The organism is Neolewinella litorea, assembly GCF_004803465.1.
GTDB classification, from domain to species: domain Bacteria; phylum Bacteroidota; class Bacteroidia; order Chitinophagales; family Saprospiraceae; genus Neolewinella; species Neolewinella litorea.
Genome location: NZ_SRSF01000005.1, coordinates 1 through 57,671, shown reverse-complemented (window position 1 = coordinate 57,671; position 57,671 = coordinate 1). Strand labels below are relative to the sequence as shown.

General features: G+C 60.5%; 42 protein-coding genes (1 of these 42 running past the window's edge). 18 read left to right on the top strand and 24 right to left on the bottom strand.

What is annotated here, in order from left to right:
• A protein-coding gene (locus E4021_RS12500; protein ID WP_136459701.1) for a hypothetical protein crosses the window boundary here: on the bottom strand, positions 1–78 show its beginning. It extends 1,377 nt beyond the left edge of the window; only the first 78 of its 1,455 coding nucleotides appear in the window; its start codon is at positions 76–78; its stop codon lies off the left edge, out of view.
• Positions 79–1,484: 1,406 nt separating this feature from the next.
• On the opposite strand from E4021_RS12500, the gene E4021_RS12495 reads away from it, so the two are divergent.
• From E4021_RS12495 to E4021_RS12470, 6 genes are all read left to right on the top strand, one after another.
• Entirely contained in the window at positions 1,485–1,991 is a 507-nt protein-coding gene (locus E4021_RS12495; protein WP_136459700.1) for an SRPBCC family protein, read from the top strand.
• Between the two features lie 76 nt (positions 1,992–2,067).
• Entirely contained in the window at positions 2,068–4,623 is a 2,556-nt protein-coding gene (locus E4021_RS12490) for a M14 family metallopeptidase (protein ID WP_136459699.1), read from the top strand.
• Positions 4,624–4,763: 140 nt separating this feature from the next.
• Positions 4,764–7,250: a transglycosylase domain-containing protein gene (locus E4021_RS12485; RefSeq protein WP_136459698.1), complete on the top strand. Its 2,487-nt coding sequence runs from the start codon at positions 4,764–4,766 to the stop codon at positions 7,248–7,250.
• A 111-nt stretch (positions 7,251–7,361) separates the two neighbouring features.
• The gene (locus tag E4021_RS12480; protein WP_136459697.1) at positions 7,362–8,012 is read left to right on the top strand and encodes a DUF1440 domain-containing protein; all 651 of its coding nucleotides are present in this window, start codon (positions 7,362–7,364) and stop codon (positions 8,010–8,012) included.
• A 27-nt stretch (positions 8,013–8,039) separates the two neighbouring features.
• Positions 8,040–8,708, top strand: a complete 669-nt coding sequence (gene rsmI / locus E4021_RS12475) for a 16S rRNA (cytidine(1402)-2'-O)-methyltransferase (protein ID WP_136459696.1) — start codon at positions 8,040–8,042, stop codon at positions 8,706–8,708.
• Between the two features lie 10 nt (positions 8,709–8,718).
• A complete protein-coding gene (locus E4021_RS12470) occupies positions 8,719–9,324 on the top strand; it encodes a hypothetical protein (RefSeq protein ID WP_136459695.1) in 606 nt (201 codons plus the stop codon).
• A gap of 187 nt (positions 9,325–9,511) precedes the next feature.
• Here the strand turns inward: E4021_RS12470 and hemB are convergent, their stop codons facing one another.
• Together hemB and E4021_RS12460 are read right to left on the bottom strand one after the other, a co-directional pair.
• Positions 9,512–10,498 (bottom strand): porphobilinogen synthase, encoded by a 987-nt coding sequence (hemB, locus tag E4021_RS12465; protein WP_136459694.1) that lies wholly within the window; start codon positions 10,496–10,498, stop codon positions 9,512–9,514.
• 151 nt (positions 10,499–10,649) lie between these two features.
• Entirely contained in the window at positions 10,650–12,893 is a 2,244-nt protein-coding gene (locus tag E4021_RS12460; RefSeq protein ID WP_136459693.1) for a hypothetical protein, read from the bottom strand.
• A gap of 162 nt (positions 12,894–13,055) precedes the next feature.
• Between E4021_RS12460 and E4021_RS12455 the strand changes: the two genes are divergently transcribed.
• From E4021_RS12455 to E4021_RS12440, 4 genes are all read left to right on the top strand, one after another.
• Complete coding sequence (locus E4021_RS12455) at positions 13,056–15,269, top strand: patatin-like phospholipase family protein (protein ID WP_136459692.1); 2,214 nt, start codon at positions 13,056–13,058, stop codon at positions 15,267–15,269.
• Positions 15,270–15,295: 26 nt separating this feature from the next.
• Entirely contained in the window at positions 15,296–16,129 is an 834-nt protein-coding gene (locus E4021_RS12450) for an SDR family NAD(P)-dependent oxidoreductase (RefSeq protein ID WP_136459691.1), read from the top strand.
• A 117-nt stretch (positions 16,130–16,246) separates the two neighbouring features.
• Positions 16,247–16,828, top strand: a complete 582-nt coding sequence (locus E4021_RS12445; protein ID WP_246050291.1) for a YeeE/YedE family protein — start codon at positions 16,247–16,249, stop codon at positions 16,826–16,828.
• Positions 16,825–17,238, top strand: a complete 414-nt coding sequence (locus tag E4021_RS12440; RefSeq protein ID WP_136459690.1) for a DUF6691 family protein — start codon at positions 16,825–16,827, stop codon at positions 17,236–17,238. The genes E4021_RS12445 and E4021_RS12440 overlap by 4 nt, the downstream gene beginning before the upstream one ends.
• A gap of 316 nt (positions 17,239–17,554) precedes the next feature.
• Here E4021_RS12440 and E4021_RS12435 read toward each other — a convergent pair whose 3' ends face one another.
• From E4021_RS12435 to E4021_RS12385, 11 genes are all read right to left on the bottom strand, one after another.
• A complete protein-coding gene (locus E4021_RS12435) occupies positions 17,555–18,238 on the bottom strand; it encodes an endonuclease III domain-containing protein (protein ID WP_136459689.1) in 684 nt (227 codons plus the stop codon).
• Positions 18,239–18,293: 55 nt separating this feature from the next.
• Positions 18,294–20,498, bottom strand: coding sequence for a M56 family metallopeptidase (locus tag E4021_RS12430; RefSeq protein WP_136459688.1), 2,205 nt, complete (start codon positions 20,496–20,498; stop codon positions 18,294–18,296).
• Between the two features lies 1 nt (position 20,499).
• On the bottom strand, positions 20,500–20,856 hold the full coding sequence (locus E4021_RS12425; protein ID WP_136459687.1) for a BlaI/MecI/CopY family transcriptional regulator: 357 nt from the start codon (positions 20,854–20,856) through the stop codon (positions 20,500–20,502).
• A 142-nt stretch (positions 20,857–20,998) separates the two neighbouring features.
• Positions 20,999–22,273, bottom strand: coding sequence for a sensor histidine kinase (locus tag E4021_RS12420; RefSeq protein WP_168797590.1), 1,275 nt, complete (start codon positions 22,271–22,273; stop codon positions 20,999–21,001).
• 10 nt (positions 22,274–22,283) lie between these two features.
• Entirely contained in the window at positions 22,284–23,639 is a 1,356-nt protein-coding gene (locus E4021_RS12415; RefSeq protein ID WP_136459685.1) for a sigma-54-dependent transcriptional regulator, read from the bottom strand.
• 42 nt (positions 23,640–23,681) lie between these two features.
• On the bottom strand, positions 23,682–24,860 hold the full coding sequence (locus tag E4021_RS12410) for an ABC transporter permease (protein WP_136459684.1): 1,179 nt from the start codon (positions 24,858–24,860) through the stop codon (positions 23,682–23,684).
• A 32-nt stretch (positions 24,861–24,892) separates the two neighbouring features.
• Positions 24,893–26,224 carry an ABC transporter permease gene (locus E4021_RS12405; protein WP_136459683.1) on the bottom strand — a complete coding sequence of 444 codons (1,332 nt, stop codon included), beginning with the start codon at positions 26,222–26,224 and terminating at the stop codon, positions 24,893–24,895.
• Between the two features lie 166 nt (positions 26,225–26,390).
• The gene (locus E4021_RS12400) at positions 26,391–27,056 is read right to left on the bottom strand and encodes an ABC transporter ATP-binding protein (protein ID WP_136459682.1); all 666 of its coding nucleotides are present in this window, start codon (positions 27,054–27,056) and stop codon (positions 26,391–26,393) included.
• Positions 27,057–27,087: 31 nt separating this feature from the next.
• Positions 27,088–28,575, bottom strand: a complete 1,488-nt coding sequence (locus E4021_RS12395) for a TolC family protein (RefSeq protein WP_136459681.1) — start codon at positions 28,573–28,575, stop codon at positions 27,088–27,090.
• The gene (locus tag E4021_RS12390) at positions 28,572–29,822 is read right to left on the bottom strand and encodes an efflux RND transporter periplasmic adaptor subunit (protein ID WP_136459680.1); all 1,251 of its coding nucleotides are present in this window, start codon (positions 29,820–29,822) and stop codon (positions 28,572–28,574) included. Before E4021_RS12390 ends, E4021_RS12395 begins: the two co-directional genes overlap by 4 nt.
• Before the next feature lie 122 nt (positions 29,823–29,944).
• On the bottom strand, positions 29,945–30,298 hold the full coding sequence (locus E4021_RS12385) for a DUF2237 family protein (RefSeq protein WP_136459679.1): 354 nt from the start codon (positions 30,296–30,298) through the stop codon (positions 29,945–29,947).
• A 164-nt stretch (positions 30,299–30,462) separates the two neighbouring features.
• On the opposite strand from E4021_RS12385, the gene E4021_RS12380 reads away from it, so the two are divergent.
• The 3 genes from E4021_RS12380 to E4021_RS12370 all read left to right on the top strand — a co-directional run bounded on the left by E4021_RS12380 (position 30,463) and on the right by E4021_RS12370 (position 36,028).
• Entirely contained in the window at positions 30,463–32,229 is a 1,767-nt protein-coding gene (locus E4021_RS12380; protein ID WP_136459678.1) for an ABC transporter ATP-binding protein, read from the top strand.
• 127 nt (positions 32,230–32,356) lie between these two features.
• A complete protein-coding gene (locus E4021_RS12375) occupies positions 32,357–33,973 on the top strand; it encodes a SulP family inorganic anion transporter (protein ID WP_136459677.1) in 1,617 nt (538 codons plus the stop codon).
• A 105-nt stretch (positions 33,974–34,078) separates the two neighbouring features.
• Positions 34,079–36,028: a SulP family inorganic anion transporter gene (locus E4021_RS12370; protein ID WP_136459676.1), complete on the top strand. Its 1,950-nt coding sequence runs from the start codon at positions 34,079–34,081 to the stop codon at positions 36,026–36,028.
• 74 nt (positions 36,029–36,102) lie between these two features.
• Here the strand turns inward: E4021_RS12370 and E4021_RS12365 are convergent, their stop codons facing one another.
• The 10 genes from E4021_RS12365 to E4021_RS12320 form a co-directional block, all read right to left on the bottom strand.
• Positions 36,103–37,740, bottom strand: coding sequence for a S41 family peptidase (locus E4021_RS12365; RefSeq protein WP_246050289.1), 1,638 nt, complete (start codon positions 37,738–37,740; stop codon positions 36,103–36,105).
• A gap of 1,408 nt (positions 37,741–39,148) precedes the next feature.
• The gene (locus E4021_RS12360) at positions 39,149–39,670 is read right to left on the bottom strand and encodes a hypothetical protein (RefSeq protein ID WP_136459675.1); all 522 of its coding nucleotides are present in this window, start codon (positions 39,668–39,670) and stop codon (positions 39,149–39,151) included.
• On the bottom strand, positions 39,667–40,287 hold the full coding sequence (locus E4021_RS12355; RefSeq protein ID WP_136459674.1) for a flavin reductase family protein: 621 nt from the start codon (positions 40,285–40,287) through the stop codon (positions 39,667–39,669). The genes E4021_RS12360 and E4021_RS12355 overlap by 4 nt, the downstream gene beginning before the upstream one ends.
• A 98-nt stretch (positions 40,288–40,385) precedes the next feature.
• Positions 40,386–41,222 (bottom strand): SDR family oxidoreductase, encoded by an 837-nt coding sequence (locus tag E4021_RS12350; RefSeq protein ID WP_136459673.1) that lies wholly within the window; start codon positions 41,220–41,222, stop codon positions 40,386–40,388.
• A gap of 106 nt (positions 41,223–41,328) precedes the next feature.
• Positions 41,329–42,714, bottom strand: coding sequence for a DUF819 family protein (locus tag E4021_RS12345; protein WP_136459672.1), 1,386 nt, complete (start codon positions 42,712–42,714; stop codon positions 41,329–41,331).
• A gap of 127 nt (positions 42,715–42,841) precedes the next feature.
• Positions 42,842–44,482 carry an NAD+ synthase gene (locus E4021_RS12340; RefSeq protein ID WP_136459671.1) on the bottom strand — a complete coding sequence of 547 codons (1,641 nt, stop codon included), beginning with the start codon at positions 44,480–44,482 and terminating at the stop codon, positions 42,842–42,844.
• Positions 44,483–44,722: 240 nt separating this feature from the next.
• Positions 44,723–46,321 (bottom strand): ester cyclase, encoded by a 1,599-nt coding sequence (locus E4021_RS12335; protein WP_168797589.1) that lies wholly within the window; start codon positions 46,319–46,321, stop codon positions 44,723–44,725.
• 159 nt (positions 46,322–46,480) lie between these two features.
• A complete protein-coding gene (locus E4021_RS12330) occupies positions 46,481–49,198 on the bottom strand; it encodes an ATP-binding protein (RefSeq protein WP_168797588.1) in 2,718 nt (905 codons plus the stop codon).
• A gap of 1,361 nt (positions 49,199–50,559) precedes the next feature.
• Positions 50,560–51,426: a DUF58 domain-containing protein gene (locus E4021_RS12325; RefSeq protein ID WP_136459668.1), complete on the bottom strand. Its 867-nt coding sequence runs from the start codon at positions 51,424–51,426 to the stop codon at positions 50,560–50,562.
• A gap of 527 nt (positions 51,427–51,953) precedes the next feature.
• Positions 51,954–53,534 (bottom strand): calcineurin-like phosphoesterase C-terminal domain-containing protein, encoded by a 1,581-nt coding sequence (locus E4021_RS12320; protein ID WP_136459667.1) that lies wholly within the window; start codon positions 53,532–53,534, stop codon positions 51,954–51,956.
• A gap of 373 nt (positions 53,535–53,907) precedes the next feature.
• Between E4021_RS12320 and E4021_RS12315 the strand changes: the two genes are divergently transcribed.
• The 5 genes from E4021_RS12315 to E4021_RS12295 form a co-directional block, all read left to right on the top strand.
• Positions 53,908–55,038, top strand: coding sequence for a hypothetical protein (locus E4021_RS12315; RefSeq protein ID WP_136459666.1), 1,131 nt, complete (start codon positions 53,908–53,910; stop codon positions 55,036–55,038).
• 363 nt (positions 55,039–55,401) lie between these two features.
• Entirely contained in the window at positions 55,402–56,277 is an 876-nt protein-coding gene (locus E4021_RS12310) for an S-4TM family putative pore-forming effector (RefSeq protein WP_136459665.1), read from the top strand.
• A 4-nt stretch (positions 56,278–56,281) separates the two neighbouring features.
• On the top strand, positions 56,282–57,058 hold the full coding sequence (locus E4021_RS12305; protein ID WP_136459664.1) for an SMODS domain-containing nucleotidyltransferase: 777 nt from the start codon (positions 56,282–56,284) through the stop codon (positions 57,056–57,058).
• Positions 57,059–57,266: 208 nt separating this feature from the next.
• Complete coding sequence (locus E4021_RS18415) at positions 57,267–57,389, top strand: transposase (protein ID WP_246050288.1); 123 nt, start codon at positions 57,267–57,269, stop codon at positions 57,387–57,389.
• 43 nt (positions 57,390–57,432) lie between these two features.
• Positions 57,433–57,671: transposase (locus tag E4021_RS12295; protein WP_136459663.1), on the top strand; the 239-nt coding region annotated here is incomplete at its 3' end.

The following is a 57,671-nucleotide window of genomic DNA, read 5'->3' as shown; positions in this document are numbered from 1 at the left end:
CACGGTCAGTACCTGGGCGCGGACGCAGGTGCCGAGCAGAATGAGGAAACAGCAAAGTAAGGTGGTTCGGAAGCGCATAGCGGATAATCGGTATTCAATATAGTAAGACGAAATTTACCTTCCCCGGGTTTTAGCGGGAAGCTTGCCTAAGTTCAATGGTGCCGAACCGATCACGCGCCGCGTGGGCTTACCGCCTGCACACCCCTGAAATCGGATTCGAAGATTGAAGTTTCCCTTCTTCCGATTGCGATGGGTCGATCCACCCCACCTTTTGGTGCCCGCAATGAATCTGCGCCACAATCCGCGGTTCGCAAGACCACTGAAGTGCCATAGAGGCTAAAAATTCACCGCATATTCCGCTGATTGGGGCGCAGATTAAAGCGCAGATTGATTTCACCAAACTTGACATAAGTAAGCAGCGTGAGCAAATATCCGCGGTTCAAAAAAATGCTCCGTCCTTTTGTCTTGCTACAAAAGGACCAAAAAAGCAAGCCTTTGATATCGCCTATATCGTGCGGCGGAACCCAAAAGGGCGGAATGCTGCAAACTCGCTGCAAAATCCAATCTCCGACATTAGTCTGTCGATAGTTCCCCATCCGTTTTCCAACCAAAATCTCAAGCGCGCTCAAACAGTGCAGCCTTCTTTTTCGCCCTTTTGCGCCCCGCCGCCCGGGCGATCTCAAGGGCGGTCTACACCACTTTTCGGTGCCTACAAATAATCCGTGCTGCGTGCAAAATGACGTAATAAGAGTACACTTTACGTCCGAGCCGCCGAAGGCGAAAAAATCCGCGCCAAAATCCGCGCAAGAATCCGCGTGATTTGCGGTTCAAAGACCCCTGAAGCACCACAGGTGCTACAGAAACTTACCGCAGATTCCGCTGATCGGCGCGCAGATTAAAGCGCAGATTGACCTAACCTAACTTGACATGCGCGAGCAGCGCGAGCAAAAAATTTGCGCCAAAATCCGCGCAAGAATCCGCGAAATCCGCGGTTCACAAGACTCCTGAAGCACCACAGACGCTAAAGAAACTCACCGCAGATTCCGCTGATCGGCGCGCAGATTAAAGCGCAGATTGACCTAACATAACTTGACATACGCGAGCAGCGCAAGCAAAAAATCTGCGCCAAAATCCGCGCAAGAATCCGCGTGATCTGCGGTTCAAAGACCCCTGAAGCACCACAGGTGCTACAGAAACTTACCGCAGATTTCGCTGATTGGGGCGCAGATTAAAGCGTAGATTGACCTAACCTAACTTGACATACGCGAGCAGCGCAAGCAAAAAAAATCTGCGCCAAAATCCGCGCAAGAATCCGCGAAATCCGCGGTTCAAAGAACGCCTAAGGCGCCGAAGGCGCGAAAAATTCACAGCAAAGCCCGCAGATTAAGGCGCAGATTAATCCCCCGACCCCTATTGCGCGTCATGCCCGCCGGTCACTAAATTAGCTTTCGGCCTCGGCCACGCTACTTTCAAATCACTACCCTATGAACCCAGCAGACACCCTGACCTTTTCGGTCGAAAAAGAGCACAACCGGATCCGGATCCAGCGGGAATATGCCGCGCCCCGGCAACTCGTCTGGGCGGCCTGGACCACCGCCGACCTGCTGGATCAGTGGTGGGCTCCCGCCCCGTGGAGATCGCACACCAAGTCCATGGACTTTACCGAGGGCGGCTCCCGCATCTACGCCATGCGCGGACCCGGCGGCGAAGTACACTGGGGCCGCACCGACTACGAATCCATCCACCCGCAAGAATCCTTCAGCGGCCAGGACGGGTTTTCGGACGAAAACGGTGAACTCAACTCCGACCTCCCCCAATCCAGCTGGGTGAACACCTTCACTGAACGGGGAGAAAGTAATACCCTCCTCACGGTGGAGACTACCTACCCTTCCGCCCGCGACCTGGAAGCCACGCTCGAAATGGGCTTCCGGGAAGGATTCACGGCCTGCCTCGACCAGCTGGAAGCCCTGCTGAAGGAATCGTACCGCTAAGACATAGCCCCCGGTGGTGCCTCGCGAGGGGGAAAAGGCGCTTTTCTTACCTTAGCCGCCCTTAGACCCCCACCAGATGCGCTTGTACCTTCCCCTGCTCTTCCTTGCCGCAGGACTTTTCCCCGGCTCATTCCTTGCACCCGCGCTCGGCGCCCAAAGTACCGTTACGCCGCCCGACGAATTTCTCCCCCACGAACTGGGCGAAACCTTCACCCCCCACTGGATGCTGGTCGACTACTACCAACTCGTAGCCGAGGAAAGCCCCCGGGTGACGCTGGAACAGTACGGCACCACGAACGAAGACCGTCCCCTGCTGCTTGCCACCGTGAGTACGCCGGAAAACCTGGCCCGCATCGAGGCCATCCGGGAGAACAACCTGCGCCGCGCCGGACTGTTGCCCGGAGATACGGACCCCGCCCTGGACGACATTGCGATAGTATGGCTGTCGTTCAGCGTACACGGCAACGAAGCCACCGGATCCGAGGCGAGCATGGGCGTGCTCTACGACCTGGCCGACCCGGACAACGCCCGCACCGGCGAATGGCTCAAGAACGTGGTCGTACTCCTCGACCCCAGCGAAAACCCCGACGGCTACAACCGCTACACCAACTGGTTCCGGCAGGTAGCCACGACGAACCTGGACGTGGACCCCGCCACCCGCGAACACCAGGAACCCTGGCCCGGCGGGCGCACCAACCACTACCTCTTCGACCTGAACCGCGACTGGGCCTGGCAAACGCAGAAGGAAAGCCGGCAGCGCATCGTGCAGTACCAGCAGTGGATGCCCCACATCCACGCCGACCTTCACGAGCAGGGCTACACCTCGCCCTACTACTTCGCCCCGGCGGCGAAACCCTTCCACGAGTACATTACCGATTGGCAGGGCGACTTCCAGACCGAGATCGGCCAAAACCACGCCCGCTACTTCGACGAACACGGCTGGCTCTACTTCACGCGGGAGCGCTTCGACCTGCTTTACCCTAGCTACGGCGACACCTACCCCACCTTCAACGGGGCCATCGGCATGACGTACGAACAGGGCGGTGGCAGCCGGGGCGGGCGCGCCATCGAACTGCCCACCGGCGATACCCTGACCCTGAAGGACCGCGTGGCGCACCACCGCACCACCGCCCTGAGCACGGTGGAGATTGCCGCCCGGGAAGCCGACCGCCTGACGAGTGAATTCGCGCGCTACTTCGCCGGGGCCACCGACAATCCCCAGGGGCCCTACAAGACCTACGTGGTCAGCGCCAACAACCCCCAGGGCAAACTGCGGGCCCTGACCGACCTGCTCGACCGCAACGGCATTCAGTACAGCCGCGCTACGGCCGCGCGCAACTTCGATGGCTACAACTATGCCACGGGCGAAGAAGGTAAGCTGGCAGTCAGTGCCGGCGACTTGGTGGTTTCCGCTTATCAGCCGCGCTCCGTGCTCACCCAGGTGCTGTTCGACCCCACCGCTTTCGTGGAGGATTCGGTGACCTACGACATCACCGCCTGGTCGGTGCCCCTGGCTTACGGACTGGACACCTACGCCAGCACCAGCCGCCTGAACGTGGCCACTGAACCCTACCAGACGGCGGACTACCAGAACCCCCTGGCCGGCGTCGACGTGGCTTCCACCTACGCTTTCGCCCTGCCCTGGGAAGGAATGAGCAGCGCGCGCTTCCTGGCCGCCCTCCTCAAGGCCGGCATTCAGGTGCGGGCCTCCGAGACGGACTTCACCTTCGGCAATACCGAGTACCCGGCCGGCACCCTCATCATCAACCGCGGCGATAACCGCGTTCACCCCGACTTCGCCGGCACCCTGCAGCGGCTCACCCAGGACCACGAAGCTCAGCTGCAAGTTTTGGAGACCGGCTTCAGCGCCTCCGTGGGCGGCGATCTGGGCGGCAGCAACTACGCCCTGATCGGTAAACCCCAGGTGGCCACCCTTTCGGGTGAGGGGATCTACTCCAACGAATTCGGTCAGGTGTGGTACTACTTCGAACAGGACCTCAACTACCCCCTGAGCATCTTCCACCGCGAGGACGTGATGGAAGTTTTCGACGGCGATTACGACATCCTGGTACTGCCGGAAGGGCGTTTCAACTTCACCGACGCCGAGACGGAAGCCCTCGCCGGCTGGGTGCGGGCCGGCGGTAAGCTGATCGCCATCGGCGCGGCCAACGGCAGTCTCGCCGGTAAGGAGGGCTTCGGCCTCACCACTAAGGAAGCAGCCAAGGACACCCTCTCGGAGGAAGAAAAGCGCGAGAAACGGCTGCAACCCTACGCCGATCAGGAGCGCCGCTTCATCGAAGGTTTCATCCCCGGTGCCATCGTGCAGGTAGAAATGGACGGCACACATCCACTGAGCTTCGGCATCGGAGAGGCCTACTCTTCCCTGAAGACCAGCGACGACGCCTACGACTACCTCGAGAACGGGTGGAACGTGGGGCGCGTGCGTACCGAACCCCGCGTCTCCGGCTTCGTGGGCAACCAGGCCTTCGACAAGATCCAGGAAACGCTCAACTTCGGCGTCGAGCCGCTGCGCCGCGGACAGGTCATCTACCTGATCGACAATCCGCTGTACCGGGCCTTCTGGGAAAACGGTAAGTTCCTGTTCGCCAATGCGCTCTTTCAGGTGCAGTAAGCGGATTAACCTTCCCCCACAGCAAGGAATCGCCGACCTGCGGCGTTTGTCAAGCGTTAAGCTTTGTTTAAGTCGCGACCGCCGTATAGCGTTACGGCGCGCCGACCTGTTTATCTGACTACCGTCGTTGAAACCAACCTATGCCAACACCGCTTCGCAAAAAGCTTACGGCCACCGTTACCCGTCTGGGTCGGAATACCGTGCAATACCTTCGCGCCCAGCCCCCGGGTAAGCTCGTTCTGCTCGGCCTCGGCGTGCCCGTGGCGCTGGTCCTGGTGCTCTTCCTCTTCCTGGTCATCGGGGTGATGACGGGCAGCTACGGACATTTGCCCAGCCGCGGGGAACTGGCCAAGATCGAGAACGACGATGCCTCCTCCATCTTCACCGAAGACGGGGCCCCCCTCGGCAAGTACTACACCATCAACCGTGTGAGCGTGCCGCTGGACGCGATCAGTCCGTACGTCACCCAGGCCCTCATCGCCACCGAAGACGCCCGCTTCTTCGAGCACCAGGGCGTCGACCTCCGGGCCCTGGCCCGTGTGGCCGTCCGGACCATCCTGATGGGCGACCGCAGCGGCGGCGGCGGCAGCACCATCAGCCAGCAGCTGGCCAAGCAATTGTTCCCCCGTAACCAGTACGACCGTCTCGGCATGCTGAAGGTGAAGCTCCGGGAGATGGTCATTGCCAGCCGGCTCGAGGACGTCTATTCCAAGCGCGAACTGCTCAACCTCTACCTCAACACCGTTCCCTTCGGCGAGGAAGCCTACGGCATTGAAGTGGCCGCTGGCCGGTTCTTCAACAAGCCCGCCTCGAAGCTCAACCTCCAGGAGGCGGCGATACTTGTCGGTCTTCTCAAGGCCAACACCACCTACAGTCCGCGCGCCCACCCCGAGAAGAGTGTCGGCCGCCGCAACGTGGTCCTGACCCTGATGGCCAAGAACGGCTCGATAACCGATGAGGAGGCCGATTCCGTTGCCCAGCTTCCCCTCGAACTCCACTATACCCGCGACAACGACCGCGTCGGGTCGGGGGCCCACTTCCGGCAGCGCCTGCGCGCCGACGTCCAGGCGGCGTTGAAGGACCTCCAACACCCCGACGGCCGCCCCTACGACGCCGACCGTGACGGGCTGCGCATCTTCGTCACCATAGATTCCCGCCTGCAACGCATGGCCGAGGAGAGCGTACGGGAGCAATTGCCCCGTATACAGCAAAGCCTGGCCGACGACTGGAAGTCGCGCAAGCAAGCCCCCTGGGAAGATGCCTTCAACTCCGCCCTGCGGCGCAGCGAGCACTACCAGCAACTCCAGCAGCGCGGCCTGAGCGAAGCAGAGATCCTCGCTGAACTCCGTGAGCCCCGGCGGATGACCGTCTACGACTGGCGGCAGGGCGTCGCGGTAGATACCCTCATGCGCCCGGTCGACAGCCTGCGGCACTACTTTACCCTACTTAACGCCGGCTTGCTGGCCACCGAACCGGCCACGGGCGTGGTGCGCGCGTGGGTGGGCGGCGTGGATTTCCGCACCGTGCAGTTCGACCACGTGAGCAGTCGCCGGCAGGTAGGCTCCACCATCAAACCCGTCGTCTACGCCACGGCCCTGGAGCAGGGCATCCTCCCCTGTGAGTACACTCCCGCGGAGCAGGCCACCTACGTCGAGTACAACGACTACAGCCCCGGCAACCCGAACGGTCAATACACGGGCGCCTACTCCATGAAGGGCGGATTGGCCAAATCGGTGAATACCGTTGCCGTCAACCTGGCCGTGCGCAGCGGCCTACCCACCCTGGCCGAACAGATCAACCGCATGGGCGTCCAAAAGCCCGTGCAGGCCATCCCGAGCATCGCCCTGGGTACCGTAGAGGCCAGCCTCGCTGAGATGAACATGGTCTACAGTGCCTTCGCCAACCAGGGACGGCGCCCCCGCCGCCTGCACTACCTCGACCGCATCGAGGACGCCGACGGCAAGGTACTTGTGACCTTCGAACGGCCAGGTGAAACGGAGCGGGTGCTCGACGAGCGCGTGTCCAAGATCGCCACCTTCCTGATGGCCGGTGTGGTCAACGGCGGCACCGGGGCCCGTTTGCGGTCGACCTACGGCATCGAAGGTGCCCTGGCCGGCAAGACCGGCACTACCCAGGACCAGTCCGACGGCTGGTTTCTCGGCTTCACCCCCAAGCTGGTGGTTGGCACCTGGGTCGGGGCCGAATACCCCGCCGTGCACTTCCGCACCCTCTCACGCGGTTCGGCCACCGCCACCGCCCTACCGATTTGGGGCACTTTCCTCCGCAAGGTGCAGCGCAGCCCGCAGCTTAAGGCCTTTCACGGGGGCGGTTTCGCGCCCCTGGACGAGATGACTTTGGCGGAACTCGACTGCCCCGACTACCTCGACGAGATGCCCATCTTCGCCGACCTTAACCTGAGCGAGGAGATCGCCCGCGCCCTCGGCCAGTTCGACCAGGCGGAAATCCGGGAGAAGGTAGAGGACAAACGGCAGCGCACTAATGAGACCGCTACCGAATACGCCGCCCGCATCGCCCAGGAATTGCTGAAGGACGACCGCCGGGAAGAACGCCGCAGCGAGCGAAAGGAATCCTGGATCAAACGCCTGTTCGGCAAGAACAAGGACTGATCCCCCGGGCCGGCCGGGCCGACGACCGGAAGGTGGGTCTGGTCCCCAATCCAGCGGGATTTGTATCGAACTCGCCGGGCCGCGCTTCCGTTGGAACAGGAAAACAACACTATGTCATTTGTAGATAAAGTCATCGAATCCGTTCGAGACATCGACCTCACCCCCATTGAGAAATTCGCCTCCAGCACCTACCACCAGGCCGAGAGCGGCCTGAAAAGCGCCGAAGGCTACGCCGCCGGCACCCTGGGTGCCGCCAAGCCCTACTTTAACCGCACCGCCGGTGAACCCGACTACGTACGCGGTTTCTTGGCCGGCATGATCGGCGGACTCGTCGGTACCGGCATCAAAATGCTGGTCGACCGCAGCCTGCCCACCGCCCAGCCCCAGGAAGAGCACGACGCTCGCCTGCAAATTGTGGAAGAAGGAGAGGAAGTGACCAACACCAACCTGAACCGCAACCAGGAAGAGAACGCCCAGCAAGCCATCAACCTCGCCTTCGGCGCCCTCGTTGGCGGCATTTACGGCGTGATCGTTGAGGCTGCTCCCGCCGCCCAGGCCCCCGCCGGCATCCCCTTCGGTGCCGCACTTTGGACCGCCGCCCACAAGATTGCCCTGCCCGCCCTCGGTCTGGCCCCCAGCCCCCTCAAGGAGCCCCTGAGCCTGCAGGCCGGACAACTCGGCAGCCACATGGCCTACGGCGCCACCGTAGAGATGGTGCGCCGCAGCGTCCGCCACGTCATGGACGAGGAAGATTTGCTGTAACCAGCCGGCGCAGCGACCTTTGCGCCCGTGCTTTACCTCATCCCTACCCCCATCGGTAACCGGGAGGACATCACCGCCCGCGCCCAACGCCTGTTGGGTGAGGTCGACCTGGTCCTCGCCGAAGATACCCGCACCTCGCGTCCGCTGTTGCAACACTACGGCATAGAGACGCCACTGCGGGCCTACCACGCGCATAACGAGCACGCTCTGGTTGAGCAGCTCGTCACGGAACTGAAGAATGGTTCCACCTACGCCCTGATCACTGACGCCGGTACCCCCGGCATCAGCGATCCGGGCTTTTTGTTGGTACGTGCCTGCCGGGAAGCCGGTATCGCGGTCAGCTGCCTGCCCGGCCCGGTGGCCTTTGTACCCGCGCTCGCCGCCAGCGGCATCCCCTCCGACCGCTTCCACTTTGAGGGTTTCCTGCCGAAAAAGAAAGGTCGCCTGACCCGCCTGCTCTACCTGGCCGAGCTGCCGAATACCTTTGTCCTGTACGAGAGCCCCCACCGCATCGCCAAGCTCCTGGCCCAACTGGAAGAACACTGCGGCCCCGACCGCCTGGGCTGCGTGGCCCGCGAAATCTCCAAACGCTTCGAAGAAATCACCACCGCCCCCCTTTCCGAACTCCGCGCCGACTACGCCGCCCGCCCCAAGGTCAAGGGCGAGATCGTGGTAGTCGTGGCCGGCACCCCCTAGTTTTTTCCTTATGGTTTCCATTCCCCTCCTGGCTTTCGGCCTCACCCACCTGACCGACGCCCGCTACTTCGCGGCCTGGGACGCCCGCTTCCTCTGTTTCCCGATCGGCCCTGCGGGTCTTTCCCTCGACTACTTCCTGGCCATCCGCGAATGGGTGGAGGGTCCCGTTTGTGTGGCGGAACTGGGCGCGGGTGCCGAGTTCCCCGCCGAAGCGCTGCGGGAAGCTGGCATCACCCACGTACTCATCGACCACGGCGTGGATGCCCAACCCTACACGCAGGCAGGCATCAACGTACTGACCCGCATCCCCGTAGCCGGTTACCACACCCTGGATGACCTGCGCGAACGCCTTACGGAGACAACCGGTACCGTGATCCTCGACTTCGCCGACGGCGGCATCACCTACACCGACCTAGAGGAAGGAACACCCTTCACCACCACCGACCTGGCCGCCGTGACCCAGGACCGCGAAGTATTCCTTCACCTCGACCTTGCGGCCGAGCAGGCTACCGCCGCCGTCCGCCACCACGGCCTGGCGCTACGCGGCAGCGGAGAGGAAAAGGTGGGCTACAAGAGCTTCGACGATATCGACGACATCCTGGAGGCCCTGCAGTAGGCCGAGGCCCTTTGGGCCGAGTGATAGTGTTATCCGGGAAGAGTTTTATTGAGCTCGCCCCATAGGGGCTTGATCTCGTAAGGGTCGAGGCGTTGCACGCCGAGGGATGGCGTGACCCGGAAAGGGATTTTAGAACTCGGCCCATAGGGCCTCGACCTCAATTGGCTCGCCCCACAGGGGCTTGATATTATTTGGCATTCCACCGCGCGAAGTCCTTCGCGAAGTAGCTGATGATCACGTCGGCGCCCGCTCGACGGATGCTCAACAGGGCTTCCGTGGCGGCCTGCTCGTAATCCAGCCACCCCTTGTCGGCGGCGGCCAGCAGCATGGCACACTCTCCGGAGACGTGGTAGGCGGCAATGGGCAGGGAATGCGCGTCGTGGAGCCGCCAGATGATATCCAGGTAGTTCAGGGCCGGTTTGACCATGAGGAAATCCGCTCCTTCTGCGGCGTCGAGGGCCCCTTCGCGCAGCGCCTCGCGGGCGTTGGCGGGGTCCATCTGGTAGGTCTTCTTGTCGGAAGGCACGTCGGCCAGTTGGCGGGGCGCGCTGTCGAGGGCATCGCGGAAGGGGCCGTAGAAGGCACTGGCGTACTTGGCCGTGTAGGCCATGATGCCGGTATCGGTCAGCCCTTCACTATCCAACGCCCGGCGAATGCTGCCGACGCGGCCGTCCATCATATCGCTGGGACCGATCACGTCGAAGCCGGCCCGGGCCTGGGCTACGGCCATGGCGTCGAGCAGTTTCAGGCTTTCGTCGTTGTGGATCTTGCCGTCGATCACCACGCCGTCGTGGCCGTCGCTGCTGTAGGGATCCAGCGCGGCATCGGATATCAGGCAGACGTCCGGGAAGCGGTCCTTGATCGCGCGAGCCGCGTGGAGGTAAAAGTTCTCCTCCGAAGTGGCGTAGGTGCCGGTTTTGTCCTTGTGCTCCTCGGGTACCGCGGGGAACATCATGAAACTGGCCAGCCCCACCTTACGGCAATCCTCGATCTCGCGCAGCACCTCATCTATGCCCAGCCGGTAGGTACCCGGCAAACTGGGGATTGGCAACCGCGCGCCGGCATCAGGCATCAGGAAAATGGGTTGGACGAGGTGGCCGGCCGTAAGCTCGGTTTCCCGGACGAGGTTCCGGACGGCGGCGGAGGAACGGTTGCGGCGGGGGCGGGACAGCATGTTTGAAGGGGTATGATGGTAAGGGGTCAGTAAAAATGGCCGGCGGTGGCCTTCCGGACAGCTATCAACGGCTGGAAGGCCAGAAAGATGAACGAAAGACTGAGTGGCAGCCCTAGTCTCATAATCTTGACGCTGGGCTGTCAGTTGCAATCTACCGGTTTACGTACCAGGCGAAGGTGCGGCATTCCGCGATCAGTTCGTCGTAGAAATCGGTGTCGCGGTACTCATCGCGCAGGATGCTGAAGTAGCTGAAGGGCCGCTCCCCGCCGGGCCGGCCGAGGGCGTAGTGCTGGTTGCGCTCCGCCTTGGCGGCGTAGTAGGCGGCCAGGGCGGCGGCTTCGCGGTCGGGTGCCCGCCGCAGTGCCCGTTCGAAGTAGTAGAGGGGCTGGTCCATGCTGAAGTGCTCCAGGTTGCCCAGGGGGGCATTGACGTGGGAGAAGACGTTGGTCGGACTGCGGGCCCCGGCGGCGCGGGCCGCACTGGTGCCGGAGCGAAATACGTCGGCGAAAGCCCAGTTGTAGCTGAAGTAGGTGAGGTTGTAGAGGGCCAGTCCGATATTGAAGTAGTTGCGGGCGGCCAGGGTGTCATTGGTGCTTTTGTCGGCTGCCTCCTCAAGCTCGTCCAGGCGTTGCAGGAGTTGCACCTTGTTGTAGGTTCCGGCGTCGGCCGGCGGGGTGTAGTTGACGCGGTCGCGCAGTTGGCGTTCGAAGGGCACGAAGCGGCCATAGTCATCGATCCGGTCGGGGGGGATCCTGCGATAGATTTCCAGGGCGGCCTTCCATTGTCCGCGTTGCAGGTAGTGGTTGCCGATAAGGTTCTGGAGGTCGGCCACGGGGTCGGTGCCGATGCGGTCGGCGAAGAGGGCGCGGTCGAAGCGGTTGCGGTTCAGGCTGTCGGCCAGTCGCTCCAGGGCCAGCAGGGATTCGATGGAGGGGTTCTTGGCAATGGCCCCGAACCCGTAGCGCAACAGGTTGGCCTTGGCTTCCCGGCCGGACTGCCGGTATACTGCCTCGAGTTTCCGGTTGACCAGTTCCCGGAAATCCGGGTACCGCTGCCGGATCCCGGCATCGGTGAGCAGGTCGTAGTAGTGTATCTCCACCGAGTCGGTTACTCGGCTCAGCTGCAGGACGTCGATCACGTCCCGGAGTATGGAAATTTGCTGCTGCAGGCTGTCGCCCTCCGTGGTCTGGGCGAGCGAGGCCAGGGTACGTTCGGCGTAGAAGTAATCGCCCGCCAGCAGCTCCAGAACGCCGCGGGCGAACTGCCAGAACTCGGGCTTGTCGGTCTTGTCCTCTTTGATGACGCGGTTGACGAAGGCCTGCATCGCGATTACGCGGTCGGTGGCCGCCCGCGGCGGGCCACCCGGGCGCAGGTTGCCGCCGAGCAGTTCCCGCTCCAGTTCCTGCATCTCGCGCATGGCCAGGAGTACCAGCGCCTCGTTGGCGGGTTCGTAGGCGTAGATGTTGCGCATTTCCTCGAGCACCACCGCCCGTCCGTTGTGGGCGCGCAGTACGTGCAGCATCGCCCGCTCGTGGTCGTTCTGGCACAGAAGCAGGGCCTGCTTCCACTGCTCGTCGGTCTGGATCAGGAAACTGTTGTAGGCACTCTCCCGCTTGCTCGGACTGCGCTCGAAGATGCGGCTGAAGAGGTAGGCCGACTGCGGGTAATCGCCCAGCGACTGCAGGGCTCCGGCGCGGTGGCCCTCTATCCAATCGTCCAGGATACTGGGGTCCGCGTCCACCTTGGGCATGAGGTAGTCGTAGAGTTCGAGCACGTAGGCGTATTCCTGCAGGTAATGGGCCAGCCGGATCAACTGGTAGGCGTAGCGGAGGCGGACGTAGTGACTTTCCAGCCGGGGGAAGCGCGTCAGACCGGTTTCGAGCAGTGCCTCCATTTCCGGGCGGGAGATGTTGCGGCGCTGGAATGCATTGGCCGGACTGGTCACGAAGGGCTCGACCTGCTTCGCGTAGATCAGGTAGTCCACCACTTCGCGACAATTGGCCTCCAGCAGGTGGCGGGCGAAGGCATTGGCCTGGAGGGCTGGAGAAAGGTTGTCGGTACGGGGGTCCTTGGTATCGAGCAGCCGGCGCAGGCCCTCCAACTGGTTCAGGTTGTCGCCGTAAACAATGGCGTCGATATCGGCGGCGTCCGCCTGGTCGCAGAAGCGCTCGTGCCATTCCGCCACGTTGTCCGCGCGCTGCTGGTTGCCGGGCTGACCGAGTTGCTCGCGGTACACCGCACCGAAGTGGAGGAAGAAGGGCGCAAGGGGAGAATCAAGGTCCACCACCCGCGGATTAAGAAACCGAAACCCCTCCGGCTCCGCCCGGCACTGGAAGGGGCTGCCGGAGCCGGGCAGGGCGAAAAGGAGCAGTAAGATCAGGGAACCGTACTTCATGGTGGGGGGGCCAAATTACGCTGGTCCGACGGCTTAATGGTCGGACGACTTGAGTGGTCCGACCACTGAGCGGCGGACCACTATAGCAGGTTTCTCGCAATTTTCATAATCTTACCGCCCCAATCCCCCCGACGCATCACCGGCCGGAGGGTCCGGCCGCCGATGAAGACCCACCTTACCCTGCTCCTTTGCTGCCTCCTTTGCACCTGCGTCCGCGCCCAGGGAGATACGAAGGTCGGACTGGTACTCAGCGGCGGCGGCGCCAAAGGCTACGCCCACATCGGGGCCCTGCGCGTGATCGAGGAAAGCGGGGTGCGCGTCGATTACATCGGCGGCACGAGCATGGGAGCGGTGGTGGGCGGACTCTACGCCGCCGGCTACAGCGCCGACCAGCTCGAGCAACTGCTGCGCAGTATCGACATCATGGCCGAACTGCAGGACGCCGTGGAGCGCCAGGACCGCACCATCTACGAAAAGCTTTACAACGAAAAGTACCTGCTCTCGATCTCGATGCAGGACTTCAGCATCCAACTGCCCACCGCCCTTTCGGACGGCCAGCGGGTACACGACCTGTTCGCCAACTGGACGGCCGAGGTGGGGCACATCCGCGACTTCAGCAAGCTGCCCATCCCCTACCTGGCCGTGGCCACCGACATCGAGACCGGCGACGCCGTCATCCTGGAAAACGGCATGCTCGCCGAGGCCATGCGCGCCAGCGCCGCCCTGCCCGGCGTGCTGAGCCCCTACGAACTCGACGGCCACCTGCTCACCGACGGCGGCGTCTCGAACAACTACCCCGCCGAGGAGATCAAGGCCAAGGGAATGGATTACGTCCTCGGCGTCAGCGTGGAATCCGACCCCCTCAAGGCCAGTGAGATCGGAAGCGTGGCCGACCTGATCCTGCAAATTGCCTTCTTCCAGGCCAACCGGCGCAACGTCGAGCAGTACGAAGTCACCGACTTGGACATCAAGCCCGACCTGAAAGGCTTCAACGTACTCAGCTTCAGCGACATCGACACGCTCATCAACGCCGGTTACCGCGCGGCCATGGACATGAAGCCCACCCTAGACTCCCTGGCCGCCCTGCAGCGCAACAAGAAAAGCACCCGCGATACCAGCGACGCCGACGTGCCGCAGTACCTCAACGTCGGCCGCATCACCATCATGGGCAGCGACGAGCTTTCCGACCGGCAGGTGCTCAGCTACTTCGACGACCAGCTGCCGGGGCGCATCAGTTGGGAGGATTTCCGGCAGGGACTGGTCGACCTCCACGTCACCGGCCGCTACGCCAACATCAACTACCGCTGGGAATACCTGCTGGGCGGCTCGCGCGACGAGGTCGCCCTGGAGATGGTCTTCGAGCAAGTACCTGCCTTCGGGCAGCAATTACGGCTGGGCCTGCACTACGACCCCGTGTACCGCGCCAACCTGCTGCTCAACCTGACTCTCTACGATCAACTGGTCGACAACAGCACCACCAGCCTGGACCTGATCGCGGGCAACCGCCTGCGCTACCGATTCGACTACCGCATCAACCGGATCAACGGCTCGGCCTTCGGACTGCGCAGCCGGCTGGACTACGCCGACGTGGGCTTCGACGTCACGGACGTGGAAAACGAAAACCTCGGCATCGTTCTCAACCGGGTCGACTTCCGCTTCAACGATTGGAATGCCGAAGCGTACTGGGACGTGCGCCAGACCAAGAACAGCTTCACCGGCATCGCGGCGGAAATGAAGTACTACTCCACCACTTCCGACCAGCTGGCCTCGGCCGATACGTCCAGTCTGTTCACCCTCGGCCACGACTTTTACTTCGTGCCCAAGCTGTATTTCATTTACGACAAGCTCAACCAGCCGCACTTCCCCCTGCGGGGGTTCACCATCGACAGCGAGGCCCGTGCCGTGCGCGCCCTCTCCAACCGCACCCCCGGCTGGGCCTTCAACGTGGACGTCGATTTCCTCGGGATGGTGCCGCTCACCGCCAAGAGTTCGCTGGGCATCGAGGTAAGTGCCGGCACCTTCCTGGGCCGCTCCACCCTGCCCTACCGCTACTACCTCGGTGGCGTGAACCGGCAGTTGCTCAACAACTTCAAGCCCTTCCCGAGTCTGGATTTCGGACAGGCCTCCGGCAACGGCCTGCTGCTCACCGAACTGTTCTGGCGGCAACGCCTCTTCTCCAACCACTATTTCCACCTCGGGGGCCGGGGTGCCTACATCGGCAACCCCTTCGACGTACCCAGTTCGGTCGACGATTCCTGGATCGCGGCCGGGGTGGTGGCCTACGGACTCAGCACGCCGCTGGGGCCTATCGAACTTACCTACGCCCAGGGCTCCCAGGGCGGGGGCCTGTACTTTTATCTGGGCCACTGGTTCTGACCCCGGTCGTTGACTACCTTACGCTTATGATAGATCTCCGGGGTAAAGTAGTAGTGGTCACCGGGGCAGGTTCCGGCATCGGTCGGGAGCTCGCCCGCCAACTCGCCGACCGGGGTGCCATACTGGCCCTCAACGATCTGAGGGAAACTGAACTCGAAGCCACCTGGTTTGGGCTACCGGAAGCGTCCAGGGGGCTGCGGCAGGCCTTTGACGTGGGCGACCGCACGGCCGTGGAGGCCTTCGCCATTGCCGTGAAGGACCAGCTTGATCGGGTCGACGTCGTCATCAACAACGCCGGGTTCAGCGTGCGGCAGCAGCCCGTGATCCACAGTCGGGTGGAGGACTACGAGCGCACCCTGCGCGTCAACCTCTGGGGGGTCATCTACGGCTCGCTGGCCTTTCTACCCTACCTGCGCGAGAACGCGGACAGCAGTCTGGTCAACGTCAGCAGCGTATTCGGACTCTTTGCGTTCCCGGGCTCCGGGCCTTACAACGTGAGCAAATTTGCCGTCCGGGGGTTCACCGAGACACTCCGCGTGGAGATGGGCCCCAAGATGCACATCTGCTGCGTCCACCCCGGCGGTATCGCCACCAACATCCACCGCAACGTCGAGATCGAGGATCCCAAGGAGCGCGAACGCTTTATCACCACCTTCGAAAAGCAGGCGCACACTACGGCCGCGGAAGCCGCCCGCCAGATCATCCGCGGCATCGAGCGACGGCGGTCTCGGGTACTGATTGGCCAGGACGCCTTCTGGATCGACAAGGTGACCCGCCTGCTGCCCGACCGCTACGAACGGGTGCTCGCCCGCTGGCTGGACCGCGACAAGTTTTTGGCGCGGCCGCGGGTGCCGCGCTAATCCCCGAAAGCCGGGAATCGGGGTTACGCTACCCGTTTACGCCGGAATGCTACCTATTCCCAAGCCACGGTGTAACTCCTTGCCGCTGCCGGTTGTATTAGTTGGAAACAACCTCCCGTGGAATTTCTCTCCCAACCCTGGCACTGGTCCGTCAGCGGCGTCCTGATCGCCCTGACCATGCTGGCGCTGCTGCTCCTGGGCAAGGAGTTCGGCGTCAGTTCCAACCTCCGCACCATGTGTACGCTGGTCGGCGCGGGCCGGCGGCACGACTTCTTCCGGATCGACTGGCGCGCCCAGACCTGGAACCTCGTCTTCGCTGCGGGGGCGATCCTGGGCGGTTTCATCGCGACCACCTGGCTGGCGAATCCGGATCCGGTGGCCATTTCCGCCGAAACGACCGCTTACCTCAACTCCGTCGGCATCGATTACCCGGCGGGCGAAGGCTTCGTTCCGGACGAACTCTACGCCATGGACCGGCTGCTGCAGCCGTTGAACTGGCTCTTCCTGGTGGTGGGCGGCTTCCTCATTGGCTTCGGCACCCGCTGGGCCGGCGGCTGTACGTCGGGTCATGCGATCAGCGGATTGGCCAACCTGCAGCTGCCGAGTCTGGTAGCAGTCATCGGCTTCTTTATCGGGGGGCTGGTGATGACCTGGCTTATCCTTCCTTTCCTTCTTCCCTACCTAACCGCCGCAGCATGAAGTTTCTAACCTACCTCGGCATCGGCACCATCTTCGGGATCGTCATGACTAAATCGGAGGCGGTCTCGTGGTTCCGCATTCAGGAGATGTTCCGCTTCGAGAGCTTCCACATGTACGGCATCATCGGCGTGGCGGTGGTGGTGGGGGCCCTCCTGGTGGCCTTGCTCAAGCGCTTCGACGTACACGCCATCGATGGCAGCGAGCTGCGCCTCAAGCCCAAGGCCCACACGTACCGTCGCTACATCTACGGCGGCACCCTCTTCGGGCTGGGCTGGGCGATGACGGGTGCCTGTCCCGGGCCGCTGTTCACCCTGCTGGGCCACGGCATCTTGTCGATCGTGCTGGTTATCGCCAGCGCGGTGCTGGGTACTTACGTTTATGGGGCTTTTCGGGGGCGGCTGCCGCATTAGGTTATCTTTTTTCCTGTCAGACGTCCGACGTCTGTCAAAATGTCAGACGTCGGACTTCTGACAGGATGACGTCAAGGTTTTCCTAGGGTTTCCACCTACTTCACCGCGACCGATTATTGCAGATATCCAATTTCCTCAATTCTGGAGATTAGGTACACGTCCGACGTATGTCAAACTGACAGCCGCATAAATACTCGCTATTTATTTGCGGATTTTCTGAAACAGGCATTTCCGAGCCTCTTTGGCCACGAAATTGCAGGTACGCAGCCAACTGACACGTCGGACGTGTGCCAAAAAGGCACACGTCCGACGTCTGTCAGTCCGTCACCCGCTCCAAAAAGTACCGGCACCGCTCCCGCACCACGCAGTCGCCGCAGCGCGGATGAGAGTAGGTGCACACCCGCTGCCCGTGCCGGAACAGCAGCTTGTGGAAGTTGAGCAACTCATCGGCGTCGCGGGGAAGGATCTCCAGCAGGGCCCCATGAGCCTTGGCCTGACTGATTTTGGCCGGCAGAATACCGAAGCGCGTGCTCACCCGATGCACGTGGGTATCCACCGGCAGCACCGGCATGCGCAGCGAGAACAGCAGCACGAAGGTGGCCGTCTTGAAGCCTACCCCCGGCAGTTCCATCAACAAGGCCTGCGCCTCTTCCACTGGCATATCGGCCAGGAAGTCGAGGTTCAGGTCGCCGTAGGTATCCTGAATGTGGGTTAGTATTTCCTTAATGCGGGGGGCTTTGATCTCGGGCCAGCGGCTCGTCTGTATGCATTGCTCTATGCCCTCGACCGTGGCACCCGCGACCCCGCCCCAATTGCCGTAAGTAGCGAGCAACTTGTCGTAAGCGGCCTTTTCGTCGGCGTAGTTCGTGCGCTGACTCAGGATCGTAGCCACTAACTGGTCGATGGCGGTTTTCGTACTGTAGCGCGTCTGCCGGCCGTACGCCTCTTGCAGGGTGGTGATGAGGTACTCCAGCTGGGTTTGGGTGGGGGTATCGGGCATGACGGTGGGGCGGGCTTACCCCATAAAGGTTGACCGCCCGCCCCCGGGTTCGGTGCTAACGGCGGGCGTGGCCCATTATCCGGTGCTGGATCATGTCCTGCAGGTCATCGCCCTCCTGGCGGTGCTCGCGTACGTAGTCGGGAGTCACATTGTGAATCTTGAGCGCGAGCAGGGTTTCAAAGGGGATCATGCCGTAGCCGAGGCCCTCGTACGACCGGACAAAAGCAGGCGTGATGCCGTGTATGCTGGCCGCCAGCAGGTCCTGTCCGGACAGGTCGGCGTACCCCAGTTTCCGCAGTTCCTCTACCTGTTCGGGGTTTACTCCGTGAATGCGGTAGGCCATTAGGTCCTCCAGGCCGTTGATCTCCAGGCCGGCCGCCCGGATCTCCTGGGTATTGGCGGCGGTTACCCCGTGAATTTTGGCCCCGACTACGTCCTCGACCGACAGATCGGCGAATCCCAGGTCGCGGATCTCCCGCACGTAATCCGCATCGATGCCGTGAATCGACAACTGCAACAGCTGGTCAAACGACAGCTCCCCGAAACCCAGGTCTTTCATGCGCCCCACCATCGCGGGATCCAGGTCGTGAATCCGGGCCTGCACCAGGTTGTCGAGCGTAAGGTCAGGGTAGCCCGCATCCGCCATGCTGCGCATGTACTGTCGGTCGACGCCAAAGATTCGCAGTTGTATCACCTGTTCCATCCGCGGGCGCTCAAATCCGGCGGCGCCGAGGTCGGCAAGCACTTCGGTGAGGGTGGCATGGTTGATACCGAAAACGGCCATTTGCAGCAACTCCTCCCGGCGGGGATTGAAATTTTCCCGCTTCAGGTAGGTAAGGTATCCGGCGGTAAGGTCGCTCAGGAAAAAGTGAAACAATTCCCGGTCCGAATACCCCTCATAGCCCGCGGCGGCGAGCGCCCGTTGGAAGGCCGCGTCGGGTACGAAGGTGTAGGTGCCTTGTCCTCGGCCTCCGGCAAAGCTGCCGGTGAATTTCAGGGTGCCGGCTTCCCGCGACGCCTCGAAGGTTCCGCTTATCCCCTCGGGTAAGGCACCGAGTTGGGCGGCGGGGAAGCACTCGCTGTTGGTCGAACTGTAATGGTCATCGCCGGCCGACTCCTCGATCAGCGTAAAGCAGACCTCATCTCCGCTCATGTAGGCCGTCCAGTGGTACCCCAGTTCTCCGTGCAATGGCGCTGGCGGCACGGGGGGCGCGGGAGGCGCAGGGGGTGCAGGTGGCGCGGGTGGCGCAGGGGGCGCAGGGCGGGTTTCGGGAGCGGGTGCCGGACGCTCGGTGGGGGTGGGCGTTTCCTGGGCCACTACATTGAGGGAGCTCAGCGAGAGCAACAGCAGCAGGGGCAGGGCCAGGTATTTCCAGCCGGCGCGGGGGGAAGACTTTTTCGATTTCATCATGCGGATTCTTTGTTCCAGAAATTGGTGATTGTAGCCCGTGGCCAGCCGGTGCGCATAGCGCGGCGCGGCGACCTGCAGCAGACTGAGTTGGTAGTGGACCGGGTCGTGCCCGCGGCGCAGCACTTCTGCGTCCGTCAGGTATTCCAGGTTGTTCTCGACCGCCCAGCGGTACAGCCAGGCAACGGGATTCCACCATTGCAGCACCACCACGAGTTGTGCCAGCAGCAGATCAACCGTATGCCGCTCCCGCACGTGTACCCCTTCGTGTTCCAGAATACGGGCGCGGGTGGCCGAGTCATAGTTGCGCGGGTTCAGCACCACGCGGTTCCAGAAGGAATACGGGGCGGTGGCCTCCCCCACTTCCAGTACCTGCAGCTCCCCGATCCGGTAGGTCGGTGGCCGCGTCAGCACCCGCCCGACACGCAGCAGGTGGTGGAGGAATTGCATCCCGAACAGTCCTACCCCCAGCCAGTACACCAGCCATAGGGCTTGGCTCCAGCTGAAACTCGCGTACCATTTGGGCGCGGCCGCGGGTGCCGGATCGGAGGTTGCGGGAGCCGTATTAGCCGGTTCCGCAAAGCGAAGTACTTCCCCCGACCCGGGCATTGGCACGGCTACGATGGGCACTTCGGCTACCGACAGACTCGTCTCCGCCGGCCGCGGATCCTCCAGGGCCGCCCGCAGCGAAAGCCCGGCCGGCACGGTCACCAGCGGCAGGAGGAAACTGGCCGCCAGCCCTCCCAGCAGCAACCAGCGGTTGAGGCGGAAGAAGGTCTCACCCCGCAAGACAAAGTAGTAATAGCCGTAGCAGGCGGCCAGCAACAGACCGACATGGATCAGGTAATGCATGTTACTGTTCTTTGATGAGGCGCAGCAGGCGCTCGAGCTCCGTGGCGTCGAGTTGTTGCTCCCGGGCGAAGTAGTTGACCAGATTCATGGGGGAATTGTCGAAGAAGCGGCGCACGACGTCGTCCACGGCCTTCTTCTGGTAGTCCTCCTCCGCAACGACGGGAAAAAAGCGGTAGGCGTTGCCTAATTTCTCGTGAGCCACGAATCCTTTTTCCTCCAGAATCTTGACCATGGTCGAAACCGTGTTATAGTGCGGTTTCGGATCGGGCAGTTCCTCGATGATATCCTTTACGAAGGCCCGCTTCAGCCTCCACAGTACCTCCATAAGTTGCGCCTCGCGGCGGGCCAGTCGCTGCATGTCTACTAATTGATTAGTACAAGTATAGTCCTAATCTTTTAGTATTGCAACTAATTCTTTAGTAGATAACCTCTGTGAAGGCGCCGCCACCCTGACAGACGTCGGACGTCTGCCAAAAAGTCAGACGTCCGACGTCTGTCAGTTAGTCAGGAAAGACAACGCGGAAATGGGTCCAACTGTCCGCTTCCGTGCGCAGGCGGTAGTCGGCTCCATGTCCCTCCAGGATCTCGCGCGACAGGGTAAGGCCCACCCCCTGCCCCGTAGCTTTGGTGCTGAAGAAGGGGGTGAACAGCCGTTCGGCGACGTCGGCTTCGATGCCTGGTCCGTCGTCAGAGATCACGAAGCCCGGCGGAGAGCCGGCGCTACTGATGCGTATATGGCCTTCCTTCCCGATGCTCTCCCGGGCGTTCGTCAAGGCGTTGATGATCACCTGTTCAAGTTGGGCGCGATCGGCCTGCACCCATACCGGATGCGGGGCGAGGGCCAGGTGCAGTTCGATCCCGTCGCGCCGCATGAGTTCCTGCATGACCTCCACCGCCGAACGCAGCGCCAGGTTGAGGTCGAGCCGCTCACGGCAGGGGGCGGGCAGGCGCACCACGCGGGCGAAGTTGCGCATGAAGGCGGTCATGTGTTCCGCCCGCAGGATGACCGGCGGCAGGTGGTCACGCGTCAGACTGGCCAGCTCGGGGTCATCGTCGCCGGCCACTTCCAACAGGGTTTTCAGGACGGATACGATGGCGGCGTTCGAATTATTCACTTCGTGGGCCATCATGCGGATCACCTTGCCGTAGGCTTCCTTTTCGGCCTGCATCAGGTCGGCCGTCACATCTTGTAGGATGATGAAGCTCCGTTGAAAGCCGCGGTCGACGAAACCATGGCGCTCCACGTGCAGCCGCCGGTTACCGGGCGTAGTGAAAACTGCCTTCTCCCCCACTCCAAGTGTTAGGGCAGGCTGCACAACGGCGGCACCGAAGTCGGCCCCCGACTGCCGCCGTTCGGTTACCCAGGGATTTTCGGATTCTATTTGTCCGTCAAAGTCCAAAATGATGATCCCGACCCCGGCGGCCTGCACCAGGCGGTCCAGGAATTCCTCACGCTGCCGACCGGCGATCCGCTCTCGACGCAGTTGCTCGATCATACGATTGTACACTCCCGCCAGCCGATCCATTTCCGGACTGCCCGTGGCGCGAATCTTGACCGAGAAGTCCTGATCGGCCAGGGCGCCGGCACCACGACTAAGCAGTTGCAGGGGTGCTACCAGCACTTCGTAGAGGCGGTACCCGAGGTAGGCTGAGAGCAGCAGTACCATTTCAATCAGGAGCAGCACCGGCCCCGGCCCCACCACCGCATAGATCAACCCCCCGATCACCAGGTGCAGGGCACCTACGTAAGCGAGGTATTTGAAGGCGACGGACACGCGATCCAAGTTAAGGGGTGGTGATTGAAATGCCATACTTCTCCAACCGGCGGTAGAGGGCCGCGCGGGTCAGTCCCAGCTCGCGGGCGGTGGCCGTGATTTCTCCGCCGTTGCGTCCAAGGGCGGCGCGGATCATACGGATTTCCATTTCCTCCAGGGTCACGCCGGAGGGCGTGAAACCCGCAAGCGGCTCACTGTTGCTACCCGACTGCCGTTGCAGCTGGTCGACCGTGATCGTGTCGTCCGGCGACAGGATAGCCGCACGTTCGATGAGGTTCTGGAGCTGGCGGACGTTGCCCGGGAAGGGTTGGCGTCGCAGCCAGGGCACCGTGGGTGGATCGAACCGCAACCCCGGCCGGTCGTAGCGGCGACGGGCACTGTCCAGGAAGTGTACCGCCAGGGGGGCGATGTCTTCGGGCCGTTCACGCAGGGCGGGGAGTTGCAGATGGATGAGGTTGATGCGGTACAGCAGGTCTTCCCGGAAGGTGCCGGCCGCGACCATGCTGTCCAGGTTCCGGCTGGTGGCGCTGATCACGCGTACGTCGGTGGGGCGCGGACGGCTTTCCCCCAGTCGCTCATACTGCCGTTCCTGGAGCACACGGAGCAGTTTTACCTGGGCGGCGGGCGCCAGGTCGCCGATCTCGTCCAGAAATAAGGTGCCGCCGGCGGCCAGTTCGAAGCGGCCCGCGCGGTCGGTCCGCGCATCGGTAAAGGCGCCGGCCTTGTGGCCGAAGAGCTCGGACTCGAACAGTTGCTCCGGAACCCCGCCCAGGTTGACGGCCACGAAAGGTCCGCCCGCCCGCCGGCTGGCGGCGTGGATGGCTTCGGCGACCAGCTCCTTACCCGTACCGCTCTCACCGGTGATGAGCACGGCGGCCTCCGTACCGGCCACGCGACGGGCCTGATTGATGATGTCATTAAGCACCGCGGAAGAGCCGATCAGGGAACCGAACGGCTCGGCATCTCCCGCCGGGACCGCGGCACCCGCGTCCGCGCCCCGCTCCAGTTGCGTCCGGATGGTGTTGAGCAGCTCCTTGTTATCCCAGGGCTTGGCGATGAAGTCGCGCGCGCCAGCCTTCATGCCCTCCACGGCCAGCTGCACCGTTGCCCAGCCCGTCATCTGGATCACCGGAAGCTGCGGAAAGGCTTCCAGCAGCTCCATCAGTAGCCGCATGCCCGCCCGCCCGCTGGTCTCGACGGTGAAATTCAGGTCTAGCAGCACCAGGTCGGGCCGGTACGCCCGTACGCGATCCACCGCCTCCCGCGGCTCGTAGTGGCTCTCCACGGCGTAGCCCGCCCTCTTCAGCAACAGTTCGAGGCTATTGCAGACCGTACGGTCGTCGTCGATGATCAGGATACGTGGGATGGGATGTGAACTTTATTGTTGATAATCGGTGAGCGGCAGGTGTCATTCCTCGTGCAGTACCTGCGCCGGATGCAGGCGTGCCGCCTGCCGGCTGGGCAGCAGGGCACAGGCCGTGACGATCAACAGTATGGTAACCACTGCCGCGGCGATGCCAAGGTAAAAGTACTTTCCGGGCCAGGGCAGCAACTCCAGCAAGGGAACCTGCACGGCGAAGAAGATCCCGAGCAGCAAACCGGCCGCGGTGACGATGAGCACCTCGCCAACGAACTGCGCCGTCACTTCACCGGGGGTAGCGCCCAGCGCCTTGCGCAGCCCGATCTCGGCGCGTCGGTATCCGATCTGGGTGAACAGCACCCCGAAGAGCCCCAGGGCAATATTGATGAGCAGGAAGCCGGAGATGACGAGCATGATGACCAGGGGGATCACCACCGGCCGGTTGGCCTTGACACGGTCGTCGGCCATGCTCCAGATGACTACGTCGGTGTTCTTGGTCAGGTCGACCAGCCGTCGGTAGAGGGGCTCCTGGACGTTAGCCGTTGCGCCCGGCCGGGTGCGTACGATGAGCATCTCAAATGGTCCTTGTTCCGGGTGGAGGTCGACGTGGGAGAAAAAGGTCAGGGGAACGTTCTCCGCAAAATTGCTCTGGTACTTGAAGTCGTCCACGACCCCGACGATGCGGTGCTCGCCGCTGACCGGCAGGATGCTGTCGATGAGGGTTTCGGCGTCGGAGAAATACTCGTCTTTGAAGGCTCCATTGACGATGATCGGGGGATACTTCGCGTTCAGGTCCGCGGCGGTGAACCAGCCGCCCTCCCGGAAGGACAGTTCGGCGGTTTCGGCAAAGTGCTCGTCGGCGAACATCATCTGGGTGCGGATAAGGAAACCGTAGCGGTCGTCCGACGTCTGCCAGGTACCGCCGCCGAATGGGTTGACCGGTCCGATCCACGATACGGCGGCCACGTCCGGCATGTCCAGTAACTCCTCACGGATCCTGCGCTGGAGGTCCACCACCCCCGCCGAATCGAGCTGGTCGTCGAGATCGACCTGCACGCCTAGACTGTGTTCGTAGCTGAACCCCAGGGGCGACCGGTAGCGGTCGAAGTGATAGATGGAAAAGGTGTACACCCCGAACAGCACCACGAAGGCCAGCAGTATCTCCAGGAAAATCAGGACGTTGGAGCGGCGCTTGTTCCACATTAACTTCAGCAGGTGGGAGAGCATAAGGTTTGTTTTTGATGGTGGACTGGCCTGGCTTATCCCCGCAGGGCGTTGGCGACGTTGGTGCGGCTTACGCGGTAGGCCGGCAGGATGCCGGACAGCAACCCGAACAACAGGATGACGATGAAATAATAGAAGACCACCTGCCAGGAAAGCGACAGGCGGGTGATGCCCAGCAGGTCGTTGGTATTGATGTACCAGATGAGGAAGAAGGCCAGTACCAGTCCGATCGCCCCGCCGATTGCGGTGATGACCAGGTTCTCGAAGAGGAACTGAAGCAGAACGTCGCGGGCCTCTGCCCCAAAAGCCTTGCGCACCCCGATCTCGGCCCGGCGCTCGTACACGCGGCTGATGTTGAGGTTGATCAGGTTGATAAGCGGCAGGGCCACGAAGAGCAACAGCAGGATCACAACGGGTATGAACAGGATGCGCAGGGCCCGCGCGGGATCCTGTTCCTGCACCACCCGCATCGCGTAGGCCTCCGGGATGCTGGCATTCATGATCTTCAGTTTGTTGTAGTCGCTCTCGGGCGGAAAGGTGAAATGCTCGGCCATGAAGTTTATCTCCTCGCTTAGCACCTTGCGCCGCTCGGGGGAGCTCACTTCGAATATGGCACTGAAGCCTCCCGACACGTCCGTACTCGACAACGATCGCTGGTCGAGGGTGGTGAGGGGCAGGTAAATGTCGCCGCCGAACATGGGGCTGTCCGACAGGGGCCGGTTGATCACCCCCGCCACGGTGAAGGCACGACGGCCCAGCAGCATCTCGCGGCCCAGGAGATCAGCAGTTACTTCGCCGAAATACGCGCGGGCTGCCCGGTCGGTCAGGACTACCTTCTGGTTGCCGGCGGCTACGTCCGCTTCGTTGAAGGGCTGTCCGAAGCGGAAATCGAAGTCCAGCACCCGCCAGTAGTCGGCGTTCGTATAGTAGGTCGAGAAGGTAAATTTCCGGCCGTCGATAAAGCCGTCGGTGAAGTTGCCATCGTGGTATATGGCCATCCGCTCGGCCGCCTCCATGTCGGCCAGGTTATCCATGAGGAAGCGGTAGCTCATCGGACCGTTGGAGTTGGAGACCACGTTCTCCGTGATTTCCTCGGTGGTGTCGTACCGCTCCGTTCCGTCGTCCGCGTATATCGTCTCAATGCTCAGGGTGGTATCGGGCTCGTAGCGCAAGCGTTCGGCCATGGGGGCCACCAGCAGGCGATCGCGTTTGGTCATGGGCTGGTTGCGACCCAGGCCGGCATCGAAGAGGGATGTCAGCAACATCAAAATCATCAAAGTAAAACTGATGCCGAACAGGCTGACGAAGGCGTAGAACGGCTTACGTCGCAGCACCTTGAGGGCTAGGGTTAGGTAGTTTTGGAGCATTTTTGATTTACGATTTACTATATCCGGTTTACGATTGGGCTGCCGCTGGTTTCTGCTCGCTTCGCTCGGGGGGATTTACAATTTTTGATTTTTGATTTACAATCGGGCCGCCGCTGTTTTTGCTCGCTGTGCTCGTGGGGGTAAATGGTCAATTGTAAATCCCAAATCAACTAACCCGCTCCCCGTCGCTCAGCCGGACCAGGCGGTGGGTCTTTTTGGCCATCCGTTCGTCGTGGGTGACCATTACGATGGTGGTTCCCAGTTCCTGGTTGAGGCGCAGCAGGATGTCCATAATTTCCCCGCCCATGTGGCTGTCGAGGTTGCCGGTGGGTTCGTCGGCGAGCAGGATGTTGGGTTGCCCGACGATGGCCCGCGCGATGGCTACTCGCTGCTTTTGGCCGCCCGACAGTTGGTTGGGAAAGTGGAAGGCGCGATTGCTTAGGCCTACGTGCTCCAACGCCTCCAGGCTGCGCCGCTTGCGTTCCTTGCTTCCGACCTTGCGGTACAGCAGCGGGAGCTCCACGTTGTCGACCACCGAAAGGTCGTTGATCAGGTGAAAGCTCTGAAAGATGAAGCCGAGCTGTTCGTTGCGGAAGCGGGCCACCCGACTGCCGTTGTAGCCGGTCACCTCCTGTCCGGCCAGCACTACCCGCCCCGCGGTGGGCTCGTCGATCAGGCCCATGATGTTCAGCAGGGTGGATTTTCCGCAGCCCGAGGGCCCCATGATGCTCAGGAACTCCCCCGCCGGCACCGTCAGGTTGAGGTGCTGCAGGGCCAGGGTCTCGATGGTATCGGTGCGGTAGGATTTGGATACGTTGGTCAGTTCGATCATTTCCGGGGAGTTTAAGGGTGATGGGGGCGGACTACTTTTCGTAAAGCGGTTGGTCATTGATGAAATCCCAGAGCGTGAGCCGCTCCAAACTGGTGTAGGTGAGCCAGTACGCGCGCAGGGTTTCGGCGTAGGCGCGAGTATTCAGGTCGCGGTTCTGCTGGGCGAAGGTGAGGTCGGTAAGGGGGATAGCCCCCAGGGTGTAGCTTTCCTGGCTGATGCGGAAGCGCTCCTCGGCCAGGTCGCGGATGCGGATGGCCAGTTGCAGTTCTTCCCGGACCGTCCTCCACTGCTCCAGCAGCTGGGTGAGCTGGCCGGTGAGTTCGTTTTCCCGTCGCCGGCCGAGTTCACGGGCCAGATCCACCTCGGTTTCCGCTCGCCGGTTGAGGGCCTGCCGCTCGCCCCAATCGAGCAGGGGCACCGCGAAGGTGAGGCTCACTACCCTTTCGTTCTGGGGGTCCCGGTAGATCGGGTTCAGTTCGTCGGCGTTGCGGATCAGTCCGATGCTCGCGTTGAAGTCGAGGCGGGGCCCCAGGTCGCGGCGGATACGGTCGGCCTCCCGTTCGGCTTCCAGTACACGCTGCTGGAGTTGCAGCAGTTCGGGGCGGTCGGCCAGGTGCGTCAGGGCCTGGGCTGCGGGGATGTCCACTCCGGCCCGGGCGTCGGGGGCTGCCGGGCGGAGGAGTTCGCCGTTGTATGCTCGCCCCAGGTACTGCAGGATGTTCGCGGAGGCCCGTCCCACTAGGCGTTCGGCCCGGAGCAGATTTTGTTCGGCGCTGGCCTGCTCCAGTTGCAGCTGCACGAGGTCGCCCCGGTTGATTTTGCCCAATTCGTAGCGTTCGGCGGCGATGTCAAACAGCGTGGCGTTGGCCGCCCGGTTTGTCTCGGCTATGCGCCGTTCTTGGTCGGCGTTCACCAGGTCGAAGAACAGGGCGGTGGCGTCCAGCGCGGCGTCGGCGCGGGCGGCGCGGAGGGCGGCGTCGCTTACACTCACTTGCATGGGCAGCAGGCGGCGGTCCCACTTCCAGGGGTTGAAGGCCATGAGCGGCTGCTGGAAGGTGAGCCGTACGGGGGAGCCGTTGTAGCGCTTCGTTTCCTGCGCGAAATTATCGGTACGTTGTAGGAGGGTCTCCAATCCGAGCAGTCCGCCGGTGCCGGCGATGCGCTGGGTAGCCAGCAAGGACGCCGAGGAGTTATTGAGCTCGATCTCGCGGAAGGCGATAGTGCCGTCGTCCTGCGTCACTTCGGTGGAGGTGCGGAAATAGTTGGGCAGGGTGGCGGCCAGGTCGAGGCGGGGCCGCAGTCCGGCTTCGAAGGCCTGTAAGTTGAGGGTAGCGGCGCGTTGTTGCTGCTCGGCGATGAGTACCTGTTCGGCGCGCTCGGTAGCCGCCTGCTGCAGTTCGGTGAGGCTGATCGTGGTCCCTCGCGTTTCGGTTTCCTGGGCGCGGACGCGGGTGCAGAGGAATAGGGCCAGGAGCAGGAACCACAGGTGCAGGCGGTTGAGTCGGTCGATCACGTTCATTCTTCGTCCAGTTTGAAAGCGTTCAAGTCCTTCAAGGCTTCGAGATCGGAGATGACGATGCGGTCGCCGGCCTGCAGCCCTTCCTCTACCTCTACGTAATCGCCGTTGCGCGCGCCGATGCGGATGTCACGCCGCACAGCTTCGCCGTCCCGGACCACGAAGACCGACTGTGAGCGGCCGCCGCGGAAGACCGGGCCATTCTTCACGCGCAGGGCGTCCTCGACCCGACTGGTGATGACATAGAGGTCGGTGCGCAGATTGGGCCGCAGGTCGGTATGAGCCGGATTGTCCAGGTCGACGCGGAAGCGGACCAGGTTTTCGGTCACTTCCGGCAGGATGGCGGAAACGGTGCCGGTGAGCCGCTCTCCGGGCAACCGCAGTTCTACGGGCAGGCCCACGGCAAGCTGGTCGGCGTAGCGGTCGGAGCAGCTGGCCTCCACCTTGTAACGTCCGAGGTTGGCCACCCGGGCCAGGGCGGTACCTTCCGTGACCTGCTGGCCGATGTTTTCGTTTACCCAGGTGACCACGCCGGCGCGGGGGGCGCGGACCTCCGTTTCGCGGAGGCGGCGGCTGAGCTGGCTTACTTCCTTTTCCTCCATGCCTACCTCCAGCTGCAACTGTCGTTTCCGTCCCGCCAGACTGTTGCGGGCGTAGTCGAGCTGATTGTCGAGTTTGTGGGATTCCAGTTCGCTGATCCGTACGGCGAGCTCGGCGGCTTCGACCTCCTCTTGCGTGGCTCCCCCGATTTCCAGCAGGCGACGGGCGTCGGCCAGGGCGGCGCGGGCGGCCGCCAGTTCGAGTTTCTTGATCTCGGCATTGTAGGAGAGTTCCTTGAGGTCCCGGTCGTACTCCAGGCCGAGCAGCCCGATGCTGTTTTCCTTAACCGCCAGCTGGTCGCGGCGGCTATCCAGCTGCAATTGTACGTAGTCGCGGTCGAGCCGCATCAGCAGGTCGCCGGCTTGCACCGCGGTACCCGCCGTGAGCAATACCTCATCAATGGTAGTGGCCACCGGGGCGTTGATCTGCTCCTCGAAGGCGGGCAGCACCAGCGCACTCGCGTTGATGGTGTTGACTACCTCACCGCGTTCTACGGTCGCGAAGCGCAGGGTGTCTTCCGCCGCCGTGGGGCGCAACATTTTCAGTCCAAACCAGATTACGGCCACCAGCACCGCGCCCAGGCCCACCCACCCGAGCAGTCGGTTGCGGCGGCGGCGGTTGATGTCCTTGGGGTCGAGGGTGCGGTCCATGCCGGCACAACTGCACAGACCGTGCCACGAATTTTACCTATTGATAGTCAATAGATTATAAATCGCCAAATCATCCATGTGTACGAAACCGGACACGCGCCCGTCCGCTATCGGACAAGCGGCTACACCTTCAGCTCCAGGAGCAGGGCGAAGTCGATGAAGTCGAGCACCGACTCGTGGGTGGCCTCCAGCTTCACCGGCGGTGCAACGCCCGCGTCGTGGGCTTCCTTCCAGCGCAGGGCGCAAAGGCACCAGGAATCGCCGGGTTTGAGGCCGGGGAATTCGTATTGGGGGATGGGAGTGGTGAGGTCGTTGCCGCGTGAGCGGGTGAAGGTCAGGAACTCCTCCGTCATCACGGCGCACACCACGTGGCGACCGCTGTCGAGGTGGCCGGTGCGGCAGTAGCCGTCGCGGTAGAAGCCGGTCGGAGGGTCGGTACAGCAGGCGACGAGTTCGGTTCCGAGTACGTTTTTCACGGGATATGGGGAAGGTGGTTTGCATAATACCCCAAAAGAGGTTCCGGGTTCGGCGGCCACCGGCCCCGGCGGCCCGGGGAATTATCCGGCACCCGCGCCCCGGCGCCCCAAAAATTCTTGTAGGTACCTCGACCCAAAGCCCGAATAGCTTGTTACATGCCTTCATGGCCAGCAACGAAGAGAAGCAAAAGTTTGACCTGTACCTCCTGTGGCGGGTCCTGGCGCTGGCCAAACCGTATAAGGCCGTGGCCATCCTGGCCGTCACCCTGGCCGTTGTGCTCGCCCCGCTGTCCATCGCGCGCCCGCGCCTGATCCAGAAGATGGTCGACGATTACATCTTCGCCGGGGACACGCAGGGGCTGACCTTTTGGGCCATGGTCATCGCCGGACTGCTGGTCATTGAAGCACTCTGCCGGTACGCTTTCGTGTACAGCTCCAACTGGCTCGGGCAATCGGTGATCCGCGACCTCCGCGTACGCGTCTTCCGCCACATCAACAGCCTGCGCCTCAGCTACTTCGACAAGACGCCGATCGGCACCTCCACTACCCGTACGATCAACGACATCCAGTCGATCAACAGCATCTTCGCCGAGGGCGTCATTACGATCCTGGCCGACCTTATGTCGATCTTCGCCGTACTGGCCATTATGCTCACCACGAGCTGGCGCCTGACGCTCATCTGCCTCACCACGATGCCGTTCCTGATGCTGGCCAGCTACCTCTTCAAGGAGGCGGTCAAGCGCTCGTACCAGCAGGTGCGCTCGCAGATCCAGAAGATGAACGGCTTTCTGCAGGAGCGCATCACCGGCATGCGGATCGTACAGATCTTCAACGCAGAGCGCTCCGAGGCCCGCAAGTTCGCCGGCATCAACGCCGACTACCGCAAGGCGAATATCGACGCCATCCTCTACTACGCGATCTTCTTCCCCACGGTCGACATCATCGCCGCGGCCAGTCTGGCCCTCATGGTATGGTGGGGTGCCCAGGACGTAGCCCGCGCCGGCGGCGTGACGCTCGGTGCCCTGGTGGCCTTCCCGATCTACATCAACATGCTATTCCGCCCCATCCGGGTGCTGGCCGACAAGTTCAATACCCTGCAGATGGGCCTGGTCGCCTCCGAGCGGGTCTTCAAGGTGATCGACCGCGACGACCAGATCGAGAACACCGGCACGGCCGTACCCACCAGTCTGGAAGGCGAGGTGGAGTTCCGCAACGTGTGGTTCGCCTACACCGGCGTGGAATGGATCCTCAAGGACATCAGCTTCAAGCTCAAGAAGGGCGATACGCTCGCCATCGTGGGAAGTACCGGCTCGGGCAAGACGACCATCACTAACGTCATCAACCGTTTTTACGAGTACCAGATGGGTGAGATCCTGATCGACGGCGTGGACCTGCGGGAGTACGAGCTCACCGCCCTGCGCAGCCGCATGGCCATGGTATTGCAGGATGTTTTCCTCTTTACCGGCTCGGTGATGGAGAACATCACCCTACGCGACCCGGCCATCAGTCGCGAACGCGTCATTGAATCGGCCAAGCTCATTGGAGCGCACGAGTTCATCGAGCGGCTGCCCGGCGGCTACGAATACGACGTTATGGAGCGGGGTGCCACCCTGAGCATGGGCCAGCGGCAGCTGATCAGTTTCGTGCGGGCCCTGGTCTTCGACCCCGACATCCTCATCCTCGACGAGGCTACCAGCAGCGTGGACCCGGAAACCGAGGGCGTCATCCAGCACGCCATCGAAAAACTGATCGACCGGCGCACGAGTATCGTGATCGCCCACCGCCTCAGCACGATCCGCAACGCGGACAATATCATGGTGCTCGAAAAGGGGCAAATTCAGGAATTCGGACCCCACGATGCCCTGCTCCAAATCGAGGATGGACGCTACCGGGAACTCTACGAAATGCAGTTCCTGGAGACGGCGGAGTAGAAAGGTTTGTCATGACCGGGGGTGGTGGTTTGGAACCGCATTGTTATGAAAACCTTTCTCAGGGTTAAACTAAAGGATGTATTTATGTATTAATTGGTCTGCTATTGTAAATTTTTAGCATTCCCGCATGAGTATACCCTCTACCTCCCGTCTTGGCTTATTCGATAACCTGAAGGGCGATATTCCGGCCAGTGTGGTCGTCTTTTTCGTTGCCATTCCCCTTTGTTTGGGTATTGCCCTCGCCAGTGGGGCTCCTCTCTTTTCCGGCCTGATCGCGGGTATCATCGGCGGCATCGTCGTCGGTGCGGTAAGTGGTTCACAGGTTGGGGTAAGCGGTCCGGCAGCCGGCCTGACGGCCATCGTGCTGGGGGCCATCACCGAGCTTGGCAGTTGGGAGCTCTTTCTGACCTGCGTGGTGATCGGAGGGGCCATGCAGGTGGTGTTCGGCATTCTGCAGGCCGGGGTAATCGGCTATTTTTTTCCGAGCGCGGTCATACGTGGGATGCTGACAGGCATCGGGCTGATCATCATCCTGAAGCAAATCCCCCACTTTTTCGGTTACGACGCCGACCCGGAGGGCGATGATGCCTTCCTGCAGGCCGACGGCGAGAATACGTTCTCGGAGCTGTTCAACATGTTCAACTACACCGACGACGGGGCCACCGTCATCGCCTTCATTGCCCTGGGCATACTGATCCTATGGGAGGCGGTGCTGGTCAAACGGAGCAAAATTTTCAACATCATTCCCGGCCCGCTGGTCGCCGTGGCGGTCGGTATCATCTGGGAAGTATCCATGGGCGGGGGCGACCTTGGCATCTCGGAGGAGCACCTGGTGAGCGTACCGGTGCCCGACAGCTTCGACTCGTTCATCAGCCAGTTCAGCTTTCCCGACTTCAGCGCGATCACTCAACTGAACGTCTGGGTGATTGGCTTCACCATTGCGCTCGTGGCCAGTCTGGAAACCCTGCTGTGCGTGGAAGCTACCGATAAGCTGGATCCAAGACGGCGCGTCACCCCCACTAACCGGGAGTTGGTGGCTCAGGGAACGGGCAACATCATTTCCGGCCTGATCGGCGGACTCCCCGTCACCCAGGTTATAGTCCGCAGTTCGGCCAATATCCAGTCCGGCGGGCGAACGAAACTTGCGGCAATCCTGCACGGCTGTCTGCTGCTGATATCGGTGATCTTCGTTCCGAATATCCTGAACCTGATCCCACTTTCGGTGCTGGCGGCTATTCTTCTGCTGGTGGGTTACAAGCTGGCCAAACCGGCTACTTTCCTTTCGATCTACCGGGCCGGGTGGCGACAGTTTGTTCCCTTCATCGTCACCGTGGTGGCTATCATCTTCACCGATTTGCTCATCGGGATCAGCCTGGGGCTCATCGTGGGCATTATCGTGATCCTATACACCAGCTACCAGAACTCCCACTTCCTGCATATGTCCAACGATAACGGTCAGCGGCCCGTAGTCAATATGGTGCTGGCGGAGGAGGTCACCTTCTTCAACAAAGGTGCTATTCGCAAGCAGTTTGACGAAATTCCCGAGGGTTCCCTGCTGCACCTGGACGTACGGAAGACCCAGTTCCTGGATTACGACGTCGTCGAGATCATGAATGATTTCGTGACTACTTTCAAGAACCGCAATATCGAAGTGGAATTGATCAAGGAAAACGGAACCGTTTACAATCCAGAGGACTACTTTGAGGTGCTCGGCATGCGATCGGGTGCCGTAACCTCGCACTAACGACGGTCTTGGATAAAGGTATTCGTGGCAATGTCCGCGAACTGTAGAGCCGGTTGCGGGTATCTACATCGGGCGATCCTCGCCCATACCTTCCAAGATGCTGCCATGAAGAACCCCTTTGTCTTTGATTTCTCTAACCTTCGGGGCGACTTTTTCGGCGGTCTTACCGCAGGTATTGTAGCCCTTCCGCTGGCCCTGGCCTTCGGAGCGCAGACGGCCCTGGGGCCCATGGCGGGGCTTTACGGCGCTATCGCCATCGCCATCGTTGCCGCGCTTTTCGGCGGCACCAACACCCAGGTGAGCGGGCCTACCGCCCCGATGACGGTGGTATCCTCGGCCATCATTGCCAATGCCCTGATGGAATCGGGTGCCGAAACCGTACAGGAGGCGCTACCGCTCATCCTGGCCACTTTTTTCCTGGCCGGCCTGATCGAAATGCTTTTCGGGGTAATCAAACTCGGCAGATACATCAAATACATACCCTATCCGGTGGTCTCCGGCTTTATGAGCGGGATCGGGGTGATCATCATCATCACGCAGTTATTCCCCGCACTCGGTTACAGCGCCAGCAACGACGCTGAACTCGTCGCCAGCCAGATGCCCCACGCCGAGGAGGTCATCCTGGAGGAGATCATCCGCGAAGAGGAGGCCGACGGAGCCCTGAAGGGCGTCATGGACGCTGCCGTGATCGAGGAAACCAGCCGGCGTTTTGCCGAAGTCAGCCAGGAAGAGATCCGTACCCGCGCCGTACGCCTCGCCGGTCGGAGTGCCAGCGGCACGGTAGGCACGCTCTCCAGCATTGACCGGCCCTTCTCCACCCCGGGGGGGATCAACTGGCTGAACGTGTTCTTGGCGCTCTCGACGATCGCTATCATATACGGCTTCAAGCGGATCACGGATATCGTTCCTTCGAGTCTTGTGGCCCTGATTATCATGACGCTCGTGGCCTACTTCTTCATGCCCGGAAAAGTGCCGGTGATCGGGGAGGTACAGGAGGGCCTTCCGCCGTTCTACTTTGACTTTTTCGGCCAGTACTTCGGTTCGGGTATGCTTCTGCGGATCCTGGAATTCGCCTTTACCCTGGCGGCCCTGGGGGCCATCGATTCCCTGCTCACCTCCGTAGTGGCCGACAACATCACCAAGACCAAGCACGACCCCGATCAGGAACTCATCGGTCAGGGACTGGGTAACATGGCCGCCTCCTTCATCGGCGGCCTGCCCGGCGCCGGCGCCACGATGCGTACCGTAATCAACGTGAAGTCCGGCGGCAAGACCAGAATCTCGGGCATGATCGCCGGTTTCTTCCTGCTTCTGGTGCTGCTGGGCCTGAGCGGCATTGTTAGCTACATCCCCAACGGTGTATTGGCCGGCATCCTCATCACGGTCGGTATCGGCATTATCGATTACCGGGGCTTCCGCCACCTGCGAGCCGTACCCCGGGGGGACGCCGTGGTCATGATCCTGGTGCTCCTGCTCACGGTCTTCGTAGGGCTGCTCGAAGCCGTGGCCATCGGCATGGTACTGGCCGCTGTACTCTTCATGAAGAAGACCGCCGATACGGTGGAAGCAGGCGCCACCTCCACGTCGTTTTTCGAGTTCAGCCGCGAAAAGCCCTGGGCCGATGAAGGCGACCTGCTCAAACGAGTTGGCGACCGGGTGTTCATCAAACGCCTCGAAGGCCCCCTGTTCTTCGGCTTCGTCTCCGGTTTTCAGGCCATGATGCAGAAACTGCCCACCGTGGAGGTGGTCATCATCCGAATGGGTCGCGTACCCTACATCGACCAGTCTGGGCTCTACGCCATGGAAGACGCAATCATGGAAATGCACAGCCGCGGCATTGCCGTCGTCTTCACCGGGATGAACGAGCAGGTAAAGGACATGATGGAACGGATCAACCTGATCCCGGGACTGGTTCCCTACAAGCACGTCTTCACTACCTTCGCCGAGGCTCGCCGCTGGCTTGGGGAGCGCCTGGAGGAGGGCAACCTGTCCACGGTTTCCGACGACCAACGCAACCAAACCCCGGTCATCGGCGAGAACATCAGCGAGATATAGGCACCCTCCGGAATTAACACACAACACCCCAGTCGCGCTCGGCGCGGCTGGGGTGTTGTGTTTCAGCGCAATAGTTACTTGCTCAGCAGGTCATCGTAACGTTGCCGGTCGTTCAGCACCGCGATGGCCTCCTGCACTTCCGTATCGTTACGCAGGCCCATCTGGACCTGTCCGCGCTGGTAGTAGTACCGTCCGGCAATCTCCTTTTCGATGATGTCGATGATCTCCTCCTTCAGTCCGGCAATGGCGGCCGCCTGCTCGCGGTCTACCCGCTCCTGGATGGCGGCCAGGTCGGCGGTGATGTCGTAGCCCTCCTCAGCGGCCCGTTCGGCGGCTTCCTCCAGCAGCTGCTCGGCTTTGGAGGTGAAGCTGAAGTCGGCCCGGTTCAGGAAGGTCTCAAAGCGGTCCCAGTCCTGAAAGTGAAAGTCTGCCACCGAGTCAATCGTCGGGTGATCGCGCACCCATTCGTTGACGAAGTCGAAAATGATGTACTCTTCCAGCAGTCCCTGGGCCACGTTGTTCTTGCCGAGCACGTCGACCTCAATGTCAGGGGCCACGCCGCCACTGCCGAGTACCGTGCGACCGGCGCGGGTCTTGAACTCGGGCCGCTGGGCGTCGGGAATGTCGTAGGGCTTTCCGTTGCGGTATTCAATGGCCTGAATGCAGCGCTGGCTGGGGATGTAGTACTTCGCCGTTGTGATCTTCACCCGGCTGCCGTAGCCGGTTTCCATGATGTTCTGTACCAGTCCCTTGCCGTAGCTGCGCTGGCCTATTAGTACGCCCCGGTCGAGGTCCTGCAGGGCACCGGATACGATCTCCGAAGCCGAGGCCGACCGGCCATTGATGAGTACGGCCACGGGCAGCTCGGTATCGAGGGGATTTCCCTTGGTGGAGTAGCTGCGGTTCCAGTCGCGCACCTTTCCCTTGGTGGTCACGATCAGTTCGTCCTTCGGCACGAAGATGTTGACGATGTCCACCGCTTCGTTCAGCAGTCCCCCGCCGTTGTTGCGCAGGTCCAGCACCACGCCCGCGAGGTCGGGGTTCTCGGCGCGGAGTTTGGCCACGGCGTCGCGCACGTTCTGGGCGGCGTTCTGGGTGAAGGTGGTCAGAGCCACGTATCCGACGCCGTTCTCGAGCATGCCGGCGTAGGGTACGTTCGGGATGTCCACGTCGCCCCGGGTCAGTTGCAGTTTCTTGAGGCCTTCGCCGGGTCGGTCCACGGTCAGGTCCATCACGGTACCGGGGAAGCCGCGCATGATCTCCTCGAGTTGCTCGCGGTTGTAGCCTACGGTCTCGCGGCCGTCGATCTCCAGGAGGCGGTCACCGGTCTTCAGGCCCGCATCGTCGGCGGGCTGGTCGCGGTACAGCGTCAGGATGGTGGGCAGTCCGTCGATGTACTCGATCTCGGCGCCGATGCCCTGGTACTGTCCGCTCTGGCGCAGGCGGGCGGTCTCCACGTCGGTTTCGCTGATGTAGTTGGTGTAGGGGTCCAGGGAGCCCACCATGGCCTCGATGCCGGTGCGCATCAGTTTGTTGGGTTCGATCTCGTCGACGTAGTAGGTATTCACTTCCTTGTACACGTTGGTATACACCTCGATGGCCTTCATGATCTCGAAGAACTTGTCGTTCACGGGGCTTACGGTAGCGGCCGTCAGGCTCAGAAAGGCCACCGCGCCGAGGGCGGTGTACAAAGCGGATTTGCGTAAAGACATGGCGGTGTTGTTTGGGACTCAGGAAGATAACGCGGTGGGGGGTGGATAGATTGATTCGCCGGTTCTGATTCGGAATTTGGCTGCCGCGCGGCATTTGTCCTTTCCCGACATGGGCGGCGGGGCGCTGGTGCGGTCAAGGTCGGATGGCTGGGGTTGGTGGGGTGCGGCTGGCGTTTGATGGTTGGGTTGTAGAGCGCTGGGGTTTTTTGGTGTGGGTTTGGTGTTGGTACGTTGGCATTCTACGCTCGGGCTGGAGGCCACTCGACCGCTGGACGCTCGGGCTGGAGGTCATTCGACCGTTTCGCTCGGGCCGGAGGCTGATTACCGTTTTTTGGTGTGGGTTTGGTATTGGTGCGTTGGCATTCTACGCTCGGGCCAGAGGCCACTCGACCGTTTTGCTCGGGCCGGAGGCTGCTGACCGTTTTTTGGTGTGGGATTGGTATAGTACGTTGGCATTCTACGCTCGGGCCATAGGCCACTCGACCGTATCGCTCGGGACTGATGCTGCTGACCGTTTTTTGGTGTGGGTTTGGTATTGGTGCGTTGGCATTCCACGCTCGGGCCGGAGGCCACTCGACCGTATCGCTCGGGCCTGATGCTGCTGACCGTTTTTTGGTGTGGGTTTGGTATTGGTGCGTTGGCATTCCACGCTCGGGCCGGAGGCCACTCGACCGTATCGCTCGGGCCTGATGCTGCTGACCGTTTTTTGGTGTGGGTTTGGCATTGGTGCGTTGGCATTCTACGCTCGGGCTGGAGRTCATTCGACCGTTTCGCTCGGGCCTGATGCTGCTGACCGTTTTTTGGTGTGGGTTTGGCATTGGTGCGTTGGCATTCTACGCTCGGGCCAGAGGCCACTCGACCGTTTTGCTCGGGGCGGGGGCTGATTACCGTTTTTTGGCGTGGGTTTGGTATTGGTACGTTGGCATTCTACGCTCGGGCCAGAGGCCACTCGACCGTATCGCTCGGGCCTGATGCTGCTGACCGTTTTTTGGTGTGGGTTTGGCATTGGTGCGTTGGCATTCTACGCTCGGGCCAGAGGCCACTTGACCGTTTTGCTCGGAGCGTAGGGTGCCCGACCTTTTTCGGTGTAGGTTTGGTATTGGTACGTTGGCATTCAAGGCTCGGGCCAGAGGCCACTCGACCGTATCGCTCGGGCCTGATGCTGTTGACCGTTATTTGGTGTGGGTTTGGTGTCGGTACGTTGGCATTCTACGCTCGGGCCGGAGGCTGATTACCGTTTTTTGGTGTGGGTTTGGTATTGGTGCGTTGGCATTCTACGCTCGGGCCCGGAGGCCACTCGACCGTATCGCTCGGGCCTGATGCTGTTGACCGTTTTTTGGTGTGGGTTTGGTGTCGGTACGTTGGCATTCTACGCTCGGGCCGGAGGCCACTCGACCGTTTGGGGCCATTAGCAGCCTTGCTCGCCCACTACCCGCACCCGCAGGCTGGCGCCCGACTCGCGGTCGCGGATGGTCACCGTGCCGGATACTTCCCAGAGTTCCGAATCGACCTGGCGCTCCTGGGTCACGGTGGTGGTAACCTCGTAGGCATCGTTGGCGTGGACGAACGTGATGGGCCCGCCCCCATCGGCATTCCCCTCCTCTTCGCTCACGGTTTCCAGGGTCTGGAAGCTGCCCCCGAACAGGCCTTCACCGGGGCCCTCGCCGTAATTGAAGCCGTAGAGGTACAGCCCCTCCTCCGCGTCCTCGGGCCGTAGCAGGAAAGTACACCCCTTTACGTCGCGGAGGTCGTCGAGAACCATGAGTTGGTAGCGGATGCCTCCGCTGACCACCGGCTGGGGACGGGTACCGGGCGCCGGCTGGCTGGTCTGGTCTGGATCGCCTTCCTGGGTAGCATCCGAAGCCTCCGAAGCGCAGGAAGTCAATAACAGAAACGGGAGAAGCAGCAGGGTGAATTTCATGGGTTTCATGATTTTGGTTTGGCCCGGGCGTAGTCTTTTCGGATGGGGTCAGTGGCCCGATAATAGGTGTCAAGCCCGCCTACGGTCAGGGTTTCCAGGGCCAGGTGATCTACGTGGCCGGTTTCGGCAACGACCCGGTCGGGCACGATAATCTCTTGCACGCGCCCGATGATGAAGAGCGTGCCATTTGCCCTGACGGGATACTCTTCCTCAAAAGTAAGGCCGATCCGGACGGCACTTTCTTCTACGTAGGGGGCCTTGCAGCGGTCGGAGTACGTCGGCGTCAGGCCGGTAGCGGCAAACTCCGACTCCCCAATCGGGTAATTGGCGCTGGTCTGGTGGGCCGGATCCAGGATATGGGGGTGCAGGGTATTGAGCGTGAACCAACCGGTAGCCTTCAGGTGATGGTAAGTATGCCGCGGCACGGTAAGGGGCCGCAGGATGAAACCGAGGAGCGGCGGACTGGCCCCCACGTGCACCACCGAACTGAAGACGGCCAGGTTCTCGGTGCCCCGGTGGCCACGGGTGCCAATGAGGTGTACGCCGCGCGGTCCGGGCAGGGTATTCATCAGGTCGCGGCGGAAGGCGGCGGGGCGCGCCATGAGGTCGTCGAGGGAGAGGTGCATGGGGGCAGGGTTGCAAGAGGGTAAGCGCGAATGGGGGTTACGGTTCACCCACACCGTAGCTAGACTTTACACATTCTTGCCGCCATGGGCCGTCGGGCTCAGTAGCGGCGGTTGTGGGCCAGTCGCTTGTTGAAGAACTTATCTTGAAAGCGCTTGGGCGTAAGGCGCAGCAGTTTGGCCATCCATCGCTTGTTCATCACCAGCACGCCGGGCTCCGGCGTTTCGTCGGTGAGGGCGCGATAGATGGCTTCGGCCACCACTTCCGGCTCCACGCCGCTGGCTTCGGCGGCTTCGGTGTACGGACCCAGCTTCGGGAGGATATGGCTGTAGCGGTTGTCCTCGAAGGCGTCGGTCTGTTCCCTGCCCTTCGACCAGATGGGCGTCTTCACGGGGCCCGGGGCCACGCTGATAACATCGATGCCCGAGTCGAGCAACTCGCGGCGGAGCCCGTCGGTCAGGGCCTCCACCGCAAACTTGGAAGCCGAGTAAAAAGTCGTAAAGGGGGAGGTGAGGTAGCCGCTTACGCTGCTGATATTCACGATGCGTGGCCGGAATCCGCCCTCCCGCGACGCGTGCAGCAGGGGCAGGGTCTCCTGGATGACGGCCACGAGTCCGAATACATTCACCTCGAACTGCCGCCGGTACTCGGCTTCGCGGACGGTCTCTACCGGACCGGAGACCGCGATCCCCGCATTGTTGACAACGCCGACCAGCCGGGCCCCATCGTCGAGTATCCGCTGTACCCCGGCGCGGATGGCGTCGCGGTCGGTAACGTCAAAATTAAGTGCCGTGAACGCCGGCTCCCGGGTGAGTTCCTCGGGACCCGCGCCCCGCCGCACGGAACCGTAAACCTGGAAGCCGCGATCCAGCAGATAGCGGGCGGTGGTGAGGCCAATACCGGAAGAAACGCCGGTGACGAGAATGCTGTCTTTCATGGGTAGTTTTTGACCGTCCAACCGCTTAACCCGTTGGACGGGGGGTACACCGTCCAACGGGTTAAGCGCGGACGGTGTACCCCCCGTCCAACGGCTATCCGGGTCACTAGTTAACGGAGATCTCCATTAAATAACTGCAAACCAGCGCCCCGTAGGTGCCGAGCGCGTAGCCGATAACCGCCATGATGGCCCCCACCGGAGCGAGCACCGGATTGAAGGCACTGGCCACTACCGGCGCGCTGGCCGCACCGCCCACGTTGGCCTGACTGCCCACCGCCACGAAGAAGAAGGGTGCCTTGATCAGGTAAGCGGTGACTAGGAGCACCGTGATGTGCACGAGCATCCAGATCAGGCCGATGGCGAAGAGCCCGAGGTTGTCCAGCACGTCGCCTATGTTCATCTGCATGCCGATGGTGGCCACCAGGATGTAGATGAAGATGCCACCCCACTTGCTGGCCCCTACCCCCTCCAGTTTCCTCGCCCGGGTGAAGCTAAACAGGAATCCGAAAGTAGTAGCGAGCACCACCATCCAGAAGAAGCCGCTGGTGAGGGTATTCAGCCGCAGGGCCCCCAGGGTGGCTTCGAAGCGGCCGAAGAAGGGCGCCAGCAAATCTGCCCCCAAATGGGCCAAAGCCACACCGCCGAAGGCTACGCCGAGCAACTGGTAAAGGTCGATGCTGGTGGGGATGCGCCGGACCTGGTCGGCGTAATCCTCCATCTTGCGCACGAGGTCGTCGATGGCGCGGTTGTCGGCCCCGATGAAGCGGTCGATGCGCTTGGCGCGCCCGGCCCCAAACAGGAGGAAGGCGAGCCAGATGTTGGCCACGAGCACGTCGACCACGATCATCTGTCCGAAGATGCCCGGCGGCACCTCATTGATGATCTGCATGGCCGCCTGATTGGCCCCACCGCCGATCCACGATCCGGCGATCGTGCTCAGTCCGCGCCACAGCAGATCGGGATCCAGGTTGATCAGTCCGGGAAAGAAGTAAGTCACGATCAGCAGCGCCGCCGGCCCCCCCAGGATGATGCCCACGGTCGCCGCCAGGAACATGACGATGGCCCGGTACCCCAGGTTGATGATTCCCGGGATGTCGATGTTAAGGCAGAGCAGGATGAGGCTCGCCGGCAACAAGTACCGACTGGCCACGAAGTACAGTTGGCTGTGGCCCGTGTAAGCACTGAAGTCGGCCGGATCCAGTCCCTGCGCCTCAATGTAGCGGTTGATCTCTCCGAACGACAACCCCTCTGGTAGGCTCACCCCTTGCTGGGCCAGCGCGTCGATTACCCCGTATTCGTACCAGTCGTAAGCGATGATGCCCAGCGGCCAGTTCAGCAGGGCCGGCAGGAAGTAGCACAGCAGCAGGGCCGGCACGTAGGTGTAAAAAGTCTTCCAGAAAGGTCGCTCGCTATTCGCCGTGGTAAATACCAGCGCGAGGATGACGAGCAGGAGGCCGAATACTACGGCGTCGTTGGTGATTAGGGGTTCCAATTAGTGAATTGGTGAAGGAGTGAATGAGTGAATTCCCGAAAAACAGAATGGGTGAATATCCGGCAATTCCGTGACATGGCCCATTCACTAATTCAATCATTCACTAATTCAAGCATTCACTAATTTCCTAACTAAGGTACTTAGCCACAATAGGAAACCGCCGACCCATCCCGAAGGCCTTCTTGCTCACGCGCAGCACCGGAGCGGTCTGGTGGCGTTTGAATTCGTTGATGTTGACGAGGCGGAGGGCCTTTTGTACCAGCAGCGGGTCGGCGCCCTGCTCAATGATGTCCTGGGGGCTTTTGTGCAGCTCAATGTACTGGTAGAGTACGGCGTCTAGTTCCGGGTAGGGGGGCAGACTGTCGCTGTCGAGCTGGTCGGGGCGCAGTTCGGCGCTGGGGGGTTTGGTTATGATGTTTTCGGGGATCACCTCACCATCCTTATTGATGAAGCGGGCCAGTTCGAAGCACTCGGTCTTGTACACGTCGCCGATCACGCTGAGTCCGCCGCACATATCGCCGTAGAGGGTGCCGTAGCCTACGGCCATCTCGCTCTTGTTGCTGGTGTTGAGCAGGATGCTGCCGAACTTGTTGCTGAAGGCCATCAGGATCATGCCGCGAATGCGGGCCTGCAGGTTCTCCTCGGCCAGCCCTTCGCCGTAGCCGAAGAAGTGGGGCTTGAGGAGGTCCATATAGCTGTGGTAGACGCTCTCGATGGGCACGATATCGTACTGGCACCCGAGGTTCTGGGCCAATTGGCGGGCGTCGTTTACGCTGTGGTCGCTGCTGTGTTGACTGGGCATGAGCACGCAGCGCACGTTGTCGGGGCCCAGGGCGCGGGCGGCGAGCACGGCCACCAGGGCCGAGTCGATGCCGCCGCTCAGTCCGAGCAGGGCTCGTTTAAAGCCTAGTTTGTTGAAGTACTGCCGGATGCCCATCACCAGGGCGTCGTGGATCAGGGTCATCTTGTCGCGCTCGCGCTCGCCGGTCATTTCCGCCCCGTCTTCCACCTCGTCGGTGTTGTACACCCGCAGGCACTCCTCGAAGTAAGGCATCTCGTCCACCACTTCCCCCTGGCGGTTGATGACCATGGAGCCGCCGTCGAAGAGCAGCTCCGTTTGGGCGCCAACGTGGTTGACGTAGTACATCGGCAGGTTGTACAGTTCCACGTTGGCCTGCAGCACCATTACGCGCTCGGGGGCGTGGTCGTAGGAGAAGGGGGAGGCGGAGATGTTCAGGATGAAGTCCGGCTGGTGCTCCATCAGCAGGTCCATCGGATTGATCTTGTAGAGCGGGTTTTCGTTCCCTACGTTCCAGCTGTCCTCGCAGACGATCATGGCGATGGTCTTGTCCTGATAGCGCACCACGTTCCACTCGGCGGCGGGCTCGAAGTAGCGGTATTCGTCGAAGACGTCGTAGGTCGGCAGAAGTGTCTTGTGCTGCACCTGCTGGATGCGGCCGTTGGCAAGGAAGTAGGCGCTGTTGTACAGGTCCTTGCCTTCCACCACGGTATTTTTGGTGGGCGAGCCGACCACGATGGCGATACCGTCGGCGGCCTTGGCCAATTGTTCCACCACCAGGTTCGCCTGGTCGATGAAGTCGTCAAATTCCAGAAAGTCGCGCGGTGGATAGCCCACGGTAGCGAGCTCCGGAAATACCACGATGTCCGCCCCCTGCCGCTTGGCACGCTCGGTATAGTCGAGCATCTTTTTCAGGTTGGCGTCGAAGTTGCCGACGTGTACGTTGATCTGGGCAAGGGCGATGTTCATGGCGCGAAAGTTAGCACATCGTGAAGATATACCGGCTTAGTTTAGAACCAAAGCAAAGGCACGTTCCCGCGGGCGGCGGCGCGCGGGTGCCGGGCCGGGGCCGAGGGGCGGTATGCGTAGGTTGCCGGATTTATTCCCGCCGGCTCCGTTCGGGCGGTAGCTGAAACAAAAAAGCCCCGCCTTGCGACGGGACTTCCTCTCTAATCCAAAATAACCATTAAATCCTGGTGGGTAGGTACCCTATTTCTTCGCCGCTTTCTCGGCCAGTTGTCGGGTGTCCACGTATTGTTGGAAGGCGATGACCTTCCCGTTCTTGATGGTCCAGAGGTGGGCGGCCTGCGCGTCGATCTCCATCCCGTTCTCCTTCAGTTTGGCGTCGTAGCGAAGGGTGGCGAGCACCTGGTTGTCGACCATGGGACGCACCTTGATGTCCTTTAATTTGAAGTACTCATGCTGGGCGCCGAGGCGGGCGAATACCCCCTGGAGTACGGCGTCGGGACCTATGTAGGGATTGCCGTCGGCCAGCTCGTTGCCTTCCGCTTCTTTCCAGACAACCTTATCATCCAGCGCCGCGAGGACGGTGGGAATATCCCCGTCCGAGAAAGCGTCGTAGATCCGCTGCACCAGGGTGGCGTTGTTGGGATTGGACAGCAGCCCCAGCTGCTGCGAGAAGAGCATATTGTCCATGAAATCCTGCTCCCGGGCGATCTTGCCGTCGCGCATCTGCATGAGCGTCACGCCTTCCAGGTCGACCTCGTTACCGGTGGCGGGTACGCCGAAGAAATCGCCGGTGTGGGTGCCCCTGAACCGCCAGTGTTTGACGAGCTTGTCGCCCTGCCCGAAGATATCCTCCACGGTGAAGGTGACGGCGGAGAAGCCCGTCACGAAGTTTTGGTAGTAGTCGCGGAAGTTGTCGATCCCCCGGACATCTTCCGTAGCGCCCACCATCACAATGTCGCTGGCGAAGTTGCCGGAGTTGATCTCGGCGATCTTGCCTTCATTGATGATTTTGTCCCATACGGTCCGTACGTGCTGGATGTTGCGCTCGAGTGAGGCGTCGGTCTGCCCGCCGGAGGTGCCGGTCTTTTTGGCCACCGCCTCTTGCGCTTTTTCGGCCGCGCCCGGCATCCCGCGCTCCGCCGCCATACCGTAATACTTGGCTGAGGCGTCGTAGTCGCCATTGTTCAGGTAGAACTCGCCCATACTGTCGTAGGCGTTCGCTTCATCGGGGGCCAGGGCGATATACTTTTCGAAACTGGCCTTGGCCTGGTCCATCTCCTTCCTTTGCATATGGAAGTAGCCCAGGTTGTTATGGACCGGGGCGAAGTCCGGTGCCAGGGTGGTCATCTGGCGGGCGTATTTGAAGGCGGCGTCCAGGTCCTTTTCCGTGTAGGCGGCGTGGAGGTAAGCCCATTCGTAGGCCTCCGGGGTATCGGGGTAGGCTTTGATGAGGGCCTCTGTCATCTCGGTGGGCATAGCCTCGGGGTCTTTTTTCAGGTCCATCAGGTAGCGGCGCATGATCTTTTCCGCCTTCGTGAATCCTTTGGGGTCGATGGCCAGGGCCTTATCGATCATACCCGGTTTCTCCTCGTCGGAGGCCAGCACTTGGATGGCGTAGGCGTAGCCCATGAAGAAATCGGGGTCGGCAGCCAGGGCCTTGTCGATCTCTTGGCGGGCAGGACCCATACGGACGTTGGAGCTCAGATGGCTTGCCTTCTGATAAGACTCCAGCGCCGATGGGGAAGAAGTGGAAAGCGGCAAAAAGAAATCCTGGGCCGTAAGCAGCCCCGCCGTTCCGAAAACAAAAACGAATAGTAAGGAGAGTGTTGTGTTGTTCATCAGTGTATGCGGTTGGTAGCCGATTACAAAAGTCGGCGAACAGGGCCCCCATCCCATTTACCCATCCTACAAAGGGTAGCAGCTATACGACGTTACAACACTAAATTCCGGTACTTATCTTGCAAACGCACGGTATGATAAGTGCTAAATTGCTATTTATCAGACATTTATAAAGTGGCTGGGATTATTATGGAATTCCTCCTGAAAAGTGCGGCTGAAGTAGCTCGGGTCGGAGAAACCGACAGCGTAGGCGACCTCCGAAACGGTGTAATGCCCCTCCCGCAGGAGTCTCATGCCCTCCCTTAGCCGGTAGCTCCGCACGAAGCGGGAGGGTGTCTTGCCGGTGATCGCTTTGATCTTGCGGTACAGCTGCATGGAGCTCAGTCCGGCGGCGGCGGCCAATTCGGCTACGCCGAAGGTGGTATCGTCCAGGTGGTCGTGGATCAGCCCGTGCAGTTTCTGGATGAAGGTATCCTCGGCCTCGGTGCCGGCGGGGGGTGCATCCTGCTGGCCGTACCGTTGTTGGAGCTGCTGGCGTACCTCGATGAGTTTCTCCAACCGGATGATGAGCTCGTCCTTGTTGAATGGCTTGGTCAGGTAGGCGTCGGCGCCGTACTTCAGGCCTTCGATCCTGGCTTCGTGGGTGGTCTTTGCGGTCAGCAGAATGATGGGCACGTGGCTGGTCCGCTCGTCGGCCTTTAGTGTTTCGCAGACCGCGAAGCCGTCCTTTTCCGGCATCATGACATCGCTGATGATGATGTCGGGCACCAGTTCCAGCGCCTTCTCGATTCCCGAGGCGCCGTCCAGGGCCGTATGGATACTGTACCGATCGCCCAGGAGGGCCCGCAGGTAGGTGATGATGTCCGGGTTGTCTTCGATGACCAGCAGTTCGGGGCGATCTTCCGACGGGCGCCGCGGCGTCACTTCCGCCTCCGGGACGCGGTGATCCGCGCGGATGGGCAGCAGGACCTCGAAATCTGTCCCGACCCCCACTTCGCTGCTGACGGATATCGTTCCGCCCATCAGGTCGACGAGTTCCCGCGTCAGGGCCAGGCCGATGCCGGTACCCCCGGCTTCGTGGTTCTGGTCAACCTGGTAAAAGCGCTCGAACACGTGCGCGGCGTGCTCCGGACTGATCCCTACGCCGCTGTCCTTGACTACCAGGCGCAGGAAAGGCTGGCCGTCCTGGGTGATCTTGCTGGCGTGCACGATGATCTTGCCGCCGGAGGGGGTGAATCTCAGGGCGTTGGCGATCAGGTTATTGACGATCCGGAGCACCTTGCTTTCGTCGAAGTCCATCCGGATCTCCCGTTCCTCCGCGTAGAACATGAAACGGATGCGCTGTTGCTCGGCAGCGGAGTAGAACGACTCAGTGAGGTAGCGCAGGTAACCGACGATGTCGTCGTGGATCCAGGTGATGGCGATGGAGCCGGATTCCAGTTTGGAAAGGTCGAGCAACTGATTGACCAGCCCAAGGAGATTCTTACCGTTGCGCTCGATCAATTGTTTCTCTTCCGCGTGGCCCTGTATTCTTTCGCTCATGCCCATGATGACGGTGAGGGGGGTGCGGAATTCGTGGGTGATGTTGGTGTAGAACTGCGTCTTGAACTCCGTCAGTTCCTGCAGGCGATCCGCTTCCATGCGCTGTTTTTCCTGCAGCAGCCGGCTTTCCCGCAGGGCGTAATCCGCCTGCTCCCGGGCCTGGATTTGCTTCCGTTGGCGGTAGGCCAGTCCGAGGGAGAAGATCAGCACCTCCACTACCACACCAGCCTTCAGGTACACGAGGGTGAAGGGCGGGAAGGCCACCCGCGTCAGCAGGGAGAGCAGGCAGCCCAGACTGATCACGGCTACGCCCGCGAAGACGAACGCACCCTTTTTGTCGCGCGTGCGGTAGAGAGGATACAGCAGCAGGGTGCAGGAACCGACCACCAGGATGATATACGTTACCGTGGTCCAGTCTTCCACCGCATGACTGAAATTCGAGAGAATGGTGACCGCAACGAAGGCCGCCATCAGGGGGAAGCCGAGCCAGACCAGGATCTTGAAGTAGCGATCCCAGCGGGGCAGCAACTGCTTTAGGTCCGCGAAACTGCGGATGAAGGAGAGGTAGCACATCAGTCCGATGAAGATCGACAACTTGAAAAAGCTGTAGTACTCCGGCTGGCCGGGGAAGAGCCGGTCGCCGAACCAGTCGGAAAGGTCGCTGCCGGAGTAGCAGGCGTACACAATCATCATCAGCAGGTAGCCGGAGTAATAGATGAAGCTCCGCGCCCGCCCCAGGAAGTACACCATCAGGTTATAGAGGAGCATCATGCCCAAAAAGCCGATGAAGACGGCGTTGCTCACCTTGGCCTTCAGCAGTTTATTGTAGAAAACATCGGTGGTCTGCAGGTACGCGTGAAAGGAGGGCGGCAGGGATACGCGTTCGGCCATCCCCCGGAAATAGATGGTCTGCACCTCCCCCGGCGGCAGGGAGAGCTTCACGAGGTTGCCTCGGGTGGTGGGCACGAACGGCTTTTCGCCGGGGGGCAGGAAGGTGCCATTGGGCTCGGTGTGCCAGTTGCCCTGCCGGTCCCGGGTAAAAACTTCCAGCCGGGTCCAGTTGCCCGACAAGTAGAGCACCCACTCCGTACTCCGCTTGCCGTCCGGCAGGCGGTTGACTGCCCTGACCCTGCCCCAGTACCACTGGTGGGAATTCAGCGTACCCGCGTACTCGCGATAGGGTTGAAACGCCTGCTGAGTGGAAGTATCAGTGACGTCTTCGATGGATAGTCGGCCGGCCGAATCGGGCAACACCTCGATGTAGTTCACCAGTCGGTAGTTCAGCAGCGCCGAATCCAGCACGCACACTTCACCACCCGCCTCCCCCGTTGCCATCGCCTCCCCGGATTGCCGGCAGCCCAGGCATAAACATAAGAGCAACAAGGCGATGCATCGATAACTGCTAGCTCCCATAATCCCTTGAAGATAGGCAATGGGCCGCTCACCTCAACTACACCTTGTTAGGTGCGGGGAGTTGTGCTGCGGATCCGCTCACTCGCATTTAGTGTCCGCGAGCCGAGCGAGCGAAAAAATCCGCGCCCAAATCCGCGCAAGAATCTGTGGAATCTGCGGTTAAGCCGCTCCCCAAGCGCCAGAGGCGCTCAAAAATTCACCGCAGATTTCGCCGATTGGGGCGCTGATTAAGGCGCAGATTAATCTCCCATGACGTATAATGAGCGAGCAGCGCGAGCGAAAAATCCGCGCCCAAATCCGCGCATGAATCCGTGGAATCTGCGGTTCAAAAACCCCCTGTGCGCCAGAGGCGCTAAAAACTCACCGCAGATTTCACTGATTGAGGCGCAGATTAAGGCGCAGATTAATCTCCCCTGACTAAAAATGAGCAAGCAAAGCGAGCGAAAAATCTGCGCCAAAATGCGCGCATGAATCCGTGGAATCTGCGGTTCAAAAACTCCTCAACCGCTATAGGCGCTAAAAACTCACCGCAGATTTCGCCGATTGGGGCGCTGATTAAGGCGCATATTAAACTCCCCTGACTCAAAATGAGCAAGCAAAGCGAGCGAAAAAATCTGCGCCAAAATCCGCGCAAGAATCCTTGAAATCTGCGGTTAAGACAATTACTTCGTCCTTTTGTCTAGCTACAAAAGGACCAACCACGAGGCCAGAGGTGGGGGCCCCTGGGCGAAGTTGTGATCTCGCCTTAATCGGTCGTCGGAACCCAAAAGGGCGGAATGCTGCAAACTCGCCGCACGATCCATTCTCCGAAGCAAGCCGGTCGATAGCCCCCCACTTAGTTTCCAATCTCAATCTCCAGCGCGCTCAAACAGTGCAGCCTTCTCTTTCCCCTTTTGCGCCCCGCCGCCCGGGCGATCTCAAGGGCGGTACACACCACGTTTCGGTGCCTACTAGTAATTTGTATTCCTTGGTATGCGACGGAAAAAGAGTCCACTTCGCGTCTGAGCCGCCGAAGGCGGAATAATCTGCGAAATCCGCGAGCCGAGCGAGCGAAAAAATCCGCGCCCAAATCCGCGCAAGAATCCGTGGAATCCGCGGTTCAAAAACCCCTGAGCGCCAGAGGCGCTAAAAACTCACCGCAGATTTCACTGATTGAGGCGCAGATTAAGGCGCAGATTAAACTCCCCTGACTCAAAATGAGCAAGCAAAGCGAGCGAAAAAATCTGCGCCAAAATCCGCGCAAGAATCTGTGGAATCTGCGGTTCAAAAACCCCAACTAACCCCTACCCCCGCCGTTTGAAAAACCGGAGCAACTCCTTCACGTAATCTTCCGTCGTCTCCACGCTCAGCGTATCGGCGCCACTCTGCTGGAAGGCGGTCTTGAAGTAGTCCATCTGCTCCCGGTACCAGCCGGCGTAGCGGTCGCGGACGCGCTTGCTGTCGGTATCGATCCAGTGGGCTTGGCCGCTTTCGGCGTCCACGGCGCGCAGCAGGCCCACGGGCGGCAGTTCCCGTTCGCGGGGGTCGTAGAGGTGCAGTCCTACCAGGTCGTGGCGGCGGGCGGCCAGGCGCAGCGATCGCTCGTAGCCGGTGGCCAGGTAGTCGGAGACCAGGAAGCAGATGCTCCGCTTCTTTACCATGTTCGTGAAGTAGGTCAGGGCCATACCGATGTCCGTACCGCTGCCCTCCGGCCGGGTGTCGATGAGTTCGCGAATGATGCGCAGGATGTGCCCCCTGCCCTTCTTCGGTGGCAGGTACTTCTCCACCCGGTCGCTGAAGAGCAGCAGGCCCACCTTGTCGTTGTTGTTGACCGCAGAGAAGGCCAGCACCGCGCAGATCTCGGTGATGAGCTCATTCTTGGGCTGCTTCACGGTGCCGAAGAAACTTGACTTCGAGATGTCGACCAACAGCATCACGGTCAGCTCCCGCTCCTCCTCGAATACCTTCACGTAGGGTTCCCCTGAGCGGGCGGTCACGTTCCAGTCGATGTTGCGCACGTCGTCGCCGTACTGGTAGTTGCGCACCTCCGAGAACGACATGCCCCGCCCCTTGAAAGCCGAGTGGTACTCGCCGGAAAATATCTGTCGGCTCAGCCCCTTGGTCTTTATCTCGATGCGGCGGACGCGCTTCAGCAGTTCGGTAGTTTCCATGGTCGGTGGTTGCGTTCGTGGGCCGGTACGTTTCCTTCCTGCGTACCGCAGCAGCAAGGTACGGACTGGGGCGTTCGTCCGGGCGGCGGGGCGCGGGTGCCGTATTTGATTTTGGATGCGGGGTGGGTTTGGTTTCCTTCGTTGGGGTTATTCCTCGGTCAATTCCGCGGGGCCCATTCCTCGGTCAATTCCGCGGGGCCCATTCCTCGGTGCCCTCGGAATTGACCCCGCTGGGTAGGGGCCGTCCCTTCCAGGGCCGGGCGGTGCAATTTGAGCAGGTGGGTACATTTCGTGCTGGTCTGATGGGGATACGGTGGATCGCTGTCCGTGGGATACATTCCTCGGTTGTCCTCGCGGGGTCCATTGTTCGGTTCTCTTCGCGAGGCCATTCCTCGGTCAATTCCGCGGGGCCCATTCCTCGGTGCCCTCGGAATTGACCCCACTTATGTGTGGCCGTCCCTTTCAGGGCCGGGCGGGGGGTCAAGGGAGGACGGCCGGGTGCAAGGGGAATCTAATGATCAGCCTTTTCAGCGCCCTTTTGTCGGAGGGGTTTCCAGGCGATAGGTGCTGGTGCCAGTGTAGGTGCGGCCAAACTGGTCGGTAGCGCGGATTTCGATGGTGTGGGTACCGGGATCCAATCGGGTGGGTATGTTGGCGCGCCAGAGGTGGGTACTGGGGATGGCGTTCGACCCGCGTCGGCCGGGTAGCAGGGTATCGGCGGTATCCCATTCGTAGATGGAAGACTCGTAGGCGGGGTCCTGTTCCTCGACGTAGGACATGGGGTTCCATTCGCCTTCATCGACGCGGTAGAGGACCTCGTCGCCCTGGTGGCCCACGAAGAAGTTGGCGTAGATGCCCGCCCGGGTGCCTTGTCCCTGCGCCAAAACGCGGGGGTGGAAGATCTCCATCTGGTAATCGGCGGGGCGGCCGGCGGCGCGGTACTCGGTGGAGTAGCGGTTGCCGTCGAAGTGGAGGAAGGCATAGCCCTTGGGGGTGCCGTCGCGCATGGTGGAGACGGGCACGCCGTTCGCGTCGGGCTTGCCGGAGTACCAGTCGCCGGAGGTGGTGCCTACGTTGTATTCGTGGTGGGGGGTGCCCCGCTCGTTGCCCGCTTCGGGACCGAAGTAGTCCTGCCGCTGGATGTGGGTGTGGGCGGAGAGTGACAGCGTATTGGGGAAGCGCTCCAGGATGTCGAACAGCCGCTCGCGGTCGGCGTCGCGGTAGGTTTCTCCACCGCCCTCGTTCAGGGGGATGTGGAAGGCCAGTACGATCAGGTGGTCTTCGGGTACGAACTTCAGGTCGTTCTCCACGAAGTTGAGCTGGTCCTCCCGGAAGCCGCCCCAGTAGCCGCTGGAATCCCGGGGGTCGGGATAGAGGATGTCGTCCAGGACGATGAAGTGGACCTTGCCGTAGTTGAAAGCGTAGTTGGCCGGACCGAAGTGGGCCTCAAAGGTCTCGTCGGCCAGGGCGTCGGTGGGGGCATCGAAGTTCATGTCGTGGTTGCCCATCACGTTGTACCAGGGGATACCGACCTGGCGGATGGCGGCGGTGTAGGGGCGGAAGAGGTCGAGGTCGTCGCCCACCAGGTCGCCCAGGCTGAGGCCGAAGCGCACGTTCTCGATGCCCGCCACCTCGGAGACGATGCCCCGGGCGAAGTAATCCACCTCCTCCTCGGTATAGGGCTGGGGATCGCCGAAGATCAAGGCGGTGAAGCGCTCCGACTCCTCCGACGGAACCAGTGGGAAGTTGATCGCCGCGGGCAGGGCCCCGGTAGCCGCCACCCCGGGAAACTGCGTAGCGGGAGAGCCTTCGGGTTTGTGGTGGTAGTAGTAGCGGGGCAGGTTGTTCCCGTCCACGGGCACGGCGTAGCCCGCGGGCTTGATGACGGCGATGGTGTTGTTGGAGCCCACCGGCAGGCTGTAGCGCCCCGCGGCGTCGGTCTGCACTACTGCTTCGCCGTTCGTGACGCTTACGCCGGGGATGCCCGCTTCCTGGCGGTCCATTTTGCCGTTGCCGTTGGCGTCGGCGTAGATGGTGCCGCGGGCGACGGACTGTGCGGACAGGCCAGCGGCCAATACCAGAAAGAGGGAAAAAAGGAGGGTTCTCATAGTAGGTAAAATAGGTAAACCGTGAAGATTCCCGGACGTACGATGCCCGGGCAGGGACAGCAGCATTCACTCCTCGGGATCACCATCCCGGTTGATGTGCCGTCGCAAAAGAAACCGGGGTATGCAATGGCTGGGTAATGGTGGGGTTAAGGATTAGATAAGGTTAACAGGGTTAGAGGAGGTAGAGGGGTTAGACTGGCGGGCATTTTTCCCTCGCTTCGCTTGGGCCGCTTGGTTCGTGAGCTCTGCTCGCGACACGTCGGATCACCCTCTCGCGTGATTCATTGGCCCGGGCTGCGCTTCGGAACCGAATGCCCATTGACACAAACTGCCCCAGGCCCTAACTTAAAGGAGGAACCACCACCCGTCCGTCATGCGCTACCTCACCCTCCTCCTGATGCTGTCGTCGCTGCTCGCCTGTGCCGATGCCAATTCCCAGCAACCGTCTCCGCCCCCGGGCGACGCCGACGTAGAACAACTCCTGGCCGCCTCGATGCGGCAGGTAGAACCCACGAAGTACAACGAGGTCCTCGACCGGAAAAGCGGAATGGTACAGGCCCGCTTCCCCATCCCCCAAAGCTGGCGGGTGAACCACCCGGAGGCCCCCATTTTCGCCGAGGGGCCGGACGGACTCCGCATCCACCGCCAGGAAAGCCAGCAGTATGCCTGGTCGTCCGACCCGATGATGCAGCAGACCATCCGCATGCAGGGCACCTACCAATTGATGCAGCCGCAGACCCTGCAGCAGATTCTGGAGAACTACGTGCGGCCCAACGCCGCCAACCAGGGGTACAGCTTCGTCGGGGAGGCCCCGGCCCCGGAGGTCGCCGGTTTCTGGCAGCGGCTCTACAACGCCATGCCGAATACCGGATCGCGGCGGAGCGTGGACGCCCGGGTGACGGAGTGGGATACCCCCAACGGCAAGTCGCTCATCCTGCTGGTACTCACCCAGACCACCAACGGGCAACTGCTCATATGGAACCTCATGAGTACTGAAATGGAGTCCGCCGCCAACGCCTACAACCGCCACCGGAACGCCTACCTCTACTCCTACGCCAACGGACAGCTGAACCCCGCCTGGATCCGGCACATGAATGGGGAGCTCGCCAGCCAGCTGCGGGAGAATGACCGCCAGTTCGCGGAGGAATCCGCCCGCTCCGCCTCCGCCCACCGCCAGCGGATGCAGGCCATCGCTGCCCGGGGCACCGCGGCGTCCGCTGCCGGACAGACCTACAGCGACATCCTCGACATTTCCCACCAGGGCTTCCTCAGCCGCAGCAACATCAACGACGCCGGCCACGCCCGCACGATCGACGCCATCTCCGGAACCGCCCTCATCGGCAACCACGAAACCGGGGAACACTACAGCGTCCCCGCCGGCGCCAACTACTACTGGGTCTCCAGCCAGGGCACCTACTTCGGTACCGACAACGCCCTCTTCAACCCGAATACCGACCAGCGGACGAACGATACGGAGTGGACCAAGTTTGCGGTGGAACGGTAGGGCTCTAGTTTTCCGGGTAATTGCACGGGTTGTCGGGCTTGGGGCCCGGCGATGGCCGCGGCCGCGGGCTTGGGATTGGCTGAATACCTGGTTGCGGGTGAGGAAGAACCGCTTATTGGCCGTATAGAAATGGTTTGTGGTCCCCTACCCTATTTGGAGATGGTGATGTTGGTTTGGTGCACACCCGTCAACTCGGGCACACCCGTCAACTTTTACTGGCCGTGACTACGGGGAGATTATGTATTATTGGGGGGTGGGTGGCGTGCATCCTTCAATAGTTTCACCGCTATTGGGTGCGTATGTGCATTATGGGCGTGTTAATGTTCCGCGCAACCAAAATATTACCCATCAGGTTTCCACTTAATGAGTATCGCAACAAAGCAAAACGATGATTGGTCAATCAAGCTTCTAAGAGCCCAAAGGCGAAGCTACAACTTAGCCAAACGCTTTGCACTCGTAGATAAGGCCTTAATGTTTTTGTCACTGATTTCACCAGCAATAATCATTTATGCTGATCGGTTACAATCCATAAAGACAATTACTATATGGACTTTCGTTCTCATCATACTATCGATTGTTGTAAAGCGCTTTATCAAGGCGCATACCAATAATGGTGCTATTATACAGGAAATGTTTGACACGCGGTTATTTGGATTAGAATGGAATGATATCCTTATTCCAAAGCCTATACTTGATTCTGATATAGTTTCATTGTCGAAAAAACAAGACGATAAGTTCTTACTAAATTGGTATCCTGTAGAGATCGATCAAGTTCCGAATAAAGATGTGCAGATTCTATTGTGTCAAAGAAGCACAATGGCTTGGGATGCCAACATTAAAGCCAGGTTTATTTTGGTTTATATGTTGCTATTTGTATTGTATTACCTGCTGTATATAGTAATAGGCACCAAAAACGATCTCAATCTATACGAAATTATTTTGTTTGCCGCTCCATCTTTCTCCTTCATGCGAACTTCAATAACCGAAATGATAGAGATTTCAAAACAGGTGCAAAGGCAAAGAGAAGTTATCCAACGAACTAGCAATGTAATTGAAAAATACTCATTGGATCAACATGTAGAAATCAAAAATAGTACATTGAGACAAGTTCAGGATTCAATTTATCTAAATCGAGTTTCGAGAGCAAAAGTCCCTAACTGGCTTTATTGGCTTTTTAGAACTGATGATGAAAATTCAATGAAGATGACTGTTGATTCTATTGTGCACAAGAACAAATAATACGATGTCAGTACTTGCATATTTGAACACCATTGAAAGCAATGTAAAGTTAGATAAGGATACAGAAAGAGACGGTATAAATAGATCAGTTAATACACTAAAAAGCCGACTCTCCGAATATTTTGATGATGAAATTAGCTTAGTAACAGTATTCGGATCATATGATCGAGATACTCTATTATCTAGATATTACGATGCTAAGTCAGATGTAGATGTAATGGTCAGGTTCCAGAATAGTGATTACCGACCACAAACCTATTTGGACAAACTAAAGCGCTTTGCAGAACGCAAATACTTATCTTCTCAAAATGAGCAGTCGTCACCTGCAATAGTCCTTAATTTAAACCATATTCGATTTGAACTTGTGCCCTCCATATACCAGTATTATGCAGAGCGAATACCCGCACCAGCAAATAATTATCAGGACTGGATTTCGACTGACCCAAGCAAAATAAAGAATGACCTAGATAGCCATAATAGGTCGCATAAGTACATTACTAAAAGATTAGTTAGATTATTAAAGTATTGGAATATTAAGCAAGGAAGAATATATTCATCTTTTGAGTTGGAGACTCATATTGTTTCACATTATTATTTTCCTGACAATAACTTAAAGGAGCTTTTCTACAGAGCAATTGACTATCTTCCTTTGTATAATCTCCCTACCTATAAACAGCAAAGAGTTAAATCAACTAAAAGAATAGTTAAAGAAGCAAAGGAATATGAAGATCAAAACTTCCCCTATTTAGCAGAGAGTAAAATAGCAACATTATTTTTATAAAAATGCGCGGAACATTGCGCCAACTCCATTAAGCTAAGCAATTAAGCACCATACCGGAGCCTCCATCAGGGCTACTCTTCGGCCGCTATTGCGGTGAGCCAGGTTGGAAAGTAACTTTAGGGTATAGTGTCCCCGTCCGGCCGTGAGGCTGTATTGCCCCCCTAATTGATCGGAACGGATTACAGTTCAAAAACTGTAATTTTTCACCATGTCAAAGCGCAAATTCACTACCGAAGACAAGCTGCAGATCATCAAAGAGGCTTCCGAAAAAGGCGTCAAGGTTACGCTGGAGAAGTACGACGTCTACCCGGCCACTGTATTGCCCCCCTAATTGATCGGAACGGATTACAGTTCAAAAACTGTAATTTTTCACCATGTCAAAGCGCAAATTCACTACCGAAGACAAGCTGCAGATCATCAAAGAGGCTTCCGAAAAAGGCGTCAAGGTTACGCTGGAGAAGTACGACGTCTACCCGGCCACCTACTACGCTTGGCGCAAGAAGTTCTCCGAGATGGGTGAGGACGGCTTCCGCCACGGCGTCACCGTCAAGCGGCTGCGAGAGATCAAGTCCCTGGAGAAGGAGAATCGAAGTTTGAAGGAACTGGTCGCCGA

What these genes read in the sequence shown, in the direction of transcription:
- E4021_RS12495 (WP_136459700.1), top strand. Translation starts at nt 1,485, where the DNA reads ATGAACCCAGCAGACACCCTGACCTTTTCGGTCGAAAAAGAGCACAAC.
- E4021_RS12490 (WP_136459699.1), top strand. Translation starts at nt 2,068, where the DNA reads ATGCGCTTGTACCTTCCCCTGCTCTTCCTTGCCGCAGGACTTTTCCCC.
- E4021_RS12485 (WP_136459698.1), top strand. Translation starts at nt 4,764, where the DNA reads ATGCCAACACCGCTTCGCAAAAAGCTTACGGCCACCGTTACCCGTCTG.
- E4021_RS12480 (WP_136459697.1), top strand. Translation starts at nt 7,362, where the DNA reads ATGTCATTTGTAGATAAAGTCATCGAATCCGTTCGAGACATCGACCTC.
- E4021_RS12470 (WP_136459695.1), top strand. Translation starts at nt 8,719, where the DNA reads ATGGTTTCCATTCCCCTCCTGGCTTTCGGCCTCACCCACCTGACCGAC.
- hemB (WP_136459694.1), bottom strand. Translation starts at nt 10,498, where the DNA reads ATGCTGTCCCGCCCCCGCCGCAACCGTTCCTCCGCCGCCGTCCGGAAC.
- E4021_RS12460 (WP_136459693.1), bottom strand. Translation starts at nt 12,893, where the DNA reads ATGAAGTACGGTTCCCTGATCTTACTGCTCCTTTTCGCCCTGCCCGGC.
- E4021_RS12455 (WP_136459692.1), top strand. Translation starts at nt 13,056, where the DNA reads ATGAAGACCCACCTTACCCTGCTCCTTTGCTGCCTCCTTTGCACCTGC.
- E4021_RS12450 (WP_136459691.1), top strand. Translation starts at nt 15,296, where the DNA reads ATGATAGATCTCCGGGGTAAAGTAGTAGTGGTCACCGGGGCAGGTTCC.
- E4021_RS12440 (WP_136459690.1), top strand. Translation starts at nt 16,825, where the DNA reads ATGAAGTTTCTAACCTACCTCGGCATCGGCACCATCTTCGGGATCGTC.
- E4021_RS12435 (WP_136459689.1), bottom strand. Translation starts at nt 18,238, where the DNA reads ATGCCCGATACCCCCACCCAAACCCAGCTGGAGTACCTCATCACCACC.
- E4021_RS12430 (WP_136459688.1), bottom strand. Translation starts at nt 20,498, where the DNA reads ATGCATTACCTGATCCATGTCGGTCTGTTGCTGGCCGCCTGCTACGGC.
- E4021_RS12425 (WP_136459687.1), bottom strand. Translation starts at nt 20,856, where the DNA reads ATGCAGCGACTGGCCCGCCGCGAGGCGCAACTTATGGAGGTACTGTGG.
- E4021_RS12410 (WP_136459684.1), bottom strand. Translation starts at nt 24,860, where the DNA reads ATGCTCTCCCACCTGCTGAAGTTAATGTGGAACAAGCGCCGCTCCAAC.
- E4021_RS12405 (WP_136459683.1), bottom strand. Translation starts at nt 26,224, where the DNA reads ATGCTCCAAAACTACCTAACCCTAGCCCTCAAGGTGCTGCGACGTAAG.
- E4021_RS12400 (WP_136459682.1), bottom strand. Translation starts at nt 27,056, where the DNA reads ATGATCGAACTGACCAACGTATCCAAATCCTACCGCACCGATACCATC.
- E4021_RS12395 (WP_136459681.1), bottom strand. Translation starts at nt 28,575, where the DNA reads ATGAACGTGATCGACCGACTCAACCGCCTGCACCTGTGGTTCCTGCTC.
- E4021_RS12390 (WP_136459680.1), bottom strand. Translation starts at nt 29,822, where the DNA reads ATGGACCGCACCCTCGACCCCAAGGACATCAACCGCCGCCGCCGCAAC.
- E4021_RS12380 (WP_136459678.1), top strand. Translation starts at nt 30,463, where the DNA reads ATGGCCAGCAACGAAGAGAAGCAAAAGTTTGACCTGTACCTCCTGTGG.
- E4021_RS12375 (WP_136459677.1), top strand. Translation starts at nt 32,357, where the DNA reads ATGAGTATACCCTCTACCTCCCGTCTTGGCTTATTCGATAACCTGAAG.
- E4021_RS12370 (WP_136459676.1), top strand. Translation starts at nt 34,079, where the DNA reads ATGAAGAACCCCTTTGTCTTTGATTTCTCTAACCTTCGGGGCGACTTT.
- E4021_RS12365 (WP_246050289.1), bottom strand. Translation starts at nt 37,740, where the DNA reads ATGTCTTTACGCAAATCCGCTTTGTACACCGCCCTCGGCGCGGTGGCC.
- E4021_RS12360 (WP_136459675.1), bottom strand. Translation starts at nt 39,670, where the DNA reads ATGAAACCCATGAAATTCACCCTGCTGCTTCTCCCGTTTCTGTTATTG.
- E4021_RS12355 (WP_136459674.1), bottom strand. Translation starts at nt 40,287, where the DNA reads ATGCACCTCTCCCTCGACGACCTCATGGCGCGCCCCGCCGCCTTCCGC.
- E4021_RS12350 (WP_136459673.1), bottom strand. Translation starts at nt 41,222, where the DNA reads ATGAAAGACAGCATTCTCGTCACCGGCGTTTCTTCCGGTATTGGCCTC.
- E4021_RS12340 (WP_136459671.1), bottom strand. Translation starts at nt 44,482, where the DNA reads ATGAACATCGCCCTTGCCCAGATCAACGTACACGTCGGCAACTTCGAC.
- E4021_RS12335 (WP_168797589.1), bottom strand. Translation starts at nt 46,321, where the DNA reads ATGAACAACACAACACTCTCCTTACTATTCGTTTTTGTTTTCGGAACG.
- E4021_RS12330 (WP_168797588.1), bottom strand. Translation starts at nt 49,198, where the DNA reads ATGGCAACGGGGGAGGCGGGTGGTGAAGTGTGCGTGCTGGATTCGGCG.
- E4021_RS12325 (WP_136459668.1), bottom strand. Translation starts at nt 51,426, where the DNA reads ATGGAAACTACCGAACTGCTGAAGCGCGTCCGCCGCATCGAGATAAAG.
- E4021_RS12320 (WP_136459667.1), bottom strand. Translation starts at nt 53,534, where the DNA reads ATGAGAACCCTCCTTTTTTCCCTCTTTCTGGTATTGGCCGCTGGCCTG.
- E4021_RS12315 (WP_136459666.1), top strand. Translation starts at nt 53,908, where the DNA reads ATGCGCTACCTCACCCTCCTCCTGATGCTGTCGTCGCTGCTCGCCTGT.
- E4021_RS12310 (WP_136459665.1), top strand. Translation starts at nt 55,402, where the DNA reads ATGAGTATCGCAACAAAGCAAAACGATGATTGGTCAATCAAGCTTCTA.
- E4021_RS12305 (WP_136459664.1), top strand. Translation starts at nt 56,282, where the DNA reads ATGTCAGTACTTGCATATTTGAACACCATTGAAAGCAATGTAAAGTTA.
- E4021_RS18415 (WP_246050288.1), top strand. Translation starts at nt 57,267, where the DNA reads ATGTCAAAGCGCAAATTCACTACCGAAGACAAGCTGCAGATCATCAAA.